Below are 56,268 nucleotides of genomic sequence, written 5' to 3' on the forward strand. Positions count from 1 at the left end.
CCCTACGGGGCGCTACTCCCCGCGCAGCTTCGCCGTCGCGAACTCCCGCATCCCCTCAACGAACCCGACCTCGGCCTTCCAGCCCAGCTCGGCACGCAGCCGGGAGGAGTCCGCTGTGATGTGGCGTACGTCGCCGAGCCGGTACTCCCCGGTCACGACCGGCTCGGGTCCCCCGTACGCGGAGGCCAGCGCACACGCCATCTCGCCGACCGTGTGCGGCTGCCCGCTCCCGGTGTTGTACGTGGTCAACGCCCCCTCCCGGGGCTCGGCCTCCAGCGCGGCCACGTTGGCCGCCGCCACATCCCGTACGTGCACGAAGTCCCGTCGCTGGCCGCCGTCCTCGAAGACACGCGGGGCCTCGCCGCGGGCGAGTGCGGACCGGAAGAAGGAGGCGACACCCGCGTACGGGGTGTCGCGCGGCATCCCGGGCCCGTACACGTTGTGGTAGCGCAGCGACACCGCCGAACCGCCCGTGGACCGCGCCCAGGCAGCCGACAGATGCTCCTGGGCGAGCTTGGTCGTCGCGTACACGTTCCGCGGGTCGACCGGAGCGTCCTCACCGACAAGGCCGGGCGACAACTCCCGCCCGCACTCCGGGCACATGGGCTCGAAGCCGCCGACCTCCAGGTCCCGCACGCTCCGGGGCCCGGGCCGCACCACCCCGTGCCGCTCGCAGCGGTACGAACCCTCCCCGTACACGACCATCGACCCTGCGAGCACCAGCCGCCGCACCCCTGCCTCGGCCATCGCGGCAAGCAGGACCGCCGTACCGAGGTCGTTGTGGGACACGTACTCGGGCGCGTCACCGAACCTCGTCCCCAGCCCCACCATCGCCGCCTGGTGGCACACGGCGTCGACCCCCGGCAGTGCCGACGCGACCGCCCCGGCACTGCGCACGTCCGAGCCGTCGCGCAGGTCGAACCCGACGGTCTCGTGCCCTCTCTCGGTCAGCGCCTCGACGACATGGGACCCGATGAACCCGGCTGCGCCGGTGACCAGTACTCGCATGTACGGAACGCTAGGACCGCGGAGGCACCGTGCGGCAGCACCGCGCCTGTCACGTCACCGGTCCGTAAGACCTCGGCGGACGCGGGGCTCAGCTCTCGGCCGGAGCGAGGACCACGAAATCCGCGTTCGACGGGTCGATGCAGACGGCCAGTCGGCCGACACCCTCCATGTCCGCCGGCCCCATCTGCACGCTGCCGCCCTTCTCGGTGACCGTGGCGACCGCGGCGTCGCAGTCGTCGACGGCGAAGACCGGGTGCCAGTACGGTCGTCCGTTCGCCAGGGCGAGGGCGTCCGCCGGGACCTCCATGAGGCCTCCGTGCATACGCTCTTCGGGAAGTCCGGCGGGAGTGACCAGGGAGTATGTGCCGCCGTCGCCCGGCAGCGGCATGTCGCTGAACTGCCAGCCGAGGACGCCGCCGTAGAACTCCTTCGCGGCCGCGGCGTCCGTCGTGTACAGCTCGGTCCAGGACAGTGATCCCGGCTCGTCGACCAGCTCGACGCCCTTGTTCTTCCCCGGCTGCCAGACGGCGAACTGGCCGCCCGACGGGTCGGTGTACTGCGCCATCCAGCCCCAGCCGTCGAGGTCCCTCGGCGCCACCCGGACCGTGCCGCCCGCGCGCTCCACGGCCTTCGTCGTGGCGTCCGCGTCGGCGACGCTGTAGTAGATCATCCAGGCCGGGCGGGCGCCTTCCTCGGTGAGCTTGCCGAGTCCGGCGACGATCTTGCCGTCCTTCCGGAACATCCCGCCTTCCATGTCCTCGCTCTCTCCCATGGACTCGTAGTCCCAGCCGAGCACCGCGCCGTAGAAGGCCGCGGCTGCCGGAACATCGGGTGCGCCGAGGTCGAGCCAACAGGGGGAGCCGGGGACGAAATCAGTGGTGATCACAGCGTTTTCCCTTCGCAGTTCCTGTGTGACCCCAGACTGGCACCCGGCACTGACAATCGCCCCTCGGACCGCGCGACGGTGGGCCTCAGGGGTGGTGGTTGTTCATCCGGGCGAGTGCCGCGTCCGCCGTTCGGGCAGCGGCGAGCCCAACGGTCACCGGATCGGTGACCGTCGGTGGATCCCGCCCGCTTCTACGCCGGGACTCCGCTGCCACGATCCTCGGCGGCCTGCGCCCCCGCACCGTGCCGGCCAACGGCGAGTCGCAGTCCGGGTCCGGGCGGAGGCGGACGACCGGCGGGGTCGGGACATCCGCTTGGAGTGCCTGCGACAGCGGGGCGCGCCCATCAGCACCGGCCAGGCCCACCACGCCTGGACACCGCCCAGTTCGCGCTGAACGCTGGGTGACCACCGGCATCCCTCCGGCCAGGGCGCCCCCGCCTCCAGGTGGACATCTCCGGGTCCGCACAGAGCGTCGCCGCGGGATTCCTCCGCCCGGCCGACGCGCCTGAATTGGTCAGAGCCACCGCCCAATCAGGCATCGGCGGCTGCCCTCGTACATTCCGTGCGGTTGTTCGACAGTGGTCGACTTCGGCACGGCATGACGTCCTTCCAGAGCAGGGCAAAACGGCATACGGGTTGAAGGAGTGTGGAATAGCCGATCATCCTTGGCGCCATGAGTCTCGCCTCCGCCTCCTTCGACGTGCCCACCACGGGCGACTACGCCTACGACTGGGCCTTGGTCGACGTGGAGACCTCCGGACTCATGGCCAGGCGGGACCGGGTGCTGTCCGTCGCGGTGGTGACGATCGGTCCGGACGGCGAGCAGACCGGAGAGTTCTCCACGCTGCTCAACCCCGGCTGCGACCCGGGACCGGTGCACGTGCACGGGCTGACCGTCGAGCGGCTGCGGGGCGCGCCGACCTTCGACCAGGTCGCGGGGCGCATCGGCGCGATGCTCCAGGACCGGATCCTGGTCGCCCACAACGCCCAGTTCGACTACGACTTCCTGGCTCACGAGTTCTCCCGTGCGCGGATGTGGCTGCCGGTGTCGCAGCGGCTGTGCACGCTGGCCCTCAACCGCCAGGTGGATCCGCCGACGGACGACATGAAGCTGGGCACCCTCGCCGCTCATTACGGCGTACCGCAGGTGCGGGCGCATGACGCACTGGACGACACCCGGGTGCTGGCGGGCATCCTGCGGGCATCTCTACGCGAGGCGGCACGGCTCGATCTGCCGTTGCCGCTGGTGACCTGCCCGCCTCGGGCGGAATCCCAGTTCACGCCGCAGCCACCCAAGACGCCCTGCGCGTATCGGAACCCGGGACGGCTGATGCCCGGCGGGCCGCTCCAGCAGGGGATGAAGATCGCGACAACCGGTGAGACCGCCCACGCCCGGGCGGAGTTGGTCGGACGAGCGGTTGCCGCCGGGCTGAACATGATGACGACCGTCAGCCGGCACACCAGCGCTCTGGTCACCAACGAGCCGACGTCCGATTCGGCGAAGGCCCGACGCGCGATCGCCGAAGGCGTACCGGTCATCGATGAGCACACCTTCCTGCAGTTGCTGACCGACGTACGGACCGGGACAGCTCATGAGGCGACGACTACCACTGCCGCCCTGATCGCACCCGTGGCGGAGCCGGCAACCGCACAAGTCCCGGCCGAGGAACCCGTATCCACCACAGGCTCTGCCACACCCGTCCCTGCGGTGCCTGTCCTCCCGGCGCTCCCCCTCGGCGTATCCGTTCCCGCTCCGCGCCTACCTGAGAACTCGGCCGGCACCTCGGATGGACCACTGACGGGCAGTCGGGTACTGGTGCTCGGCGGCGCCCATGCCGATGCCTCCGCAGCCCGTACCCGAGTCGTCGAGTTGGGCGGGTCCGCAGCGGTCAACCTGTCGGCCAGCGTCACCGACGTCGTCCTTCTTGCCGACGGCGCGAAGGACCGTCGGATGCTGCGCATCACCGCTCTTGAACTCCCCGTGCATGACGAAGATTGGCTCACCGCACCGGCAGTAGCCGACCAAGACACCGCGGCTGCCCGCCCGCAGGATCCACAGGTAATGCCCAGGGGCGACGTCATCGACCTGCCCGTCCCGAACGGCACACCCGCGCTCAAGTGGTACGTCACCGCCGGCTGGGCTCCACAGGCCGACTGCGAGATCGACGTCGTCGCCTTCATCCTCGACGAGGACGAACAGGTCACCTTCGACGAGGACTTCATCTTCTACGGCGCCCCGGAAAGCCCCGCCGGCACCGTGCGGCTCCTCACCGGCGGTCCCGCCGAACAGACCATCGCCCTCGACCTGGCGTCCCTTCCGCCCGCAACCCGAAAGATTGTCATCGCCGCGGCCATCGACGGCGCCACCACCTTCGGGACCGTCGGCGCGATCCAGATCGGTGCGGCGCCCGGCAGCAGCGGGGCACCACTCGCCCGGGCCACCCTGGACGCCGCAACGACCGAACGCACCATGCTGCTTGCGGAGATCTACCGCAGGGGTCCGGTCTGGCGCCTGCGCGCTGTCGGCCAGGGCTATGACCATGGGCTCGATGTCCTGGCGCGCGGATACGGGGTCGACATCGCTGACTGAACGCACTCCACGCCGGGCATGGGCGGGTGCTGTGCTCAGTGCCTTCCCGCGCGGTTCAGGGCGTCCTCCGCCTGTGTGGCCAGGGTGCCGACGAGGTCGGCTGCGGGTGGCTGGTCGGTGATGAGGTCGACCGCCTCACCCGCCCAGACCGGTAGCGGCGGCAAGTCGCCCCGGGCGACGCCGTCCTGATACTCCGTCTGGGCCCGGGCGTCCGCGGCGAGTTCGGCCTCCCGGCCGCGCCATTGGTCGAGGTAGCGATGGCCCAGCGTGCGGGCGGTGTACCGGGCGGGCCACCGGGAGCCACGGGCGATGTCGAGCACGCGGTTGCGCTCGGTGTCCTGCCCGTGCCCCTCGACGATTGCGGTGACTGTCGAGGGGTGAACCAGGGCTTCGGCGGTGGCCTGGAAGCGGGTGCCGATGAGCGCCCCCGCGGCCCCGAGGGCCAGGACGGCCGCCAGGCCGCGGCCGTCGGCGATCCCGCCGGCCGCCAGCACCGGCACCGGTGCCGCCAGATCCACCACCACCGGCACGAACGGCAAGGTGGACCGCCCGTGCCGGGCCCCGTGCCCACCGCTCTCGGTGCCCTGCGCCACGATGACGTCAGCGCCCAGGTCCACGGCCTGTCTTGCCTCTTCCAGGTCGGTGACCTGAATGATGAGTGCCGCGCCAGTCCGGCGGACGCGTTCGGTGTACGCGCTGGGGTCGCCGAAGGAGAACATCACCGCCCTGGGCCGGTGTTCGAGTGCCCGCTCCACCGCGGGGGTGTCGATCTGCCAGGTCAGAAAGCCGATGCCCCATGGCTTGTCGGTGCCCTGCTCGACGAGCGGCACTTCGCGGGCCAGCCAGTCCGGATCCCCGTTCCCGGAGCCCAGCAACCCGAGCCCGCCGCCCCGCGAGACGGCTGCCGTCAGCGCACCACCGGCAGACCCGCCCATCGGTGCCAGCGCGATCGGATGCCGCACCCCGAACAGTTCCGTGAACGCCGTCGACAACGCCATGCCCACATCATCGCGCATCGCACTCGTCGGCACCCAAGGCTGAGAGAAATACATCCTAGGCGTTTTCTCACACTCGGAGACACTCGGATTCATTCGGAGACATTCCGATCGCACCAAATGGAGAGTCGTGTATCCGGCTGCGCGCCGAAACTTTATGAATACATCTCACATTCACCTGAGGAACCCTCACGGATGAGGCAGGGAAAGCGCCTTCGGAATTTATCCGTCTGGACCTTCACCAAGGTCCGGTCCGGTGAGCTCAAGCTTTCGGCGCCGGCCGCCAAGGGCGAAGTCACGGCCCGGGTTACTGGCCAACCCTTCCGTCGATGCACTCGCGCAACAGGTCGGCGTGCCCGCAGTGCCGGGCGTACTCCTCGACCCTGTGCACCATCAGCCCCCGAACCGTGATCCCGCCCTCCCCCAGACGCTCGCTCAGATCCGGGTGCTCGGCCAGCGCGGCGTCGGTCGCGGCCTGCTCGCGCGCGAGGTCGGAGTACGCGGCATCGACCTGGGCCTGATCGGCGACGGCTCCGTCGAAGTCCGCGTCGCGCTCGCCGTACAGCTTCGGCAGCGGATCGCCGTCGCCGATCCAGTTGTGCCAGTCCCGTTCCACCTCGACAAGGTGGCGAAGCAGGCCGAGCAGCGACATCGTCGACGGCGGAACCGAACGGCGGGCCAGTTGCTCCGCGTCCAGGCCCTCGCACTTCATCCGCAGGGTCAGGCGGTAGTTCGCCAGGAAGTCCAGCAGCGTCGCAAGCTCCCCGTCCGGATTGACGTCTTCAGTGCGGGGATCGTCGTCCGGGTCGGCCCACATGTCTGGGTAGACGGTCGCCTGGCTCCATCGCGCGGGTTGGTCACTCATGCGTGCCATGTTCGTCCGTGAGGGCCCGAGTTCGCCAATGAGTTTCGGTCCGGAAGAGCGGGCGGCCCTTCTTAAAGTGGTCACAAAAAACTCCATCATCCTGATTCGCGCAGCGCCATCCAAGCAGCGGGACTGGGCTACACGCCTCGGGTGTGATGAGAGGGTGTCCATGGGAACGATTCATCAGGTATCTCCGGACCGATCGCCCCAGCCTCCGGACGGAACGTCACCACGTCCAAAGCGTTACCGGCCCGGGTGGGGAGACCTGCTCGGCACCCTCGCGGTCTTTTCGACCGTCGCCCCTGTCGGTCTGTGGCTGCTCAACCACGGGCTGCCCCTGCCGTTGGGCATGAAGTCCACGGTCGGCATGCTGGGGCTGCTGTCCTCACTCATCGCGACCCAGCTCATGCTCCTGCTGGTCGTCCTGCTGGCGCGGATCCCATGGGTGGAACGAGCCTGGGGGCACGACCGCCTGGCTCGACAGCATCGCTGGATCGGGTTCGCGTCCTTCTGGTTCATGATGGCGCACCTCGTGGCCCAGACCCTGGAGCGGGTCTCCCGCGACTGGTCGGCCGCCTGGCAACGGACCTACGAACTCTACGTAGTTGAACCATGGATGCTCGCGGCCACCGTCGGCACCATCCTCATCATCGGCGTCATGGTCACGTCGATGCGCTGGGCCCGTCGGCGACTGCGCTTCGAGGGCTGGCACCTGCTGCACCTCTACACCTACCTCGGCCTGATCCTCATCCTGCCGCACATGCTCGTGACCGGCCCGGAGTTCCACGCGCAGTGGGCACGGGCGTACTTGTGGACCGAATACGTCCTCGCCGCCGCCTGCATCCTTGTCTTCCGCCTCGGTCTGCCGCTGTACCGGACTCTGTACCACCGGCTCCGGGTCGAGGAAGTGAGCACCGAAGCGCCCGGCGTGGTGTCGATTACGCTGACGGGCCGTCGGCTGGACCGACTGCACGCCAGGTCGGGGCAGTTCTTCATCTGGCGTTTCATGGACGGACCCGGTTGGACCCGCGGCCACCCCTACGCCCTGTCCGCGGCACCTCAGCACGACCGGCTCCGTATCTCGGTCCGCGAGTCCGGCGACGGCAGCGCCCGCGCCGCCACGCTGCGGCCCGGTACCCGTGCGCTGATCGAAGGGCCCTACGGCACCATGACCGCGAGTCGGCGCCGCTGGCCGAAGATGCTGCTCCTCGCGGCAGGAATCGGCATCACGCCGTTGCGGGCACTGCTGGAGGACACGCGATACGGCCCCGGCGAGGCGACGTTGATCTACCGCTTCAGCAGCGAGGACGACCGGCTCTTCACAACGGAGCTGCAGGAGCTCGTCAGACGCCGCGGCGTCGACCTGGCCCTGCTGCCGGGAGGACGCGGTTCCGACGGCTCATGGCTGCCGGCCGACTTCGGCGCCCAACCCGACGAGATCCCCGTACTGCGTCACGCCGTTTCCGACTTGACCTGCCGCGACGTCTACGTGTGCGGCCCTCCCCCGTGGGCCTCCGCGGTCCACGCGACACTGCGCCGCGCGGGCGTCCGCGAGGAAGACATACACACCGAGGTCTTCGCCTGGTAGCCGTAACCGTCCCTGTCCCAAGGAGCGAAGCCGTCATGCATCGCATCACCCTGTGGAGTGCTCTGGTCATCTCCGCCATCGGCCTGGTCGTCTGCTACATGGTCAATGCCGGCGGTCTGACCTACAACCCCGCGGTACCGACCGACAACGACAAGGAGCAGGGCACCCACATGCCGGCTCCAGGTACGGAAAGGAAGTAACCGCCCGCCTCAAGTTTGCGGCGCAAGTACATGACGTACACGTCGACGGTGTTGGAGGTGGGTCCCCCCCCCTGTTCGCCCCAGAGGGACTTGAGCAGCCACTCACGTGTCAGGACTCGCCCCGGACGCGCCGGCCACCAGGTCTGAGCGACGCCAGGAGTTGGCGGACGACGGCTTCGATCTGCGAGGGCGGGAAGTTCGCGAAGGGCAGTCCGCACACGATGTGGTCGTAGTGCCCGAGTTGCCGGTCCTGGATGAGGCCGTGGTGCAGACGGGTACGCGGGGCGATGGCTGCCAGCCGTGTGTCGTGCCGCAGAGCCGCCGCCAGGTGGTCGACGAACGGGCGGTTGGCCTCGACGAGTTCGAGTGTGTCGTTGGGGCCGAGGCGTTGCGCGAGGTGGCGGGTGACAGCTCCGGTGCCCGGTCCGACTTCCAGCACAGCACGCGGCTGGTGCGGGCTGCCCGGTTGGACGTGGCGGGTGAGAGCACGGGACAGGGCGGCTCCGCTGGGCGCGATGGATCCCGTCATTTTCGCGGTTCGGGTGAACTGCCGGAGAAATGCCAGAGCTTCTGCCACAGCAGCTGATGCGGTCGAGGTCGTCACGTGGGCACCTTCGCCTTGCTGATGAATCCGAGTGTGTCGGTGGAGCGGGTGGATGTTCGGGGGCAGCGCACCGTGGACGTAGGTGCGGTGATCCCGGTCCAAGGTGCGGCTCGGGATGGCGAGTTGCTGGGACCGTCGGTCCCGTCAAGGGCGGTCCCAGCAGCTCAGGATGTTGCGGGCAGGGCGCAAGGCGGTGAGCTACTTGTTCTCGCCCGGCTTGCCGGCGTGCTCGCCGTCGCCCGGTGTGTCGTCACCGGGCTTCGCCTGATCGACGGGGCTCGCGGACGCGTCGGTGCCAGGGCTGGCAGGGGCCGTTGCGACGGGTTCCTCGTCCTTGGTCTCGCCTCCCTTCGCACCGCTCCCGGAAAGGTTGAGTTGGTAGGCGAAGAGAAGGGCGGTCACGGCGAGGGTGGCCGTGAGCCAAAGGGTGATGCGGCGCATGGTTACTCCTTCAGGTATTGCGAATTACGGTCGGCGGATTCCACCGGATTACGGGTTATCGATTTCTGGTTATGGACTACGAGTTACGGTTCACGGTTTACGGTTACGGGTTACCAGGCGAATTCCTCGGTGTGCAGACTGTCTCGATGCACGCCGGCGGACCTGGTTGCCTTGCGGACCGCGGAAAGCCAGGCAGGCGGACCGCAGACGTACACATCTCGGTTGGCGACGTCCGGGACGAGTTCCTTGAGCACTTGGGCGTCATCGGCATGGGTGCCGACGCCTGCCGGCAGCCACGAGTCGTCGGCGCGGCGGGGGCCGGGCATGAAGTGCAGTTCGACACCGCGCCGGCCGGCGATCTGCCTCAACTCGTCGGCGAACACGGCGTGTTCCGCCTCGGTGTAGCGGTAGAGGAGAACTACTTCCCCGGGGGCGTAGGCGGTGTCCTCGAGCAGGGCTCGCATGGGAGTGACACCGATGCCGGCGGCGATCAGGAGCATGCGGGGGTGACGCCGCTGCCGTGCCGTGAGCGTGCCGTACGGGCCCTCGATCAGCGCGCGGGTGCCGGGCTTGAGCCGGGCTTGGCGCTCGCTTCCGTCTCCGGCGATCTTCACCGTGATCCTCAGGCGGTCGGCTGTGGGCGCCGCGGAGAGGGTGTACGGATTGCCGCGGGACCAGCCGGGGCCGTCGAGGAAGCGCCAGATGAAGAACTGTCCGGACTCGGTGCGCAGTCTGTCCAGCCGGTGTCCGCGCATGGTGACGGAGAAGATCCCGGGCCCTTCGGGGCGTACCTCTGCCACGCGCAGGCGGTGGTAGAGGGAGCGCCAGGCGGGCCAGCCGAGCCGATAGAGGACGGTGACGCCCGCCGCGAACAGATACAGGGTCCACCAGTAGGTGCGGGCCCAGGCCTCGTGGAAGTCGGCGCCGTCCTCCAGCATGTGCGGGAAGGTGAAGGCGACGCCGAGGTAGGCGTACAGGTGGAGCAGGTGCCAGGACTCGTAGCGCAGCCTGCGACGGGCCGCCCGGACGGACGTGACGACCACCATGATCACCGCGATGGTGCCGATCGTGGCGAACAGCATCCACGGGTCGGTGATGAACAGCTTCCACAGCTCGTCCAGAGCACTGGCCGGGTCCCGGGAAATGCGCTGCACTGCGAAGAGGACGACGTGCGCCATCATCAGCCAGAACGAGGCGAACCCGATCCAGCGATGCCGCCTGGTGAGCAGGTCGTGGCCCCAGGACCGTTCGACCCAGGGGATCCGGGCCAGGAGCACGACCTGCAGCAGCATCAGATCGGCGGAGACCAGCCCGGTGAGCAGGCCGAGCGATCCGACGGCGGTGTCCACGGTGGCCAGGCTCAGCAGGCCCTGATTGCGGATCCAGAGGAATACGACGGCGACCACTGAGGCGATGGCGGCCGGCCCCAACAGGTCGGCGAGGCTCAACCTGAGGGCGCCGTGCTGCGGCGCGGGCGGCCTTCGGTGGCCGGTGGCCGCCGCATTGGATGTGGTCATCACTACCTTCCCTCGGACATGTGACGGGGGTGACAGGCACCCTGGTGGGCGCTTCGACGACCAGCGTGGAGGGCGTTTTTGTGGCGCCTTTAAGAAGGCGTGGCGCCTTAAGGAGGCGCGGCTCCTTCGAGAAGGCGCGGCTCTTTCGAGAAGGCATGACGCCTTTGAGAAGGCGCGGGCAGCGGCGTGGCCACGCCGTTCTTAATCTGTTTTGTGAAAGATCAGCCATCCTGGTCGTGGACGGCCGGACGGGCCCGTCCGTCTCGTCCGGACCCGGTCATCCGCAATCGCGATACGGCTTGGGTGTCTCGCCCGGCACGGAAAGTGAGGGGCGATGTCGGCTTCCCGGCGAAAGCCGCTGGTGCTCGTGGTGGACGACGACCAAGGCGTCCGCCAGGCCCTGCGGCTGGGACTGTCCGTCGAGGGCTTCGACGTCCACGAGGCCCCCGACGGGGAGGCCGGTCTGGACGCGATCGCCGCGCAGCTGCCCTCGGTCGTCCTGCTCGACGTCGTCATGCCCGGCATCAGCGGGGTGGAGGCGGTACGGCGTATGCGACTGCAGGGGCGCACCATTCCCGTCTGCATGCTCTCCGCACGCGACGAGGTCGACGACCGGGTGGCGGGTCTTGCGGCCGGCGCCGACGACTACGTGGTCAAGCCGTTCTCGGTCGCCGAGCTCGCCGCCCGGCTGCACGCGCTGGTCCGCCTCCACGAAGGCAGTCGGCAGCGCCCTCTCCTGCTGGGCGACCTCACCATCGAACCCGCCCGCCGGGAGGCCACACGCGCGGGCCGTGAGCTGGGGCTCACCACACGCGAATTCGATCTCCTGGTGGCGCTCGCCCAGCGCCCGGGCCAGGTCCTCAGCCGCGCCCAGCTGCTTGAACAGGTGTGGGGTTACACCTGGGACGTGGACACCAACGTGGTCGACGTCTTCATCGGCTACCTCCGCAAGAAGCTCGAGGCCGACGGCGAGAAGCGGATCCTGCAGACGGTGCGCGGCGTCGGATTCGCGCTGCGGACATGAGGCTCCCCCTGCCGCGCAGCCTGCGCTCACAGATCACCGCGAGTGTCGCCCTCCTGGTGGTCCTCGTGGTCGGCGTCGCCGGCCTCGTCATCGTGGACCGCATCGACCACCGTGACCGCACCGACGTCGACCGGCAGCTCACCGCCCGCGCCACCAAGGTGCAGGAGGACGCCGACAAACTCCTCTCCACGGGAGACGGCGCCGACCGGGTCGGGAGCGACGACTACGGCGGCCTCCTCGCCGGCAGCCAGTCCCTGGTCCGGCTCATCTCCGGCAACGAGATCGTCGCCCAGCGCGGTGACCAGCTCACGGTCGACATTCCCGTCCCCACCTCGGACGGCTTGAGCACCATCCGAGCCGGTGGCCAGACCTGGCGTTCCCTGGTGCAGCCCGTGGAAGACACCGGCAGCGAACGCCTTCAGGTGCTTCAAGACCTCGGCCCCATCGAACAGCGGCTGGCCGACAACACCCGCATCGTGGCCGGCGTCGCCGTGCTGTCCATGCTGTTCACGGCAGGCGGCGTGTGGCTGATCACCAGAGTGGTCCTGCAGCCTCTGCAGCGGCTCCGCACCGGCGCACAACGCATCCGCCCCGCCGACACCCACCAGGAGCTGCCCACAGTCACCCGGCCGCAGGAGGTGGCGGACCTGTCCGCCTCCCTCAACCGCATGCTGGGCCAGCTCCAGACCAGCATGCACGCCACCCGCCGTTTCACCGCCGACGCCGGGCACGAACTGCGTACCCCCCTCACCACCATCGGCATGAACCTGGAAACCCTGCAGCGCAACCCGCACCTCCCCGCCGCCCAGCGACAGGAAGCCCTCGACGCGATGGTCGTCGAGCATCACCGCATCACGACACTGCTGGAGGGCCTGCAGATCCTCGCCCGTGGAGATGCCGGTGCGCTCCCGCCCCGTGCCACGGTGGATCTGCCCGCGCTGCTGGATGAAGCCGTACGACATGCGCAGCACCGGCATCCCACGACCACCTACTCCCTGTCCCTCGCTGCCGGCAGCGCTCCCCGCGTCCAGGGCTGGCCCGCCGGGTTGCGGCTGGCCGTGGACAACCTGCTCAACAACGCGGCCCTCCACGGGCGGCAACCCCACGGGCAGGTCCACGCATCACTCGTATGGGACTCGTCGCTGGTCTACCTCTCCGTCACCGACGACGGGCCCGGCATCCCCGCCGATGAACGGGAAGCCGTCAAGGAACGCTTCGCACGGGGCCGTCGGCCCCGCAGTCACGGCTCCGGTCTCGGACTCGCCCTGGTACAGCAGCAGGCAGAACTCCACGGCGGCACGCTCACCCTGGGAGACGCCGTCGGCGGCGGCCTCCAAGCGACGCTGGCCATCCCACTGCGACAGGCCGCTCCTGCCTCCGCCCGCGTCACTCCCCCCGCACACTCCCGACGTGGATAGAACCATGGAGGCGCGGAACGGCTGTTGCTCGGTGGCCTCGGCACAAGCGGTTCGATAGAGGCCCTCGATCGAGCGATAACGAGGCGGGCTTGGACAGGCGTTGGCCTGCGGCGTCAGGATTCAGGGCGTGATCCCCGTCTTCACGGACGACGAGCCGCCGTGGGCCGGAAGCGGGGACGGTTCCGAGGAGTTCCCTTGCTGCTTCCGTGCGCCCCGAAGGTGTGCGCCCCACCCGGCAGGACCGAGATCGCTCCTTCTCCCCACGTGCCGCGGAGGCATGCCGCGTGTCGTCGGCTGGGCAGATCGACGGCTGTCGGCCCTTCTGTAGCTGTCGGCCTTCCATCGGGACAGGTATGTCGTATTCATGGCGTGTGACGCGCCCGGGATACGGGAAGCCGTGAACGCCCCGACCCGCCTGGCGAAGCGGCCTCCCGTTCGCCGTCGGGAAAACAGCGAACCACGGCCGCCACGGCGCACGGTCGCATCGGCGGCCGTGACCACGTCCGTCGGGCTGGCCGTGTTGGTGGCCTTGGGGACGCTCACTCACCAGACGGTGCTTGTGCCACCGCTCGCCGCCACGATGGCGATCGTCACCGCGACTCCCGAGTCTCCTCTCGCCCAGCCCCGCCATGTCATCGGCGGCCACATGCTGTCCTGCCTCGTCTGCTTCGCGGTGCTCGCCCTCGGCTGGCACGGCCCGTGGGCCGCGGCCGTGGCCTGCGGCATCTCCTGCGGACTCGTGCTCGTGCTCAAGGCGGCCCATCCGCCCGCCATGGCGACCGCAGTCATGATCATGGTCACCCACCCGTCCGCCAACCGCTTCGTACCCCTGCTGGCCGCCGGTGCGGCGCTGCTCGTCGCGGTGCAGATGGTCTCCGCCCGTCTGCAGCGAGAGGTCTATCCCACCTCTTGGTGGTGATACCTGGTGGTGATACCTGGTGGTGATACCTGGTGGTGAGCCGACACCGTCGTACGGCTTCGCCTGGCGGGGGCGGTCGTACGGCATTCACCAACTGGTTTCGTCGAAGCGGGCGTCGGTGGGTCCGGCCTTCTTGAGCCGGACGCCGTGAGGTGCTCCTTGCAGTTCCGCGTAGACCCCGCGGCGGGCGAGGAGTTCGTGATGTGTCCCGCCTTCCACCAGCCGCCCGTGGTCGAGTACGACGATACGGTCGGCCTGCGGAGCCAGCTGCAGGTCATGAGTGATCATGAGGGTCGTATGGCCGGACATCAGCTCGCGGAGCGGGCCGATCACACGACGGGCGGCGAGGGCGTCCAGTCCGGTCGTGGGCTCGTCCAGGATCAGTACGGGCGCGTCGCGAAGCATCGCGCGGGCAATCGCGATGCGCTGCAGTTGCCCGCCGGAGAGCCGGGCGGTGTGGGGGTCGATGGGGGTGTCGTAGCCCTGCGGGAGTGCGGCGATGAAGCCGTGGGCGGCCGCGGAGCGGGCCGACTGATCGATCTCCCGATCGGTGGCACCGGGGCGGCCGCAGGCGATGTTCTCGCGGATGGTGTCGTGCAGGATCAAGGTCTGCTGGGGCAGCAGGGTGACGTGTTCGCGCAGGTAGGACACCGGAATGGTGTCGAGGGCAACACCGTCGAGCCGGACACTTCCTTCGGTGGGGTCGTAGAAGCGCAGGAGCAGCTTGGCGATGGTGGACTTGCCGGCGCCGCTCGGTCCGGTGACCACGACGAATTCACCGGGCCGTGCGGTGAGGGATACGTTGTGGAGGGTGGGCGCGTCCTGTCCCGGATAGCGGAAGCCGACCCGGTCGAGTTGCACGGTCCCGCGCACGCGCCAGGGGATGACGGCCCGATGCGCGGGCGGGTCGGTGACGGCCGACTGTGTGTCGAGGATTTCCAGCAGCCGTTCGGCGCCCGCGGTGGCCGCGGTGATGGTCAGGCCGAGTTGGCCGAGGCTGCGCAGCGGCGGGTACAGATAGCCCAGGAAGGCGGCGAAGGACAGGAGTTGACCGATGGTCATGCGGTCCTGGGAGATTTCCCAGGCGCCCAGTCCGATCACTCCGAGGACGCACACCGTCTCGATGACTTCCACGGCCTGTTCGTAGAGTTCACTCATGCGTGCCCCGGTCACTGAAGCCCGCATCCATGCGCGGGCTTCGCGCCGCAGCCGCTTCTCCTCGGCGTTCTTGCGGTTGTAGGCCTGGGTGAGCACGACGTTGCCGAGTGCTTCCTCGACGACCGAGGTGATGGCTCCGTCGGCAACGCGCTCCTCGCGTGCGACCGACTTGATCGGCGCGGAGAACTTCCTGGCCGTGAACCACAGGACAGGGGCCAGGGTGAAGGTGGCGAGGGCCAGGTCCCAGCGCAGCCACAGGGCCGCGGCCGAGAACAGTACGACGTTGAAGATCGCGGAAACGATGCCGACGACGCCGGAGACGACCATCTCCTCGATGGACTCGACGTCTCCCGTCAACCGCTCCACCAGGTCGCCTTGGCGGTGTCGCTGGAAGAAGTCCGGCGGCAGGTCCTGGACGTGCCCGAAGACGCGAGCGCGCAGCCGCATGACGAAGCGCTCCGCGGTCCACACGGCAGCCGAGTTGCCGGCGTATCCGACAGCGGCGCCGAGGAGCGCGACGGCGAGCCACTGGCCCGCCGGTACCCAGAAGGCGCTGAGTGAGCCCTTCTGGAGCGCGTGGTCGGTCAGTTCACCGAACAGCAGGATCGCCGCCGTCTCGCACAGCGCGGCCACGACGACACAGCTGCAGATCAGCACCAGCCAGCGCCGGTCGTCCTTCGTCAGTGGCCAGAAGCGGGAGAACGCCTGCCGCATGGTGAGCTGTGGCGCCGCGGCCGTGTCGCCGCCCTCCGTCTCGGCGGGGTCGGCGGCGACGCGCTCCGGTTGAAGTCCTACGAGCGTCTGGGTGCCGTGCGGGCGCAGGAGACCGGCTCGGCGGTGACGGCCTCTTACGGGTGGCACCTGCGCCAGGCGCAGTTGCATCGTCTGCTGATCGTCGTATGAGGTCACTGCCACTCCTGAATCGGGCTCCGACATGCCAGAAGCGGGCCCGCGACTTGCTGCCGCGGACCCGCCTTTCACCCCGGAACCGTTCAGTGCTTGATCGGGCGCTTGCGGGGCTTCGGCTTCGCCGTCTTGGTCTTGGCGGGCTTCGCCGGCTTGGCGTCCTTGACGTGCTTGATGGCGGCAACCTTCTTGAAGCTCATATTTCCTCCATAAGCGCAGCTCAACTGCCGCGTGGTTCCTTTCGCCGGAGCCGTCCGGCTTCGACACGGAAGACATTAGGAGGCTTTCTTGAGGCGAGTTTAAGAAGCCGGCGGCGAGGCAGTTGTCCACCGCATCTGAAATTCGCGGTCACATCGAACCAGTGGTGGGACCGGCCGTGCGACGGAGCATGGTCACGGCCTACACGGACCCCAGCTGGTCGCCGCTGTTCGTCGGAATCGCGGGCCTGGTGACGGAGGTCGGCGGCCTGATGGACGGACGGGTACGTCGAGATCCTGTCGCGCTGAGGCGTTCGAAAAACCAGTGGAACGGCGCCGCTGTGCGCCATTACCGTGCTGCCGAGCCAAGTCGTCTGGGTAAGGACGTGCCGTTGTACACCCTGTGAGACCTCCCGAGAGCTGATCTGTCGCGCGTCGCGCATGTGCGCCGCGCTCCTTTTTGCTGCGGACTTCTCACTGAAACCGGTGTACTTCTGTGCTCAATATCTGGGTGGTCATGCCCACCTGCCTGCCAACCGTTCTCCGCCGTTGCCACGCGTGCGCGTCCGAACGCTTCCGGACCAGCGGAAAATTTCGCGTCAACGCAAACCACAAGCTCCTCGACGCATGGCTCCTCGTGCTCTGTACGGCATGCGGGGACACGGCCAAGCTCACGATCCTGGAGCGGATGAATGTGCGCTCCGTACGACCTGAGCTGCTGGACCGGATGCACGACAACGACCCTGGTCTGACGGCTGAGTTGCTCCAGGATCCGGTCGTGCGGCGCCGTAATCGCATCGCCCTCGACTGGGACGACGCCTGGCGCCTCGACACCGGCGGATCGGATCACCTGGACCGCGAGGTGATCGACGTATCGGTCCGCTTCGCGGCGCGGATCCCGGTCCGGCCGGTGCGACTGATCGCTGAAGGTTGCGGTCTTTCGCGGGCCGAGGTCGAGCGCCTGATCACGGAGGGGAAGCTCGTTTCGGCCGTCCGGCTGAGCGGCAAGCTCTCCGGCGACTTCACCTTCACGCTCAAGCACTGAGCCCTCCTCGGGACCAGGGCCTGTCCGGCAAGACGCGCCGGACAGGCCCTGGTCCACCGAACGCGGCACTCGGTATGTGGTCGTACGCGGAAAACACCGGATTCCGGTGGCGACCGTTCACCTGCAATGGGCTGATCATGGAACCCTCAAGTACGAAACCTGGAACGGAGTCGACGTGAAGGTAGTTCTCTTCGGTGCATCGGGCATGGTCGGGCAAGGCGTCCTGCGCGCATGCCTGGAAGACCCCGAGGTCGCCGAGGTCATCGCCGTCGTACGGCGACCGCTCGGCAAGAACGCACCGAAGCTTCGCGAAGTGCGGCACGCCGACCTCTCCGATCTCACCCCGATCGCGGCGCAGTTGTCAGGGGCGGACGCGTGTTTCTACTGCCTCGGAGTGTCGTCGGTGGGGCGCAATCGCGAGGAGTACGAGAGGATCACGTACGGCTACGCGATGGAGGCGGCGCGAGTCGTGGCGGCCGGGAATCCGCACCTGACATTCGTGTACGTGTCGGGGGAAGGCACCGACAGCACGGAACGGGGGCGAGCCTTCTGGGCCCGGGTGAAGGGCCGGACGGAGAACGCGCTGATGGCCATGGACATGCGCGCGTACGCCTTCCGTCCCGGATGGATCCAGCCCGTCCACGGGGAGACCTCCCGAACACGGTGGTACCGAGTGGCCTACCGGATCACGTCCTGGCTCTATCCACTCCTGCGCCGCGTGACACCCCGCTACGTGACCAGCACCGAGCACCTCGGGCGGGCGATGATCGCCGTCGCCCGGCTCGACGGTTCCGGACCCCGCATTCTGCGGACGGACGAGATCACCCGGCTCGGCGCGTAGAGACGTACGGACGGCAGGCCGCCGGAAATCACCGGAATCCAGCGATGGCACTTCACCAGCGCGGCCGGGACCTTGACGGCTCGACGACAGAGGGAAGCGGCTCGATGCCGATCCGCATCCGGCCCAACGCCTCGACAGCGGCACCGCGTACTCCTGCGACAGCCCGAGGAGCGTGTGCGTCACAGACTCCGGCTGGGCCTGCCGTTTCTGTTCTTCTGGGCCGAGGTGGCGATCAACTGGTCGATCAGGGCGATCAGTACGTCCCGGCACGACTCGCGGTCCCGGGCGTCACAGAGGAGTACGGGAGTTCCCTCCGGCAGCGCCAGTGAGTCACGGATCTGCTCGGGGTCGTACGGATGCTTTCCGTGGAAGCCGTTGACGCCGACGACGAACGGGATGTCCCGCCGCTCGAAGAAGTCGATCGCGGCGAAGCTGGACTCCGGCCTGCGTACGTCGATGAGGACCACCGCACCCAGAGCGCCGATGGCGAGGTCGTTCCACATGAACCAGAACCGCTGCTGCCCAGGCGTGCCGAAGAGGTAGAGGATCAGTTCCTGGCTGAGCGTGATCCGGCCGAAGTCCAGGGCCACGGTGGTGGCGTGCTTCTCCGGGATGCCGTTGAGGTCGTCGACGTCCAGGCCGGCCGAGGTCAGCGGTTCCTCGGTGCGCAGCGGGACGATCTCGCTGACCGACCCGACCATGGTCGTCTTGCCGACACCGAATCCTCCGGCGATCAGGATCTTGACCGTGTCCGGTGCATCGGGTGCCGAGGTCCCCTGGGTGACGGGGTCAGAGCCGGCCAAGGCCGTCCCTCACTTTCTGCAGCAGGTCCATGTCCGAGGTTCGGGAGATCTGGCGCGGCGCATGGGCGGTGATCCGGCCCTCTTCCAGCAGATCGCACAGCATGATGCAGACGACGCTCACCGACAGGTCGAGCTTGGCGGCGAGCTCCGCCACGACGACCGGCTGCGCGCACAGCCGCAGAATCCGCGTGTGCTCGGGCTGCGGCCGGGCGGCCCGGTCGGGCGGCGGGTCCACCGCGGTGACCATCGTGATGAGGGTGAAGTCGGCGCGGCTGGGCCGGGTCCGACCGCCGGTCAGCGTGAACGGCCGTACCAGACGGCCCGCCGCGTCGCCTCCGTTCACCTCACTCGCCGTTGTCGGTGATGGCGATGCCGGCGCGGGGTGCCGCACTGAGGTGCTCGCCGATCTTCTTCACCAGCATGTTCATCTGGTACGCGACCACGCCGACGTCCGCGCCCTGGCTGGTGAGCACCGCGAGGTGGGCGCCGGGTCCTGCCGTGCTGAGTATCAGATAGCAGTTGGCCATCTCGATGAGTGCCTGGCGCACGGGGCCGCCTCGGAAGTCCATGCTGACGCCCTTACTGAGGCTCATCAGGCCGGACGCGGTCGCCGCCAGCCGCTCGGCGTCGTCCCGCAGGAAGCCCGTGGACCTGCTGACGACCAGTCCGTCCTCGGAGAGCACGACGGCGTGGTTCACCTCGGCGACCCGTTCCACCAGTCCGGTGAGCAGCTGGTCGAGCTGGCTGTGCGTAGCGGGGACGGGACGTGTCATTTCTCTGTCCTTCATGAGCGGTCTGCGGGCGGAGTCGAGGTGACGGATGCGCCTTCCGGTGCGGCTTCTTCCCCTTGGTCGCCCGTCGTATCCGTGGCGTCGTCACGCGCCTGGAGCGTTCCGCGCTGGAAGCCGGCGAGGGAGGAGGCCGCGCGCTCGGCGCTGAAGTCCTCGAAGGAGTCGTCAGCGGCCACGGTGGGCCCGGAGTCCTCCCGCAGCTCGGCGGCCAGGCTGGTCTGCGGTACCCGGCGCGGCAGCGGGGAGAGTTCTCCCCCGCTCTCGCCTTCGCTCGCGTCCGGGTGGGGCATGCCGGAGGCGGACCGGGACGCGTCGGCGGTCGGAGAGGCCGCGGCCGTCCGAACCCGGGCGACGGGCTGGGTCTCCCGCGAGCGCTCGTGGGTCTGCCGCTCCGGGCCGGGAGTGTTCGCAGTGGAGCCCTTCGCGGCTGCGGCCGACTCCTGGGCCGGGGAGTCCGCCGAACCCGCCGACTCCTTGTCCGTGGAAGGGGATTCGCCGGGCTCCCGCACCACGATGTCGTGCGGGATGAGCACGATCGCGGTGGTTCCTCCGTACGGCGAGGAGCGCAGCGTGACGGCGATGCCGTGCCGGGTGGCCAGCCGGGCGATCACGAACATGCCGAGCCGCAGGTCGTCGGCCAGCGCCACCACGTCGAACTGCGGGGGGACCGCCAACTGGGCGTTGAACGCCGCGTAGTCCTCCTCGGACATACCCAGGCCGCGGTCCTCGATCTCGACGGCGAGTCCCTTGGCCACCATCCCGGCCCGCATCCCGACCGGGCTGGGCGCGGGTGAGTACGCGGTCGCGTTGTCGATGAGTTCGGCCAGCAGGTGGATGACGTCCGCCACCGCGGGCGGGGTGAGGAACACCTCCTCATCGGTGTGCACCTCCACCCGCTGGTACTCGGCGATCTCACCGATGGCGCTGCGCAGGATGTCGATCAGCGCGACCGGTTCGGTCCAGCTGCGCCGGGGCTGCCCGCCGCTGATGATGACGAGGTTCTCCTCGTACCGGCGCAACTGGCTTGCGTTGGAATCGAGTTCGTACAGGCCCTTGAGGATCTGCGGGTCCTGGTGCTCGCGTTCCAGGGTGTCGAGCTTGCTGAGCTGCAGGTTGACCAGGTTCTGGCTCTGCCGGGCGATGCCCAGGATCACCTTCTGGAAGCCGCGTCTGGTGTCGGCGAGTTCCACCGCGGTGTGCACGGCCGTGCGCTGCGCGGTGTTGAACGCCTGTGCCACCTGGCCGAGTTCGTCCCTGCCGTAGTCCAGTGGGGGCGCGGCGGACGCCATGTCGATCTTCTCGCCGCGGTCGAGGCGGGCGACCACGTCGGGCAGCCGTTCCTCCGCCAGGCTGAGGGTGGCGATCCGCAGTCCGCGCAGCCGACGGGAGAGGGACCGGGTGATGCGCCACGACATCACGACGCACACCAGCAGGGCGACGAGTCCGCCGGCGCTCAGCGAGGCCGCTTTGATCAGCAGTCCCTGCGCCTTGTCGTCGCTGCGTTCCAGCAGCGCGGCCGTCTCTTGGCGAATCAGGATCGTGTACTCGTCCGAGAGCTTGGCCAGTGCGGCGCTCCACCGCTTCTGCGCGTCCGGCAGAGCGATCTCGCGGTCATCGGTGAGGCCCTTGGCCCGGGCCGCGAGCACCTGGTCCTCGACGGCCTCCAGGGTCTTCCACTCCGGGCTCTGGAGGACCCGCTCGGTCTGTGTCTTCAACGTGCCGCGCACCGAGGGCTGGAGCTGGTCCTCGACGAGCCAGCGCCGTACGTTGACCAGCTGCGTGAATTGGTCCCACGACTTCTCGTCGAGCCGCCCCGACGGCCAGGCCAGGTGCAGTTGGGCGTCCTCCTGGGAGACCAGTTCCGCCGAGTGCTCAAGGGCGACGAGCGGCCCGGCTTGCGAGGTGAGGTCACCGTCGTCGACCTGGGAGAGTTCCTGGAAGGCGTGGATCTGGTCGTCGATGATCGAGGTGTACTGGGCCAGTGCCTGGTCGCCGGTCATGTTGGTGGGGTTGTCCACCTGGCCCCGGTAGTACTCCAGGCTCCCCATCGAGGCGATGACCGAGTACATCCGGTCGGCGATCCGCTCGGGGGCCTGCTGGATCGCATCGGACTGGCCGACCAGTTTGGCGACCTCTTCGTCGGTACGTTTCCGCTGCTCGTCCAGGGCGGTCCGGGAGCTGTCGGGCGAGGCCAACAGCACGGCCGACAGGCTGCGTTCCTGCTGCAGCGCGAGCGTCGCCTCGGTGCCCATGGCTCCGGTCGACTTGCTCAGTCCGGTCTGGTCCAGCAGCCGCAGACCCTCGGAGAACATCTGGATCGTCGTCACACCCCAGATGGCGGCGAGGGTGACGCTGGGGACCAGAGCCAGAAGGATCAGCGAGAGTCGTATGGACCCGAGACGGCGCCGGGCACCTGTCCGTGGAGACATGGTCGTCCTAGGGCGATCAACAAGCGGATGTGGGCTGCGGGGGGTGAGGGAGCGGGCATGGTGAGCGGGGGCGGGGTTTCGGACGAGCGCGGCGGGGGTGACCGTATGTCCGTACAACCCCAAGGGGTGTGCAGGATGCTATCCGTACAAGTGACCGTACACACGGTGAGTACCCGAAACCTTGGTCACGCCGTTATATGACGGCGGCGGATCAGCGGGTCCCCTTGGCCGCGAACTCCGCGACCGCGGCGACGTTCTCCTTGGTGACGAACGCCGGACCGGTGAGCACCGGAGCCACTCCGCCGCCGCTGAGATTGCCGTTGGTCTTGTAGAGCCAGAGCGAGTCCACGGCGAGATAGCCCTGCAGATAGGGCTGTTGGTCCACCGCGAACTGCACATCCCCCGACTGCACGGCCTTGACCAGGTCCGTGTTGAGGTCGAAGGTGGCGACCTTGGCCTTGCTGCCCGCCTCCTTCACGGACTTCACCGCAGCGAGTGCGAAGCCCGCCCCGTTCGTGACGACTTCGTCGATGGTCGGGTCCTGCCGCACCTTGGCCGTGATGGCCTCGGTCGCCGTGTCGATGTCGGCGCCGTTCACGTAGAGATTCTCGGTGTCGCCGCCGAACGTCTTCTTCACACCGGCGCAGCGCGCCTCCAGTCCGACGTTGCCCTGCTCGTGGATGACGCACAGGGCGTGCTTGGCGTTGTAGCCGTCCAGTCTGTCGCCGACGGCCTGGCCCGCGACACTGTCGTCCTGGCCGAAGTACTCAAGGAGGCCCTCCGACTGCCAGGCGTCGATACCGGAGTTGAGGCCGACAACGGGGATGCCGGCCGCCTCGGCCTGGCCGACCGCGCTCTTCATCGCTTCCGGCTTGGCCAGGGTCACCGCGATGCCGTCGACCCGGTCGGCGACCGCGTCCCGCACCAGGTCCGCCTGACCCGTGGCGACGGGGTCGTTCGTGTACGTCAGGTCGATGTTGTCCTTGGCGGCCGCCGCCTGCGCGCCCTTCTGCACCAGCTCCCAGAACACGTCCCCCGGGGCGCTGTGGGTGATCAGGGCGATCTTGAGCCGGGGAGTTCCCGCCTGGCCGGCCGGGGCGGCGTCGCTGCCGGATTCCGACCCGCCGGAGGAGGAGCAGCCTGCGGCGAGCAGGCAGACGGCGGCGAAGGCGGAGGCCAGGGCCGTGCCGCGCACGCAACTGCCGGACAGGTGACGTGAGGGAGTCATGTTCATGGTGGTGCAGCACCTCGCTGTGCGGCCGGGCAAGCGGATGGGGGGCGTCAAGTCGGTACGACCGTCGGCGAGATGTGGACCGACTGTCTGACTATCGCTTGCCGGAGCAAAGCGCGTGTGACGCCTGGTAGTCAAGTGAGCACCTGCTCAGGGTGTCCGGCGGACATGCCCGAGACGCGGAGTCCGGCACGCCCAACCGGCCTGCAGGGGGCTTCCCTCCGGCCCGATCCGCCGCACCCGCCACGAACTCGCCGACGAGCGTCGGCCACGCCCTCGACGACCTGCGAGGCTCCCGCAGCCCGACCAGCCGCAGTCACAACTGAGCCGTATCCCCCTTCCAGGCTTGTAAGCGGTCCGTCGGCAAGAAAAGATTCGTCAGCGACTGTTATTGCGAGTGACCGAGTGTCGACGGAGGGGCATCATGGTGAAACAGGAAAGGGCTTCGAGGACTCACGAGCGGTTCTTGGACGCGTCGGCCCACGAGTTCTCGCGCCATGGCTACGCGGGCGCCAATCTCCAGCGCATCGCAGCCCATGTCGGCATGACCAAGGGGGCGCTGTACGCCCACTTCCCGTCCAAGGACGCTCTCGCCGCCGTGTTCACCGCCGCGTTCGACCGGGTGGGACACGAGCTGCTGCAGGAGATCGGTGAGGGCGACCCGCCGCTGACGAGCCTGCGCCACGTCACGATCGGCTTCGTCCGCCGTATGCAGTCGGACCTGCGCTTCCGCGCCGGTCTCCGACTCGCGTCCGAGGAGGCCTGCACCCAGGGACGGGTACCGGCCCTCATCGTCGACATTTCGGCCGCGCTCACCCGGCTCGTCGGCGACGCCCAGGAGAAGGAGCAGTTGACCAACCGGCAGCATCCGGAACTGATCAGCTCGCTCGTGGTGGCCCTGATGTTCGGGATGTACTACACCGCACCGGCGACCGGAATCGGCGACAACGCCGAACAGGTGCGCCAGGTCTGGCAATTGCTCTCCGTCAATGACACGGAGTGACGGCAGACCGGGGCGGAACAACGGCAGACACTCCCCGGCGGCTCCAGTCCCCCGGAGTCTCAGACCACCGCACCCACCGGCAGAACCCGGGCCCCGGGTATCGCCGCCAGCAACTCCGCGCTGCCGCCCACCACAACAGGGTGTCCGACCTCCGTGAGCATCGGCAGGTCGGACGGATGGTCTCCGTACGCGTAGCAGTCGGCCAAGTCGGTGTCCGGGTAACCCTCGGCCAGGTCCCGTACCACTCTCCGCTTGCCCTCCCCGATGCACGGCTCTCCGGTCACCGCTCCGGTGAGGATCCCGTCCCTCGCCTCGGGGCGGGTGCAGAGCACATGGCAGGCGCCGATGTCGGCCGCGACGGGGTCCACCACCGCGGGGAAGGAACCCGAGACCAGAACGAGCCGGTCCCCGGCCTCCCGGTGCTCGCGCAGTGCCGTGCGCGTGGCCGGCACATAGAAGCCCGGCACGGCGCTGCGCTGCGCGAACCATTCGGTTCCCCAGGCCGTCACGACGTCGAGACGTTCGCCCCTCCAAGCCTCGTAGTACGCGCGGTTTCCCACCTCACGCGGGGCGCCTCCGGCCACCAGGGCGGCGATACGACGCCGTGTTCCGGCCGCGTGCAGGGCTCCGTCGGTGCCGTGCCGGGCGGCGAAGTAGAAGTCCAGGAAGTCGAACAGACTCTTGCCGCTGATCAGCGTCTCGTCGACGTCGCTGAACACCAGCCGGCGGGGCGTGTCAGGCATCGTCGGACCCGCCGACGGTGTCGAGGGAACGCGCGAAGGCCTCCGCGGCGGGTTCCAGGCGCAGTGCGCCGTGGGAGGCGACGGTCAGGACGTCCGTCCAGTGCCGGTGCAACTCACCGTCCACGTCGCGAAGATGGGCGCCGCCGGTGCGAAACAGCCGGTCGACCGCGGTGGCCAGCCACTCCACGGCCACGGCGGCGTCCCGGCGGTTGACGGCGACCGCCCCCGGAGTGATCGGTTCGGTGTCCGCCCTTTGCGCCGCGGTACGCAGCATCAGCTCGGCCGCGTCGATCTCGGCGGCCGAGCGGGCCAGACGCTCCTGCACGGAGGGGCGGTCCAGGGGCCGTACGTCACCGGGGGTGTCCGCCTTGGCCCACCGGGTCCAGACGGCCAGGGCGCGGCGGGCGGCGCCGACCGCGGGCGCGCAGAACATGAGGCCGCCCGCGAGGTGGGCGGGCGCCGCGTGGCACCGGGGCACGCCCGTGTCGTCGCCGGCCAACAACTTGGCGAGGCGGATGCTGCGGGTTTCGGGCACCACGGTCGCGTCGAGAACGACCGTGTTGCTGCCGGTGGCGCGCAGCCCCGTGGCGTTCCAGGTGTCGTGGACGGTCACGAGGCTTCTGGGGACAGCGAAGAGGCGTGCCGGACGATCCGGCTCCGTGACCTCCGGCGCGACCAGCAGGATCCAGTGGGCGCCGTCGACGCCGCTGGCCAGGTCCCACTCGCCGTGGAGCAGCCATCCTCCGGGAGCCCTGGACGCGCTGCCCGACCGGGGCATGAGGGCGGCGGCGATCCGGACGTCGGGCCCCTCGCCCCAGATCTCCTTCTGCCCCTCCTCGGGCAGCAGCGATGCGAACCGTCCGTGTGCCGCCCACAGGACCGCGCACCATGCGGCCGAGGCGCATCCCTCTCCCACCGTGACGGCCGCGCGGAACACCTCGCCGAATGTCCCTTCCTCGCCGCCCCAGCGCCGGGGGACGAAGTGGCGTGCGAAGCCCGCGGCTTCCAGGGCGGCGACCGTCCCCGGTGTCAACCGCCGCTCGCGCTGGGCCTCACGGGAGTCCCGACGGGCTGTGTCGGCCGCCCGCCGAACGGCCTCCGGGCTCAGCGCGCCGCCTTGACCGAGCGGTGTGGCGCGAACTCGTCGTATTTCGGCGTCAGTCATGACGTCCTTCTGTCAATCGGCAATCAGACGTGGGCTGTTGAGGCATGCCGCCAGGCATGGAAAGCGCGTACAGGGAAGCCTTCGATTTTTGGCCACCCTTCAGTACAATTCCTTCCCGACGGTATGTGGCGGCTCGCCGACCATGCCGCAGACAACAAGTGGAGGCGGGGCATGGGGAGTTGGTGCGTGCCCGTGCGGGACGGTGACGTCCGCGCTCAGACCTCAGGCACAGGGCACGGGCAGACCGACCGGCAGTTCCCCTGCCGTCGCCGGTCGCATCGGAGCCCACACCGAAGCGCAGCTCGCGATCGGCGTGTCGCCCTGGAGCGCGTCGAGGCGCAGTCGGCGTTCGGCCCATGGGTCCACGGCCGTCACGTCCTCGTGCACGACGAGGCGGGTGGGTACGCCGACTTCACCGAAGGCCAGACAGTCGACGGCCGCCGACACCAGGGTGAGTGCGGGACCGCCGGGGTGCGGCGTCGCAGGATGGGTCATCAGGTGGCCGAGTTGGCGGAAACCCTCCAGCAGGACCATCAGCGGCAGGTGGTCGGTGGGGTGGTCGAAGAGAACGGCGTGATCGAGGTCCGGTCTCAGCAGCCATTCGGCGGCCGACGAACCGGGGGCCAGCACACTGTCCTTGTTCCGCAGCCGGCCGACCAGGCCCGGCGCCAGCCGAAGGCTCGGCTCCTCGGGCGGGACGGCGGCGGACTCGGCTCCGCCGATGCGCCCGCGGATGATCCGATAGCTGCGCTCGTCGAGCGCGACGACCCGCAGACTGCCGCGGCCGCAGCTCCGGCCGCCGACGGAGAGTGTCACCTCGAGGCGGGCGCCGTAGCGGCGGGGCGGCCGGCGGTCGGTCCACTGCCAGCGCGCGTCCAGTTCCACCGGCAAGGGCTTGCCGCCCACACACATGGCGCCCGGGTCGGTGATCTCGAAGTCCATGTCGTACCCCACGAAGCGGTGGCTGAGCGGGACTCCGTAGTGCCAGTGGGCGAGGTAGACGAGCGCCTGTCTGATCGTCTCGGCGAACAGCAGGGGGTCGCTTCTCCGGTGGACGTCCGGATGGTAGAGCGTGTGGTCGCGCGGCCACTGGCTGCCGATCAGGAAGTGGTCCTCGCCGAGCACCACCGCATCCGTGACGAAGACCTCCGCCACGGCGGCCCGGTGCACAAGACGTCGGGCCACCGTCCGCTGGAATTCGAGCTCCGGATCCGCAAGGACCGGTTCACCTGGAGTTTCTCGCCGTAGCCGACCCTGATACATCCTCGTCTCCCCCTAAAAATCGGGTCAAGCCGACGCAGCCTGCCCCCCGGTCGCCAAATATACCTTCGAGCAGGTTTCTTCAAAAGAGCGAAAGTGGATCATCATGGGAATCGCCGGCGATGCTTTCGGCCCTCAACTCCCCGCGGGCACCAGGGAGCTGAAGCAGGAGCGGGCGGTGCGGACGAGGGAGCGCATACTCGCGGCCGCCGCCCAGGCGTTCGCCGCCAAGGGCTATCCCGCGGTCACGATCCTCGACGTGGCCGAGGCGGCCGGCATGACGAAGGGCGCCGTCTACTTCCACTACGAGAACAAGGACGCCCTTGCGCTCGCGGTGACCGACCTGTTCTACCGCCGGATCGGCGAGATCGCCGACGTGGTCGAGGAGTTGGACCTCTCGCCCATCGGCTCCGTGGCCGAGCTGCTGCTGCGGACGGCCACGGCGTTCCGGGACGAGACGGTCCTCCAGGCCGGGGCACGACTCCAGCTCGAACGCCAACTGATCGGCGTTCGGCTTCCGTTGCCCTTCCAGGGGTACACCGAGCTGATCACCTCGTGGCTGGCCAGGGATCGCGAGACGGGTGCGCGGGACGAACTTCCGCCGCCCGACACGCTCGCCACCGTGCTGGTCTCCGCCTTCTTCGGCGCCCAACACATCTCCTGGGTGCTCGACGACCGTGCCGACCTGGTGGAGCGCACGACCGCGCTGGTGCGGACGATCATTCCGTCGGCCGAGGAGGACATCCAGCTGTGTCCGTCCGCGCCACGACGATGTTGAGGCTCCGGACACCGAACTGTGGGACGACCCCCTCAACCAGCCGCGTTCTCCGGCCAGTCGAGGGCCGTACGGGCATGGCGCACCGCTTCCTCGGCGGTCAGCCTTGCGCCGCACTCGAAGGCTTCCGTGAAGGCCGGTCCGCCCAGGGCAGCCCGTGCCGCCGCCGCGACGCGGTCGACGTCGCCGCGCTCGGCGGGCGGCAGCGGGGCGCCCACCCCTCTGCGGGCCGCGTCCGCCGCTCCGAGCAGCAGCGCGGCGCACTCGGCCGGCATCCCCGGTCCGCCGAGGGAGGCCGCGCCTGCGAGGCCCTCCAGGGACAGGGCGAGGGCGCGCGGTTCGCCGAGGGAGCGGGCGACGTCCAGGCCGTGCAGGTGATGGCGGACCGACTGACCGGCGTCGCCGCGGACTTCGGCGATGAAGCCGAGTTCCGCGAGAAGCAGATGGTCGCCCGCCTCCGAGGAGACGTCGGCGTGGCCGTCGCGGATGTGCAGCAGGTGTGCCTGTGCCGCATCGAGGTCGCCCGAGCGGCGGGCGCCGAGTGCGAGGCCCATCTCGGCGTGGATTTCGCCGTACCTGTAGCCCTGTTCGGCGGCGCTGCGGCGCGCCTGTTCGTGCAGGGCCCGGCCCTGGTCCCAGTCGCGGGCGAGCAGCGCGAGTCGGCCGAGCCCGGACAGCCGCGCCGACACCTCCGCCTCCAGGCCCAACTCCCGTGCCATTCGCAGCCCTTCCCGCTGCAGGCGGGCTGCTTCCTCGTACTCGCCCTTGATCTCGGCGAGCGCGGCGAGCGGTGACACGGTCTGCAACTCGCCCCAGCGGTCGCCCAGTTCACCGAAGAGCTCGGCGCTGCGCAGTCCGTCCCGGCCGAGTGCGCCGAGGTCGCCGCGGACCAGGGCGAGCGTGGCCCGGAGGCCAAGCGCGGCAGCCGTACCCCATTGCTCGTCGGCCGCGTCGAAGAGGTCGAGGGCCCGGGCGTTCAGCTCGGCGCTCGCGGTCGCCTCGCCCGCGCTGAACAGGCCGTACGCGCACAGCCAGAGGGCGCGGGCCCGGCGTACCGGATCGGGGACGGCGTCGGCCGCCGCCGTGGCCGTCGCCTCCGTGGGGTCGCCGGTGAGCAGCGCGAACGCGGCGTGCACCAGGGTGAGTTCGGGGGCGGCGGCGTCCGGAGCGGCGGCGAGGACGGTCGACAGGCTGCGGCGTGCCTCGGTGAGGCGGCCGCGCAGCAGCCACCACCAGGACAGCGCGGTGGCCAGTCGTACGGCCTCCTCGGGCTGCCCGTCGGGGGCACAGCGCACCGCCTCGTCGAGCGCCGCGCGCAGATTGCCGGCGTCCGCGTCCAGGCGGGCGAGCCAGGATCGCTGGCCCGCACAGCGCAGCCGGGACTCGGCGCGTTCGGCGAGCGCGAGATAGTGGCGCAGATGGCGGTCGCGTACGGCGGTCAGGTCCTGCATCTCGTGCAGGCGCTCCATCGCGTACGCGGCGACGGACTCCAGGAGCCGGTAACGGGGGCCGGTGGGGCCCTGCACGACGACCACGAACGACCGGTCGACGAGCCGGGTCACCAGGTCGAGGACCTCCTCGCGGGCCACGCCGTCGCCCGCGCACACCGCTTCGGCGGCGGCCAGGTCGCAGCCGTCACTGTGCACGGCGAGGCGGCGCAGGACGATGCGCTCGGGTGCGCTGAGCAGCTCCCAGCTCCAGTCGATCATCGCCCGCAGCGTCTGCTGACGGGCGGGCGCACCTCGCTGCCCGGCGGTCAGGATCCGGAACCGGTCGCCGAGCCGGGCCGCCAACTCCCTTACGCCCAGGGCGCGTACGCGGGTGGCGGCGAGCTCCAGAGCGAGCGGGATGCCGTCGAGCCGGCGGCAGATCTCGGCGACGGCGGCGCGGTCGTCCGGGTCGGCGGCGTCCGGGTCGAGCGAGAAGCCGGGGGCGGAGGCGGCGGCACGCTCGGTGAACAGCCGTACGGCGTCGTCGGTTCCAAGCGGCTCCACGAGGAACACGGCCTCGCCCGCCAAGCCGAGCGGTTCCTGACTGGTGACCAGCACCCGCAGCCCGGGCGCGGTGCGCAGCAGCAGCTCGGCGAGTTCGGCGGCGGCGTCGACCACGTGCTCGCAGTTGTCCAGGACGAGCAGGGTGCGGCGGTCCCGAAGGACCGCGGCGAGGCGGTGCGCCGGGGACGGCGAGGGTACCCCAGCTCCGGCGCCCGGCAGTGCGGACGGGGCGTCGTCCCGGATCCCGAGAGCGGAGGCCACGACCTGGGCGAGGTCGGCGGCGGTACCGCCCCGGACTCCGGAGAACTCCACGAGCCAGACGCCGTCGGGGAGTTCATCCGCCCTCGCCGTCCCGGCCGCCGCCCCCGCGAGCCGGGTCTTGCCCACGCCACCGGGGCCGGTGAGGGTCACCAGGCGGGCGGTGGTGAGGAGTTGGGAGAGCCCGGTCAGGGCTTCGGCGCGGCCGATGAGGGGGGTCAGGGGGACGGGGAGGTTCGAGTGGGGTGGTCCGGCGAGGGGGTTCGGGGCCGGTGGGGTGAGGGCGGGGGGTGTCGCGGTGGTTCTGGGGGCGGGAGTGGGTGCGCTCGGTGCCGTTGTGGCCGTGTCGGACAGCTCCGCAGGGCTGCCGGGGGCAGCTGCGGCCTCATCGGTAACGAGGGCAGGAGCGGGCGCGCCCGGTGCCGATGTGGCCGTGTCGGACACCCTCGCAGCGCCGCCGGGGTCAACCACGGCCTCACCGGGGGAGATCGCACCCGTGCCCAGTGCCGTCGTAGCCGTACCGGACAGCCCCGCAGCGCCGCCGCGGTCAACCGCGGCCTTACCAGGTGAGATCGCACCCACGCCCGGGGCCGTCGTGGCCCTACCCGACGCCCTCGCAGCGCCGCCGGGGACAGCCGCGGCCTCACCGGTACCGAGGGCGGGAACGGGCGCGCCCGGTGCCGTTGCGGCCGTGTCGGACACCCTCGCAGCGCCGCCGCGGTCAACCACGGCCTCACCAGGTGAGGTCGCACCCGCGCTCGGCGCCGTCATGGCCGTACCGGACACCCTCACAGCGCCACCGCGGTCAACCACGGCCTCACCAGGTGAGGTCGCACCCGCGCCCGGCGCCACCGCAGCCGCACCAGGGGCCTGCATGCCTGTATCGGGTGCCCGCATGCCCGTTCCGGGCGCCATGCCGAAGGTCTGGCCCAACCCCGGGTCCTGGCGGAGTACCGCCTGGTGGAGGGCGCTGAGGGCGGGGCCGGGGTCGACGCCGAGGTCATCGGCGAGGCGGGAGCGCAGGGACTCGTAGGAGGCGAGGGCCTCGCTCTGGCGGCCGGTCAGATAGAGCGCCCGCATCTGGAGGGCGCGCAGACGCTCCCGCAGGGGGTGGCTGGCCACGAGGTCCGCCAGTTCGCCGGCGAGCATCACATGGTCCCCGGCCTCGAGGCGGGCCTCGGCCTGCTCCTCCAGCACGGAGAGCCGCTGTTCGGTGAGTCGCCGCACGGCCCCCCGTACGAACTCCTCGTCCGCGAAGTCGGCGTAGGCGGGCCCCCGCCACAGGTCGAGCGCCTCGGTGAGCAGCACGGCCCTGGTGTGCGGGTCCCGGACGGGGCGGGCCTCGGCCACGAGGGCGTGGAACCGGCCGGCGTCCACCTCGTCGGCCGCGGGGTCGAGCCGCAGACGATAGCCGGGGGCCTGCAGTACGACGCGGTCCCGGCCGAGGACCCGGCGCAGTTGGGAGACCTTGGCCTGGAGTGCGCCGGTCGGCTTGCCCGGCGGTTCGTCGCCCCACAGGTCCTGGACGAGGCGGTCGGCGGAGACCGGCTTCCCATCGTGCGTGAGCAGATCGGCCAGCAGTGCCCGGACCTTGAGCTCGGGGACCCTGACCGTCTCCCCCTCGTCGTCCCACACCACCAGTGCCCCGAGCACCCCGAACCGCATGCGGGCAACCGTACATGTCCGGCCGCGGCGGGCCCGCGTGCAGGGCGCCCACCTGCGGCGACGGTCGACCATCAGCGAACCGTAAGCGGCTCCGAAGTCTCTCCGAAGCGCCGGCGCGCACAGTCGTTCCCGCCGGGCGACGTGGGGTGCCCGGCAGCGGAACCACCAGGAAGGAGCGGCAGCCATGACCAGGTACGCGGGCAGGAGGGCCGTGGTCGTCGACCAGGCCAACGGGATCGGTCTGGCCATCGCCAAGCGGCTCGTGGAGGGCGGCGCGGAGGTCCTGCTGACCGCGGGCACCGCGCAGGAGCGGGCGTATGCGAGCGCCGAACTGGGTTCCGCCGCCCGGGTGGTCGCCCCGGACGCCGTCGAGTCCGCCCTCGGACCGGTCGACGGCAATGGCCCCGGCGGCGTCGACCTCGTCTTCGCCGACGCCGTACCGACCGCTCGTCCGCTGCTGCCGCACCTCGACGACGGCGGCGCGGTGGTGCTCACCGCCGCCGCCCCGACCCCGGCCTCCGTGCGCACGCTCGCCGCCGAGCTCGTCTCGCGCGGCATCCGCGTCAACGCGGTGGCCCCGAGCTGTATCGAGGCACCGGCCGGCGACGCCGCACCCCTGCCACCGCTGGGGCGACTCGGCTCCGCCGAGGAGGTGGCCCGGGCCGCGCTGTTCCTCGCCACGGACGCCACGTTCACGACCGGCGCCCAGCTCCCCGTCGACGGCGGTCTCGGCCACCCCTAGCCGTTCGCCCCGCACACACAAGAGCCCCGCACACGAAAAGCCCCGCACACAGAAACCCGGACGCACCCCGTCCCCAGATGATCCGGAGATCACGGCATGAGCACGTCGTCGAACACCACGACCACCCCCGGCAAGGACACCCGCGCCGCACCCGATGGCGAGGAACGGCAGAAGCTCCCGCTCTTCGCCCTGCTGGCCCTCGCCACGGCCGTCTTCATCACCAGCCTCACCGAGACCCTCCCGGCGGGCCTGCTCCCCGCGATGAGCGACGACCTCCACATGAGCGAGTCCGCGACCGGCCAGACGGTGACGATCTACGCGATCGGCACCGCCCTGACCGCGATCCCGTTGACCGCGGCCACCGCCGCCTGGCGGCGCAAGGTGCTGCTGCTGACCGCCATGGTGGGCTTCGCCGTGGCCAACACCGTCACCGCCGTGTCGTCGAACTACGGTCTGACGATGGTGGCGCGGTTCGTCGCGGGTGTCGCCGCCGGTGTGGCCTGGGCGCTGCTCGCGGGATACGCACGGCGCATGGCGCCCGTCGCGCTGCAGGGCAAGGCGATCGCCGTCGCCATGGCCGGTATTCCGCTGGCGCTCTCGCTCGGCGTGCCGGCCGGTACCTTCCTCGGCGAGACGCTCGGCTGGCGCACGGCGTTCGTGGCGATGACGGTGCTCACGGTGGTGCTGCTGGGATGGATCCTGGTGGCCGTGCCGGACTACCCCGGGCAGCAGGCCGGTGAGCGCCCGAAGATGCTGGACGCGCTGCGCGTCCCGGGCGTGGCCCCGGTGCTGTTCGTCACGCTTGCCTTCGTGCTGGCCCACACCATCCTGTACGCCTACGTCGCCACGTTCCTGGAAGACCTGGGCATGGGCGGTGACACCGATGTGGTGCTGCTCGTCTTCGGTGCCGCCTCCCTGCTCAGCATCTGGATCGTGGGCGCCCAGATCCACCTCCGGCTGCGCTCCCTGACCATCGCCAGCACCCTGCTGGTGGCCGTGTCGGCGGCGCTGCTTGCCGTGCTCTCCGACAACACCGCCCTGGTGTACGTCGCCGCCCTTCTGTGGGGCCTGGGCTGGGGCGGCGTGCCGACCCTGCTGCAGACCGCCGCGGGCGAGGCCGGCGGCGAATCCGCCGACGCGGCCCAGGCGATGCTGGTCACGCTGTGGAACGTCGCCATGGCGGCCGGCGGTGTCATCGGCGGCATCCTGCTCGACGTGAGCGGCCCCGGCTCCTTCCCCTGGACCATGCTGCTGCTCCTGCTGCCGGTGCTCGTGGTCGTCGTCCTCTCCCGCAACCACGGCTTCCCCGCGAAGCGCCTCGGCGCATAGGACACCGGACGGCCTCCGAACGTCCCCCCGCCTCAGGGGAGTTCGGGGGCCGTCCCGGTGATGGGCCGCGCCTTCCGGTGACCGGACCGGGCGTCAGGACCATCTCGTCGGCCGGGGTGAGCAGTTGGATCTCCTGGAGGACCGTCCGCACCTGCCGTATGCGGCGGCGGACGGCGCCGGACGCAACGTCCGCCTCCACCAACCCCCGGTCGTGGGCTGCCCGTCGGGCGGCCGACCGACACCCTGGCGGCCGGATGCCGACGCGTCCCCGCCGGGCCATGAACGGCCGCCGAAGGTACCTCCCCCGGCCTTCGGCGGTCATCGGCCTTTTGTTCACGATCTGTTGACACTCCGTCCGACCCCCGGACAGCACACTCCCCGCAAGCCGGTTCTCCGGCATCTGTGCCACCCGTCACACCTCCCGGTGTCCTTTCCGCCCTGGTCAGAGGGCGAAGTCGCGAAGTCGCCGCGCAGCCCGTGAAATTTTCCTTCGAGAAGGTATTTTTGTGGCCGCGAGGATGCTCGGTACACCTGCCGGGGTGCGAGCGATCTAGTTCTAGGGGGCGTGACGTCAGATGTCGTCAGGAGAGATACGTGCGGCCGCTGCGGGCGAAGAGGCCCGCATGCAGACGTTCCTCGAGGAGATCTTCAGCCCGCTCCACCGGGCGGAACAACGCCGTTGGGCCCGGGCGTATCTACGGGGCCTGCTCCATGGCACCTGCCGGAAGACGCCACGGCGGATGGCGCGGGCCGAGGCGCTGCCGCCGGCCGCGGCACAGGGCCTGCACCAGTTCATCAACGCCAGCCCGTGGGACTGGGCGCCGGTCCGCGGCCGGCTCGCCCTGCGGGTCGCCGCGAGCACCACGCCGTACGCCTGGACCGTCGCCGAACTCATCATCCCCAAGCGCGGCGAGCACTCGGTCGGCGTGCACCGCCGCCTGGACGCCGGGACCGGACTGACCGTCAACTGCCAGCGCGCGGTGGGGCTGTTCCTGGCCGCGGGCGCCCACTGCTTCCCCGTGGACTGGAGTCTCGTCCTGAACGACGCCTGGGGCCGGGACCGGCAGCGCAGACTCCGGGCACGAATACCGGAGTCGGAGACCGCGCGTCCCGTCGGCGGCCATGTCCTCGACCTCGCCGCCGACGTCGTGGCGCGGCCCCGGCTGCCCGCCGTGCCCTGGGTGCTCGACCTGACGCGCTGCGACGACGCGAGCGGCGTCCTGGCCGGACTGGCCAGGCAGCGGCTGGACATCGTCTGCGAGGTCGACCCCGGCCAGATCGTGTTCACCGGGGACAGCTTCCCGACGGTGATCACCGTGGGCGAGCTGATGGAGGGCCGGTACGCCCGGCAGCCGCAGGTGATCACGCGGCAGGCGGCGGACGGCACCATCAAGGCGATACCGATGCACGCCTACGCCGGGACCGTGCGCCTGCCGCGGCGCAGCACCGGCCGGGACGACAACTCGGTCAGCTACCGCATCCTGAAGCTCCGTGCCCCGGACGGACGCCGGGCCGCCCGGTACTGGATCACCAGCCTCACGGACCGGAGCGTGGAGGAAGTCATCGCCCCGGTACGCAGCCGCGCCGCCGTCCACACGGCCGTCACCGCACTGCAGAAGGACTTCGGCGCCCTCGACTTCGAAGGCCGCTCCTTCCCCGGCTGGCACCACCACATGACCATGGCCTCGGCCGCGTACGCCTTCCGAAATCTCCCCGCCGGCCCAGGCCTGGCACCCGTGGCGCCGGTACCCGCCGCGGCGGCCATGGCCGCGAGCTGACGCGCCGCGAAGAGGAAGGCCCCCCACATGAGCAACGTACTCGTGGTGGAGCAGGACGCCTGCACCGCCGAAGCCCTCATGCGTGATCTGCGCCGGCAGGGATACACCACACTCAGTGTCGACACCGGTGCGCGCGCCCTTCGCATCTACCGTGACGCCGATCTCGTCCTGCTCTCCCTGGAACTGCCCGATATCGACGGGCTGGAAGTGTGTCAGTCCTTAAGGGCCGAGAGTGACATCCCCATGATCGCCTTCACGCGCATCGACGAGGAACTCGAACGGGTTCTCGCCCTCAGGGCGGGCGCGGACGACTGTGTCGTGAAGACCTGGGGATTCCGGGAAATAGGCGCCCGCATCGAGGCGGTGCTGCGCCGCACCCGGCCCCGGTCGATCATTTCCGAAACCATTTCGCTGCGCCCGCTCCACATCGATCCGCGAACCCGGGAAGTGCGTGTGCGCGACCGGATAGTCGACGTCACGTCGAAGGAATTCGAGCTGCTTCACCTGCTGGCCGCCAATCCGGAAACCGTGGTGACCCGGAAGGAGTTGATGGCGAAGGTGTGGGGCAGCAACTGGTCGCGGACGAGTCGCACCATCGACACGCACGTGAGCAGTCTGCGGGCGAAACTCGGATCCAGCGGATGGATCATCACGGTCCGCGGCGTCGGCTATCGAATGGGCCACGCCGGCTGAGACAGGGGCCCCGCGCGACGCACGTCGCCCGGGGCCCTCTGCTGTGTCACGCCGTCCGGTCGTCCAGGCCCCGCAGCAGCGGGTGGGCGGCGCCGGTGCCGTCGCCCAGCGCACGCCGGGCCCACCAGACGGACGCCAGGTTCGAGGAGAACATGGGGCGGCCGGGGTCCTCGCGGGCGAGCTCCGTGAGGGTGGCGAGGGTGCCCATGCCCGTGCCGGTGAACAGCAGCGCGGTGCCGTCGGCGACCCTGCGTTCCCGTATGCGCCGCAGGATCTCCCGCGTGGTCACCCGGTACGGGTCGTAGTGCTCGCTCCCGTCCTGGTTCCGCGCCGCCGGGACGAGCACCACGTCGTCGACCTTCAGCCCGGCCCGCTCCCAGAAGGCGCGGGAGGTGTCGGTGAGCCACGGCTGGTAGGGCGAGACGAGTGTCAGGCGGGCCACGCCGAGCGCCTCGCACAGCGCGAGGATCGCCTGCGTCGAGGACGCCACGCGATAGCCCGCACGCTCCGACAGTTCCTCGCACAGCGCACGGTCGCCGTCGGGGTTCAACAGGTAGTGCGAAGCGCTGCAGGCCACCACGGCGGCGTCCAGGCGCAGTTCACCGAAGTCGCCGAGGGTGTCGGGGAGCACGCGGTTGTACGTCTCCAGCATTTCCCTGAGTTCCGTGCCGGGCGTCACCGGGAAACGCGCGGTGAACACATTCATTCCGGCGCCGGCCAAGTGGTTGAACTCCGGTTCCGCGGTGGGGTTTTCCGGCGGGACGACGAGCCCGAGCCTGGGCAGTGAAAAAAGGTCCATGCCAGCACCGTAGGACGCGCGTCACAGCGGCGGCGGACAACTCCCCCGGAAATGACGTCTGGCGCACACCGGCCTTGCACTCCCTTTCCTACTTGACACTCCTTGACATTCCCTCACAGAGACCTGACCCCAATCCCCTTGTTCTGCCCCGGAGTTCGGGAGAGCGTATGGACCACGGCCTGCCGAACCCTTGAGGAGTGAAGGCAATGACCACCGAAGTAATCCCCGAGGAAATACCGGCGCAGCCCCGCATTTCCGACGCGACCCTGCGGGATTCCGCGCACATGGCCGGCGTGGAGTTCGGCCCGAAGGACGCCGCGACCATCGCCCGGCTGCTGGTGAAGACCGGCATCGAGCTGGTCGAGGTGGGCATGGTGTCGGGACCGGGCTCGAAGGACGCCGATCTCGTCCTCGCCACCCATGAGGCCGTCGGCCCCGAGCGCAGCATGACGCTGGTCGTGGTGCGGGATCGCCAGCAGGTCGCCAAGGCCCTCGACGAGGCCGAGCGGCTGGGCGTACGCCACATCATGTACTCCATCCCCACCTCGGAGCAGCACGCCAAGCTGAAGCTCGGCTCGTCCAGCCCCAAGTTCCTGCAGACGCTGGCCCGTTCGGCGATCACGCAGGCCAAGGAGCGCGGCTTCCACGTCACCTTCAGCGGCGAGGACGGCGCCCGCACCCCGAAGGACCGGCTCGTCCCCTACGTGGCCGCGGGCTTCGAGGCCGGGGCCGACCGGTTCCGGCTCGCGGAGACCGTCGCGTATCTGTCGCCCTGGCAGATGGAGAAGGTGATCGCCGGTCTCACCGCGATCGACGGCTCCGAGATCGAGATCCACTCCCACAACATGCTCGGCATGGCCGTGGCCAACTCCCTCGCCGCCGTCCGCGCGGGAGCCCAGTGGATCTCGGCGACCGTCGGCGGCATCGGCGAGCGCGGCGGCAACGCACCGCTGGCCGAGCTGCTCACCTCGCTGCGCGTCATCCACGGCGACACCCGCTTCGACCTGAGCCATCTCACCGAGCTGTCGCGTGTCGCGCTCAAGGGCGCCGGTCTCGGCGAGGCGTTCCAGTCCGGGCCGACCACACCGCACGCCTTCGCCTACGAGCTGCCCGGCCAGCTCAACCATCCGGCGGCGTACGAGACGCTGCCCGCCGAACTCGTCGGCAACGCCCGCGAGTTGCGGGTCCGCAGCCGTCTCACACCCGCGCTCGTCAAGTGGGCGCTCGACGGCTCGGGCGTCTTCGTCGACGTCGAGGCGTTCACACCGTGGCTGGTCGGCCGGCAGGAGCGCGCCGACAGTCCGCTGCTCGACCGGGACGCCATCCGCAAGGCCGCCATCGACTTCCAGGCCGCCTGAACACCCACCCCGATTCACTTCGACACACCAGGAGTTGTGCCATGCCCACCGCCACTCTCAACGGCGTCTGCCCCGAGTGCGAGACCGACCTGACCGTGCCGCCGATCGACCGGGGCGAGACCCTCTCCTGCCCCGAGTGCATGCTCACGCTGCGCGTCGAGGACGTCCAGGACGGGCGGCTGTCCCTCCAGATGGTCGAGGTGCAGCTGCGCGACTGGGGTCAGTGAGATGACCAAGTCGGTAGCCATCGTCGCGGACCGGATCAGCTGGGAGGAACGCGAACTGATCAAAACCGGGCCGGACTTCGGCCTGAACATCGAGTGGGTCAACGACGAGTCCCTGTGCCTCGGCCACCCGGACGCCCCGTCCGTGCACGACTACGACGCGCTGTTGCTGCGCAGCCGCAGCTACACCCGCGGCGGTCTGATCGCCACCCTCGCCGAGGGGGCCGGTGTGCCGGTCCTCAACACCGCGAGGGCGGTGAGCGCCTGTGAGAACAAGGCCGTCCTGCGCACGGTGCTGCGCACCGCGGGGGTGCCCGTGCCGGAGTATCGGCTCGTGCTGTCCCGCAAGGACTTCGAGAAGTCCCTCGAGGAACTGGAACTGCCCCTGGTCCTCAAGCCGGTCTACGGCGGCATGGGCAAGCGCGTCACCCTGATCCGGCACGCCGACACCGCCCAGTCCGTGTACGACTACGTCGAGGATCTCGGCCACGCCTTCGAGCAGGCCTGCCTGGTCGAGCCGTACCTCGGCGGCGGCACCTCGGTGCGCTGCCTGGTCGTCGGGCACGAGCTGGTCGGCGCCGCGGAGTTCGCCTCCGGCGGCACCGACTGGCGCAACAACGCGGCGCTCGGCAACAGCAGCCGCGCCGTCGCCCACGACCCCGACGTACTGAAGATCGTCGACGGGGTGGTGGCCGAACTCGGGCCCGGGATCTACGGAGTCGACCTCTTCGGCACCCCCGACGGCTACGTCGTCAACGAGGTCAACCACGCGCCCGGCTTCCGGGCGGTGGCCTCGGCGACCGGGGCGGACATCCCGTCGGCCGTCGCCCGCTACGTCCGGGAGCTGATCGCATGATCCGCGCGGGAGTCGTCGGCGCCTCCGGGCTCGCCGGCGGCGATCTCATCCGACTGATCACCCAACACCCCGATATGGAGCTGACCTTCCTCGGCGGCTCCTCCAACATCGGCCGGCGCCCGGCCGAGCTGCACCCGAATCTCCGTCTCGACCTGGGACTGACGGTGCAGCCGGTCACCGAGGAGATCGCCGACCAGGTCGACGTCGTCTTCCTGGCCACGCCGGCACCGGTGTCGGCGGAGCTGGCCGCGCTGCTCGCGGACCGGGTACCGGCCGTCGTGGACCTCAGCGGCGCCTTCCGGATCCGCACCCCGGAGCTGCACGACCGCTGGTACCCGAAGGTCAAGCGGCGCACCGACCTCGCGGACCGCTTCGTGTACGGCGTACCGGAGCTGATCGGCGACCAGTTGGCGGACGCGGCGCTGATCTCGCTGCCCGGCTGCTACGCCACCGCGATCACCCTGGGCCTCGCCCCGCTCACCCTCGGCCTCGGGCTGAACCTGAAGACCGTGGTGGTGGACGGCAAGAGCGGCTCCAGCGGCGGCGGCCTGCAGCTGCGCACCTCCGACCTGCACCCGTTCCGCAGCGGCGCCATCACCCCGTACTCCCCCACCGGACACCGGCACGCCGCCGAGGTCGGCGACTTCCTGGAGCGCGGCAAGCCCGGAACCATCGGCTCGCTGAGCATGTCCGCGTACGGCGTCTCACATGTGCGCGGCCTGCTCACCAGCTCCTACGTGTTCACCGACGACCCCGTCGACCAGCGCGAGCTGCAGCGGGCGTACATCCGCTACTACAAGGAGCACCGCTTCGTGCGGGTGCGCAGGCACGCCGAGACGCTGATCCCGGTGCCCGACCCGCAGGCCGTACTGGGCTCCAACTACTGCGACGTGACCGCTTTGCACGACGAGGAGGGCGGCCGGATCGTCGTACTCGCCGCCCTCGACAACCTGGTCAAGGGCGCGGCGGGCCAGGCCGTCCAGGCCGCCAACATCCGGTTCGGGCTGCCCGAGGAGACAGGTCTGACGATGCAGCCGGTGATGCCCGCATGAGCGAGACGACATCCGGGACCACACCAACCGTGGTGAAACTGGGCGGCAGTTGCCTGGACGACCTGGCCGGCGACTGGTGGGACGACCTGGCCCGGCACGGCCGGGAGCGGCCGCTGGTCCTGGTGCACGGCTGGTCCAAGCCGCTGAAGCGGCTCAGCCCGCGCTACAGCGAGCCGTCGGCGATCCTGCGCGACCGGTACGGCAACCAGAGCCGCTGGACCACGCCCGAGGTCATCGCGGACATCAAGACCGTCAGCGCCCGCCTTGGCGAGGACGTCCTCGGCCGCCTCGAACAGCGCGGCATCACCGGGGAACGGCTGCTCGGCAGCGACGGGCTGGTCGCCGCCGGCGAGGGCGAGCGCTGGTGGTGGCAGGACAGGCAACTCGTCGAGCTGGAGAACCTGGTCGGCCCGATCACCGGGGTGGACCCGGCGGCGCTGAAGAACCTCCAGCCGGGCCACGCCTACCTCGTCACCCCGCTGGCCAGGAACGCGGCGGGCCAGGAGGTCAACACCGACGCCGACCGGGCCGCCGCCGCCATCGCCGCCGCCACCGGCGCCACCGACCTGGTGCTCGTCACCGATGTCGCCCATCTGCTGATCGACGGGGAGCCGGTGCGCCGGATCACCGCGAAGGCCGCGGGCACCTTCCGCGACAAGGGCGCCACCGGCGGCATGCGCAAGAAGCTGCGTGCCGCGGGCGAGGCCCTGGACGGGGGCGTGGAGCGCGTCGTCATCGGCAGCGCGACCGTCACGGACCTGCTCGCCGCCCGTACCGGCACCGCCATCACCCGCACCTGAGGAGCAAGCACGTGGCGCACTCCCGCGTACTCGTCGTCAACAACGGAACGCTGTCCCTGAAGCAGCTCCGCACCCGGTTCGAGGAGCTCGGCTCGGACACCGAGGCGGTCGACGCCGCGTCGGTGCCCGCCCGGCTCGACGGCCGCTACCAGGCGATCGTCCTGAGCGGCACCAAGGTGCGGGCCTACGACCGCGACTACTACAAGCCGCTCGTGGACCTCGTCATGACCTCCGACGTCCCGGTCCTCGGGATCTGCGGCGGCATGCAGATCCTCGCGGTCGCGGCCGGCGGCCGGCTCGCCGAGGGGCCGCAGCGGGTCGGCGGCCACGAGGCGCAGGTCGACAAGTCGGAGCCGCTCTTCACCTATGTGAAGCCGACGGTGACGGTCTTCCACCGGCACACCCTCTACCTCCAGGAGGCCCCCGAGGGCTTCCGCTCCATCGGCCGCTCCGAGCACGCGCCCGTGGAGTTCCTGCGCTCCGACGACGGCCGCATCTTCGGCGCCCAGGCGCATCTGGAGTTCCGCAGCGACGGCCTGGAGATCCTGCGCGGCTTCGCCCAGCTCTACCGGTGACGGCCCCGCATTCCCGTACTCAAGGATTTGGACTAGGCAATGAGTGATCTGGAAACCTCGCAGGACCCCGCGTTCACGGTCCACCTGAACGGCAGCGGCGGCGCGCTTAAGGGCTGGGTGGTCGTCGACACGCTGTACGACGGTCTGGCCATGGGCGGTGTACGGATGACCCCGGGGGTCACCGAGGAGGAGGTGGCCGGCCTCGCCCGTGACATGACCCAGAAGTTCACGCTGGCCGGGCTGCCCATCGGCGGCGCCAAGGGCGGCATCGTCTCCGACGGCACCGACCGCGAGGAGACCTTCCGCACCTTCGGCCGCACCGTGAAGCCGCTGCTGCACGGCGGCATCCACCTCGGCATCGACATGGGCGTCACCCCGGCCGACCGGGCCGTGTTCTTCGACACGGCCGGCTACGACCCCCGCTACCGACTGGGCGCCCCGGACATGCCGATCGACTGGCGCACCTACTACGAGCCGTTGATCGACTGCACCGGACACGGCGTCGGGGTCGCGGCGGTCACCGCCCTGGAGGCGAGCGGCCGTACCGGGTCGAGCCGGGTCGTGGTGCAGGGCTTCGGCGCGGTGGGCCGGGCGGTCGCGCGGTTCCTGGAGGACCGCGGGCATGTGATCGTGGGCGTCGCCGACGTCGAGGGCACCATCAGCGCCGACCGGCTGCCGGTGGCCGATCTCGTCGCCGTCACCGACGAGTTCGGGCGGATCGACCGCTCCCGGCTGCCGCAGCAGGTCACCGTCACATCGGAACCGGACGCCTGGCTCGACGTCGACGCCGACCTGCTGATCCTGGCGGCGCAGAAGCACGCGCTGAATGCGGACAACGCCCACCGGCTGCGCGCCGGCCTGGTGGTCGAGGGCGGCAACATCTCCTCCACCGCCGAGGCGCGGGACAAGGTGCGGGCCTCGGGCGCCTTCCTGGTGCCGGGCGTGATCGCCAACATCGGCGGGGCCGGCTCCGCCGCCCTAGCCGTCACCCGGGTCGTGCCCTTCGACCTGCCGGCGGAGGCCCGGAAGGCATGGGTCTTCGACTGGGTCGGCGACTGTGTACGCCGCAACACCCGGGATCTGCTGGAGATCGCCGCCGCCAGTCCGGGCGACCCTCTGACCGAGCTGCTCGACGTCCGCGGGAAGGAGCGCGGATGACCACGGCGGCGACCAAGCGCGCCACCCCGGACCCGGCCCCGCACACGGCCGAGTACCGGCGCCGAGGCTGGTGGCGGGACGAGACCTTCCTCGACGACCTGCACCGCCAGGCGCAGATACGGCCGCACAAGCTCGCGATCGCGGGCCGCCGCATCGCCGAGTCCCGCACCGACACCCTCGACTACGCCGAACTGGCCCGCCTCACCGACCGGTTCGCTCTGGCTCTGCTCGAACTCGGCGTGCGGCGCGGGGACTTCGTCGCCGTCCAGCTCCCCAACCAGTGGGAGATGGTGGGGCTGATGTTCGCCTGCATGCGGGTCGGCGCCGTCATCTGTCCCATGTCGCCGGTCTGCCCCGAGGACGAGCTGCGCCACCGTCTCGGTCTCACCGAGGCCCGGGTGTGCGTGACGCTCCCGGAGTGGTCGGGCACCCCGCTGGCGGAGATCGTCACCGGCCTGAAGGACGAACTCCCCTCCCTCGACCACGTGTTGGTGGTGGACGGGCAGGCTCCCGAGGGCGCGCTGTCCTTCCACGACCACTTCGTGGCCACGGCCCGCGAGGAGCACCGGGCCGCCGACCTGGACGGCCTGGCGCTGACGGCCGACGAGCCGTTCGTCGTGCTGTTCACCTCCGGCACCACGGGCGAGTCCAAGGGCGTGCTGCACAGCCAGAACACCGTCCACTCGGCCGTACGCGGCTATGTGGACGCCTTCGGGCTCGGCGACGACTGGGTCGCCGCCGTGTCCACGCCTCTCGTCCACTACTCGGGCTTCGCACAGGGCGTCCTCGCGGGCGTCATGCTCGGCGGCACGGTGGCGTTCCAGGACATCCGCAGGAACGAGGCGCTGCTCGACCTGGTCGAGCACTACGGCGCCACACTCCTGTACGGGCCGCCCGCCACCCTCGCCGACGTGGCCGCCTCGCAGCGGACCCGGAAGCGGGACACGAGCTCCCTGAAGCACGTGGTGATCGGCTCCGCGCCGGTCCTCGCCGAGCTAGCCACCGAGGTCCACGACGCCCTCGGCGCCCGCGCCCACTCCCTGTGGGGCATGTCGGAGAACGGTCCGGTCACCATGACGCGGCCCGAGGACCCCGCCGACTGGGCGGCACACAGCAACGGCCGGGCCATCGACGCCATGGAGACCCGCGTCGACCTGTCGGACATCAACGGCGAGAGCGACTTCGTGGGCCGGCTCCGGGTGCGCGGCGCGTCCCTCGCGCTCGGCTACCACCGGCGCGAGGAGGCGTTCGCGGCGGAGCTGGGCGCGGACGGCTGGTTCGACACCGGGGACCTGGCGCGGGACGACGGGCGGGGCGGCATCCGCATCATCGGCCGCGCCCGCGACGCGATCGTCCGCGACGGCCTGGTGGCGCCGATGACGGAACTGGAGGCGCTGATCGGCAGCCACCCGAACGCGGTCGAGGCCGCGGTGGTGGGTCTGCCGTCGGAGACGGCCCCCGGCGGGACCGAGATCTGCGCGGTGGTGGTCCCGGCCGGCGGCGCGGACCCGTCGCTCGACGGCATCCTCAGTCACCTGAACGAGTCGGGCCAGGACCCTCGCTTCCTCCCGGACCGTCTGGAACTGCTCCCGGCTCTCCCGAAGACCCTGACCGGCAAGGTCCGCAAGGCGGAGCTGCGGCAGCGGTACGCCGCGCCGACGAGCTGAACACCCCTCCTCCCCCTCCCTGTTGGAGCCAGAAATGCCCGAACCCGCACCGGTCGCCATGTCGGCGACGCTCGCCGCCGACGAGGCCATGGCCCGGCGGCGTCGCGCCGGGGAGCAGGTGCTGTCGATGACCAGCGGCGAGATCGGCCTGCCCGCCCACCCCGCCCTGCGGGAGCGGCTGGCCGCCGCGGCGGACGAGAACGCGTACGGCCCCGTGCCCGGCAGTGAGGCGCTGCGTGCGGCCGCCGCCGGGTACTGGGGGCGCCGCGGACTCGCCACCGATCCCGCGCTGGTCGTCGCCGGTCCGGGCAGCAAGCCGCTGCTGTTCGCGCTGCTGCTCGCCGTCGGCGGCGACGTGGTCGTGCCCGTGCCGAGCTGGGTGAGCTACGCGGCGCAGGCCCGGCTCGCGGGGGCCCGCCCCCTCGGCGTACCGACCCTGCCGGGCCAGGGCGGCGTACCGGACCCGGAGCGGCTGCGCGAGGCGGTCACCGTGGCGCGTGCCGCGGGGCAGGACCCGCGGTCCGTGGTGGTGACGGTGCCGGACAACCCGACAGGCACCGTCGCCTCGCCCGAAGTGGTGCGGCAACTGGCTTTGGTGGCACGGGAGTTGGATTTGGTCATCATCTCGGACGAGATCTACTGCGACCTCGTGTACGCCCCCTCGGCGCCCGCCGAGTCCCCGGCCCGGCACGCCCCCGAGCGCACCGTCGTCACCACCGGGCTCACCAAGAACCTGGCGCTGGGCGGCTGGCGCACCGGGGTGGCCCGGCTGCCGGACAGCGAGCTCGGGCGGGCCCTGCACGGCCGGCTCGTCTCGATCGCCAGCCAGATCTGGTCCAGCCCGACGGCACCCGTGCAGACGGCGGCCGCGTACGCCTTCGGTGAGCCCCCGGAGATCACCGGGCACATCGCGGCGAGCCGTCGGCTGCACGAGGCGGTGGTGCGCGCGGTCGCCGCCCGTTTCACCGCGGCCGGCGCCACCCTGGCCCCGGTCCGCGCGACCTGCTACCTCTACCCGGACTTCGAACCCCTCCGGGACCATCTGGCGCGGACGCACGGCATCCTCGACGGCGACGACCTGGCCCGTTTCCTCTCCGAGCGACACGGCCTCGGCGTACTCCCCGCGAGCGCCTTCGGCGAGTCCCGGCACGCCCTGCGCATCCGGGCCGCCACCAGCCGCCTCTACGGCGACACGGACGAGCAGCGCCGGGCCGCCCTCGCGGCACCCGACCCTCTCGAACTGCCGTGGATCCGTGGGGCAGTTGACCGTGTAGGCGCGATCCTGACCGACCTCACCGGCACGGCCGCTGTCTCCCACTCCCCGCAGTCCTGATTCCCCATTCCCAATTCCCACGAGCCCAGGAGAACCTTCCCCATGTCTGACCCGATCCTCTTCGAGGCCCTCTACCAGGGCGAACGGCACGTCGGCTTCGGCCTCCCCGAGCCGGGCACCGAGCAGACCCTGTACCGGGTCGCCGACGGGCAGCTCGCGGCGGCGTTCATCGCCACCGACGGCTCGGCGGACGCGATCAAGGCCGCCGTCACCGAAGGCGCCGAGACGGTCACCGTCACCGTCGGCGACCCGGAGGTGCGGCCGCTGCCGCCGCTGCTGCCGACGGCCACCGGGAACGCCCTGCTGAGCGGCTTCATGGGCACGCACAAGAAGAAGTGGGGCGGAAAGAGCGCCCCGGAGGGCGAGTTCACGCCGCCCAAGTGGTTCTTCAAGGGCTTCGGCGACTGGGTGCGGCTGCCGGGCGAGCCGCTGACCGTGCCCGCGAACCCGGTCGCCCTCATCGAGGAGCCCGAGGTCGCCCTCGTCTACGTCAACGACGCCGACGGCACCCCGCACTACGCGGGCTACACCTTCGGCAACGACCTGTGCGACATCGGCCTGCACCGCCAGGACCCCGGCTACAACCCGTACTGCAAGCTGTGCGACACCGCCCTCACGCCCTGGCTGTTCCTCGGCGAGCCGCCGGCCTCGGTGACCGGCCGGGTCACCATCGAGCGGGACGGCGCGACCGCCTGGGAGGGCAGCTTCGACTGCGGCGACGACGCCCTGTATTTCCGGATCCGGGACATGGCGGAGCACCTGTTCTCGTTCCCCGCGGTACGCCGGCCCGGACTGGTCAACTACGTTCTCCTGGGCGCCGATGAGGCCAGCTTCCACGACGGTTTCCGGATCGCCGACGGCGACCGCATCGCCATCGACGTCAAGAGCCACGGCGTGGCCTTCGACAACACGGTGCGGTACGTCTCCCCCGCTCCCCTCGTCTGAGAGGCAGGCCCCATGACCGCGGTCGTCAGAAAACAGGTGCACCTCGCGGCGCAGCTGCCCGGCATCCACAACGTGACCGTCTGGTCCGACCCGCGGTCACGGAGCCAGATCGCCCTCGACTCCTTCGTACGGCTCGCGCAGACCGCCGAACGCGGCAGGTTCGACTTCTTCTTCCTCGCCGAGGGACTGCGACTGCGCGAGCACAAGGGCGAGTTCTACGACCAGGACGTCGTGGGCCGCCCGGAGAACCTGACGATGCTCGCCACGCTCTCCGCCGTCACGAACCGGCTGGGACTGGCCGCCACCGTCAACGCCACCTTCAACGAGCCGTACGAGGTGGCGCGCAGGCTCGCGACCCTGGACCACCTCAGCGGCGGGCGGGCGGCCTGGAACGTGGTCACCAGCTTCGACGCGTTCACCGGCGAGAACTTCCGCCGGGGCGGCTTCCTCGCCGAGGCCGACCGTTACTCCCGGGCCGCCGAATTCCTGCGTGCGGCACGGGCGTTGTGGGACAGCTGGGCCGACGACGCGGTACGGGCGGACGCGCGGGCCGGGGAGTTCGCCGGCTCCGGCGCGGGTGCCTTCGCGCACCGGGGGCCCCACTTCGACATCTCGGGGCGGTTCAACACGCCGCGCGGCCCGCAGGGACACCCCGTGGTCATCCAGGCCGGGGAGTCCGACGCGGGGCGGGAGTTCGCCGCGCGGGACGCCGACGTCATCTTCAGCAAGTACAACACGCTCGACGAGGCCCGCGCCTTCTACCGGGACGTCAAGGGACGCCTGGCCCGCTACGGCCGCCGCCCCGAGGACCTGTTGGTCGTCCCCACGGCCACCGCTGTGGTCGCCGACACCGACGCGGAGGCCGTGGCATACGCCGAGGAGATCACCCGGGCCCAGGTGAGCCCGGGGACCGCGATCGCCCACCTGGAGGCGGTGTGGGGCCGTGACCTGTCGGCGTACGACCCGGACGGGCCGCTGCCCGACGTCGACCCGGAGCCCGACTCCCAGCTCCTGAAGGGGCATTCGGTATTCCGCAACAGCAGCCGCAGGGAGGAAACGGCACGGCGGTGGCGCAAGCTGGCCGAGGAGCGGGGGCTGAGCATCCGCGAGCTGGTCATCGAGGTCCACGGCGGCCAGACCTTCGTCGGGGGCCCGCGCACCGTCGCCGACGCCATCGACCACTTCGTGCAGAGCGACGGGGCCGACGGCTTCGTCCTCGTCCCGCATCTGACGCCCGGCGGCCTCGACGACGTGGTCGACCGGGTGGTGCCGCTGCTGCAGGAGAAGGGCGTCTTCCGCGAGGACTACACGGGGACGACGCTCCGGGACCACCTGGGCCTGCGCCCGCGCACCCGTACGTCCACCGAGGAGGACTCTTGACCGGCACCCCGCTGCACCTCGCCGCCGCCCTGGACGGCGCCGGCTGGCATCCGGCGGCCTGGCGCGCCGCGGGCGCCCGGCCCGGCGAGCTGTTCACGCCCGGATACTGGGCGGACCTGGTGGCCGAGGCCGAACGGGGCCTCCTCGACTTCGTCACCCTGGAGGACGCCCTGGGCCCGCAGTCCGCGGCCTTCCATCGCCCCGACGACCGCGTCGACCAGGTCCGGGGCCAGCTGGACGCGGTGCTGCTCGCGGCCCATCTGGCCCCGCTGACCACGCACATCGGCCTGGTCCCCACCACGAACGTCACGCACACCGAGCCGTTCCACCTCGCCATCGGCATCGCTACCCTCGACCACGCCGCCGAGGGCCGGGCCGGCTGGCGCCCGCAGATCTCCGCACGCGCCGCAGACGCCGCCCACTTCGGCCGCCGTACGACACCGCAGCTGACCGACGACGATGTGCGCGACCCTGAACTGATCGCGGCGCGGCTGCGACCGCTGTTCGCCGAGGCCGTCGACGTGGTGGAGGTGGCGCGGCGGCTGTGGGACAGCTGGGAGGACGACGCGGAGATACGGGACACTGCGACGGGCCGTTTCATCGACCGCGGCAAGCTGCACCACATCGGCTTCGAGGGCCCGCACTTCACCGTCAAGGGCCCCTCGATCACGCCACGTCCGCCGCAGGGCCAGCCGCTGGTCGTGAGCCTGGCGCACGCCTCGACGCCGTACGAGTTCGCGGCGCACGCCTCCGATGTCGTGTTCGTGACCCCGCACGACCGGCTGGGTGCCGGGGCGATCCTCGGGCAGGTCGACGAGGCGGTGGCGGCGGTGGGCCGGGACGTACGGGCCCGGCCGCTCAAGCAGTTCGCGGACCTGCTCGTCTTCCTGGACGACGAACCGGGCGCCGCCGCCCGCCGCAAGGCCTCCTTGGACGCGCTGGACGGCGCCGAACTCGCCTCGGACGCCGAGATCTTCACGGGCACGCCCGGCGACCTCGCCGACCTGCTGCTCGACTGGCGCACCGCCGGCCTAGACGGCTTCCGCCTGCGCCCCGGCGCCCTGCCGCACGACCTCGCCGCGATCACCCGTGCCCTGGTCCCGGAGTTGCAGCGCCGCGACGCGTTCCGCACCGCGTACGACGCCACGACCTTGCGCGGACACCTGGGTCTGGCACGCCCGAACAGCCGTTACGCGCACGTGAGTTGACCATCACACTGGCAGCCGGCGATCCCGTTCTCCGCCCGGCCGCTCCTTCAGCCAAGCCACGCTTTCCCCGACCAGGTCGAAGATGTCCGCCCCTTCGGCGATGCCGTCCGCCTCGATGATGTGCACGCGGATCGAGTCCCGGCCGGCGTCGAGCGCGTCCGCCAGGGCCACCGAGCCCTGCCCGGCGGCGACTTGGGGTTCGCCGCGTACCGCCGGGCCGTCCTTGACGTGGACGAGTTCGACGCGCTCGCCGAGCCTGGCGACCACCTCGGCGGGGACCTGGCCCGCGGTCTGCGCCCAGTAGAGGTCGACCTCGGCGACGACCGACGGGTCGAGGGCGTCCCACAGCACGTCGTAGCCGTAGCGGCCGTCCTCGATCGGGGTCCACTCCCAGTCGTGGTTGTGGTAGCCGACCCGCAGACCGTGGGCGGCCGCCGCCTCGGCCAGGGCGTTGAGCCGGTCGGCGTACCGGCCCACCCCGTCGGCCGAGACCAAGGCGTCACGTGTGAACCCGGGGAGGGCTTCGGGGGTGGAGGCGATGGCGATGGGCACGCCCGCCTCGGCCATCTCCTCGAAGAACCAGCCGGGATCCTCCGCGTCGGGCAGCCGGGCATGGGTCGAGGAGACCGTGAGGCCGGCGGCATCGATGTCGGCCTTGAGTGAGCGTGCTTCGGCGAGGCGCGCGGCACGGTTCAGCTCGCTGCGGCCGAGACGGAAGGGCTCCACCGAGGTCACCCCGAGGTCGGCGATCCTGGCGAGCGTCGCGGGACGGTCCTCCAAGACGTTCTTCAACGTGTAGAGCTGCAAGCCGATGGCCGGCATGCCAAGTTCCAATCTGTCGGGGCCACTTGGTCACTTCACCGCACCGGCGGTGAATCCGGTGATGAGGAAGCGCTGGAGCAGCAGGAATCCGGCGACCACCGGAACGGACACGACCAGCGAGGCGGCCATGACCTGGTTCCAGTAGACGTTTGCCTCGGTCGAGTAGGCCTGTAGGCCCACGGCCAGTGTGCGGGTCTGTGTGTCGGTGAGGACCGAGGCGAAGAGCACTTCGCCCCGGGCCGTCATGAACGCGTAGATGCACACGGCGACGATTCCCGGTCGCGGCGGGCACGATGACCTGCAGCAGGGTGCGCAGCGGTCCTGCGCCGTCCACCTTCGCCGCTTCGTCGAGGTCGCGCGGAACCGTGTCGAAGTACCGGACCAGCATCCACACCGCGAACGGCAACGAGAAGGTCAGGTACGTGACGATGAGCCCGGTACGGGTGCCGAAGTACTGCGCGAGCGGCACGGTGTGCCAGATGTCGATGAAGGACTGGATCGTCGGCGAGAACGGGATCCAGGTGACCTCGCCCTGTACGTCGGGGAGTGTCTTCAGCGACGAGGCGAGCATGACGTACAGCGGGGGTGCACGGAGATCAGGCCCCCCGCCGGCGGTGCCGAGCCGCCGAACAGAGCGAACGGGGTGCTGAAGTCGTTGAAGGTGTGCAGGAACATCACGAGGACCAGCACCTTGTTGACCGACGACAGCAGCGGCAGGGTGATCATCTGCAGTTGCCGCCACGGTCCCGATCATGCTGTTCGTGCCCAGCATCGAGGGCCTCTCCCACAACGAGGGCGAGTCCACGAACGACCAGGACATCAGCGCGGGCACCGACCTAGTGACCACGGTGGTCCACCGGCTCATGTCGGGCGCGCCGGACACGCCCGAGTGACGGGGATCTTCGCCGGCCTCCGAGTAGAGGCGCCTTGAGCGGCGTACTCAACCCCGAAGATCGGAAACAACCCACACGAAGAGGGCCCCCACAGGCTCTCGCCCGCGAAGACCCTTCGCACCGTCGGGACGACAGGATTTGAACCTGCGACCCCTTGACCCCCAGTTGCGGAGCCCTTGAGCGGCGTGCGATGGGGCGCTCTTCGAGGTCAGTGTCCAGCGTACTCAGCCGAGTAAAAGAGTCTGTGCACTCAGGCCTCCGCCGGACCGCCTCGCGCCTCGACTTCCGCTCATCGAGGGAACCGCAGCGAACTCTGACCTTTCCATCGTCTCGCTTGCCAAGAGCCAGCAATTCGGAACACGTATACGTTCCTTACACTCTGCGGCGACTCTGGCCAACATGCCGTCGAGACCCCATCTGGCAGTGCGAGTCGTTCAAAGGAACATCTTCGTCGAGCCCCTACCCTCCCAGCGGCCGCGGGTTGCGTCCTGGGAAGTGGTGTACGGGTTCAAAGCCTGATCCGGGGTCTGCCGGTGCGTGTACGAGATGGGCCGGCTGCCGGCCCCGGCAGTGCAGAGCGAGGGCTCCTGCCGGGAACCGGGTGCAGCCCGTTTCACGCGTCGATCTGCTTCGGAGGCTCGCCGCCCGAGATCTGGATCTTCCGCGGCTTGGCTTGCTCGGCCACCGGGATGCGGAGCGTAAGGACCCCGGCGGCGTACGAGGCGTCGATCCGCTCAGTGTCGAGGCTGTCGCCGAGGAACAGCTGACGGCTGCACGTCCCGGTCGGGCGTTCGGCCGCGATCAACTGTGCACCATCCGGTGAAAGCCCAGTTCAGGGTGGCCGGCCGTGCCCGCCGCCCTGGAAACCGTGACGGCGTGGAGGGCCCGGCGGCAGTGGACATCAGCACCCGGTCGGCGCCGTCGACGAACCGGCGCAGGCCGGCCTGGACAGTCCTCATGCCCCTTGCGGAGGCGGGCCGGGCCGGTGTCCGGGGAGGGTTTGCTCGACCCACGGGCGCAGGACGTCCGCGGGTGTCGCGCCGCCCCTCCGGGGGATGGCCTGCCCTTTGCGGAGCAACAGCAGGGTGAGCACCGCCTGTACCTCGAATCGCCGGGCCGGCCGGGGGGACTGGTCGACATCGACTCTGTGCCGGGCCGACCCGCAACGCCGGCCCTCCGGGTGTCCGCGGTCAGCGCCCGCCACACAGAATGATCTTCCAGACGCGCGTTGCCACCTGCAGATTGAGCCGGGTGTCCACATCCGCCAGGTCCCGGTCGCTGATCTCACGGATGCGCTGCAGCCGGTAGCGCAGGGTGCTGCGGTGGACCGTCAGCGCGACAGCCGCGTCATCGTAGTTGCCTCCCCAGTCGAAATAGCGCGTGAGCGTCTCCACCAACTGCGTGTCGTGCCGTGCGTCGTAGTCGATCAGCCGGCCGAGCCACTCTCGCACGAAGCCTTCGAGCTCCTGGAGATCGTTGCCGGGTCCCAGGATCCGGTACAGCCCGAGGTTGTCGAAGAACGTCGTCCCGCTGCGCTGGCGGGAGTTCTGCCGCACCTCCAGGGCCCGCAGTGCCTCCTGATAGCAACGGGGAACGCTGTCCGGAGAGTCGCAGCGGGTGCTCACCCCGATCGCTCCGTCGGGCGTCACCAGCTCATGGGCCAGCGCCGCGTGTACGGCATCGTGGTTGGGCATCGCTTCGGTCAGCAGAACCACCTGGTCGCCGCGACGGGTGATCAGCGGACGGGCCGCTGTCGTGGCCGTCGCTTGCTCGACAGCACGGGCGAAGCAGTCGCTTGCTGCGTTGCCCGGCGAATGCACCACGACGACATAATGGGTGCGTCGCAGGTCATGGCCGACGGCTTCGGCCCGGGCGTAGGCGCTCTTCCCGTCAGTACCCTCCAACAGGTCGTCGATCAGCTGGCGCCGCAGTCGCAGTTCGACCTCGGTGAGTTCGCGCATATGCATGAGCTCTTGGGCCAGCAACCGCTGGGCGTGATCCAAGGCGAACATGGTGTGCTCGTTGGCCGTCGCCTCGGGGTCCTCGACGGCGAGTACACCGAGGACGTCGCCGCGCGGCCGGGCCAGGGCGATCAGCCGGTCCTTGACTCTGACCGGGCCCGCTTCGCGCGCGACCTGCCGCAGCATCTCTTCCTGGTGGGTCTGGGACCGCACCGGATACGGGTCGGGCCGGTCGGGACCGGCCCAGGACCTCAGGTTGCCGAACCGGTCCTCGATGAGCGTCGGCAGCCCGGTGAGCTCGTACAGCGCTTGGGTGATGGCGTCCTCGCCGCCGCCCCGGGCAGTGACACGGGCGAGAGTCTCGTGCACGGTCCTCTGCAGATTCAGCTCGGAGCGCATTGTGTCCAACTGCCGCAGTGCGGTGTCCCGTTCGGTGCGGAGTCGGCTCAGTTCGCCGACGTCGTCGTGGTGCACGGTGCGCGTGCCCGCCAGTGACAGGGCCACCGATGTGAGCCCCATGAGGGTCGAGAGGAGGATGTGCCCATGCTCATCAGGCCGGGAGTGGGAGGAAACCACGATGTAGCCGAGCAGACCGCCGACTCCGCGCAGGCCGAACGCCCAGTTCCAGGACCGCTCTGGAAGGGATACGGAGCCGTCGGCCTCGCCCAACTCCTTCATCTGTGTGTCGTCGACCGTTGATGCTCCCGCGTCATGGCCGGGTACGCGGGACAAACCGTCGCCCGTCGCGAGGTATCCGGCCTCGGCGTGATAGGACCCAAGGGCACTGACATGCCGCATGGCCAACCGCACGATCTCACTCTGCTCCGCGCAGGTGAACAGGGTGTGGGACAGCACCAGCAGTCCGTGTGGGTCCAGCGCCGCGAGCGGACGGGGGTCGTGCCGTTCGGTGCCTGCGGTGTTGCTCGGGTGGCGCACCACTTCCTGGTCGGAGACGTGAGGGGACAGCCTCTGTGACGGATGGCGGGCCATAGATCACTCCATTTCCCCCGGTCATCGGAGGCCGTCGAGCGAGTTGCGGGATCCACGCCTGGGCAAGCCCTGAGCACCCAGCCTAGGCAAGGAAATGCGACTTGTCCCAATTTGGGACTTGTTCTCGTGGACCGACCGGCTGCGTCGATTTCCGACCTGCCGGGTGCAGGCGGAGCGCGCTGCTCTCTTGCCACTCTGGGCTTGTCAGGCATCGCCTGGAGCATCGGTGGCCATGGCAGGAAGGACTGGCTGATGGACGAGGAGGCCCGCAGGACCATCGCCTCGTACACGACCTACCGAGAGGCTGAACGCGCCGTCGATCACCTTTCCGATCCGGGTTTCCCGGTCCAGAGGCCGGCCATCAGGCAGGACGTGCGCCTGGTGGAGCAGATGACCGGCCGCATGGGACATGGCGGGGCCGCGCTGCACGGCGCGGCGAGCGGGGCACCGATCGGGGGGTCTCCGGGTTGCTCAACCGGCTGGACCTGCTCGTGTCGGGACTGCTACTCGCCCTGTACGGGCTGGTTCTCCGAGCACTCGTCGGCGCTCTGTCCGGCCTGCTGGTGAACGCGGCCCAGCGTGGCCGCCGGGACTTCGCCCCGGTGAGTTGCACGCAGCCCGGCCGGTACGACGTCGCCACCGACGAGGCGGTGCAGCTGCCGGCCGAGCTGCGCAGCGGGACCGGCACCAGCAGCGGGGCTCGGAAGGGCGGCCTCCCGCGGAGCGGTCCCGCCGCCACCTGAGCGAATGCGGAAGACCGGGCGCGACCCCGAGGGCAAACGGGGACCGTCCGTCGCGGAAGGAGTTCCTCATGGCCAAGGCAGTAGGCATCGACCTGGGCACCACGAACTCGGTGATCGCCGTCTGGGAGGGCGGCGAGCCGACAGTCGTGCCCAACACCGAGGGCAACCGCACGACACCGTCCGTGGTGGCCTTCACCGACACCGGCGAGCGCCTGGTGGGCCAGCTGGCCCGCCGCCAGGCGATCCTCAACCCCAAGGGCACCATCTACTCGGCCAAGCGGTTCATCGGCCGGCACTTCGACGAGATCTCCGAAGAGGCCAGGGCCGTCGCGTACGACGTGGTCGAGGGAGACGGCGCCGCCGCCCGCTTCAAGGTGCGCGACAAGCTCTACGCGCCCGAGGAGATCAGCGCGCAGGTGCTGCGCAAGCTCGCCGACGACGCCTCCAAGCAGCTGGGAGAGCGGGTCACGGAGGCGGTCATCACGGTGCCCGCCTACTTCAACGACGCCCAGCGCACCGCTACCAAGGACGCCGGACGGATCGCCGGCCTGGAAGTGCTGCGGATCATCAACGAGCCGACCGCGGCCGCTCTCGCCTACGGCATGGACAAGAAGGAGCACGAAACCGTGCTCGTCTTCGACCT

Annotated in this window: 51 protein-coding genes and 4 pseudogenes (1 of these 55 only partly in view); 31 read left to right on the forward strand and 24 right to left on the reverse strand. The window is 70.2% G+C overall.

Annotated features, from left to right (window positions below; genetic code table 11):
- Positions 1-12: 12 nt before the first annotated feature.
- Entirely contained in the window at positions 13-1,008 is a 996-nt protein-coding gene (locus OG246_RS35365) for an NAD(P)-dependent oxidoreductase (RefSeq protein ID WP_266472785.1), read from the reverse strand.
- An 88-nt stretch (positions 1,009-1,096) separates the two neighbouring features.
- Positions 1,097-1,894 carry a VOC family protein gene (locus OG246_RS35370; RefSeq protein WP_266472786.1) on the reverse strand — a complete coding sequence of 266 codons (798 nt, stop codon included), beginning with the start codon at positions 1,892-1,894 and terminating at the stop codon, positions 1,097-1,099.
- 673 nt (positions 1,895-2,567) lie between these two features.
- Between OG246_RS35370 and OG246_RS35375 the strand changes: the two genes are divergently transcribed.
- Entirely contained in the window at positions 2,568-4,484 is a 1,917-nt protein-coding gene (locus OG246_RS35375; RefSeq protein WP_266472788.1) for a TerD family protein, read from the forward strand.
- A gap of 35 nt (positions 4,485-4,519) precedes the next feature.
- Here OG246_RS35375 and OG246_RS35380 read toward each other — a convergent pair whose 3' ends face one another.
- The gene (locus tag OG246_RS35380; protein WP_266472789.1) at positions 4,520-5,482 is read right to left on the reverse strand and encodes a nitronate monooxygenase family protein; all 963 of its coding nucleotides are present in this window, start codon (positions 5,480-5,482) and stop codon (positions 4,520-4,522) included.
- 304 nt (positions 5,483-5,786) lie between these two features.
- Complete coding sequence (locus tag OG246_RS35385; RefSeq protein ID WP_266472790.1) at positions 5,787-6,353, reverse strand: DinB family protein; 567 nt, start codon at positions 6,351-6,353, stop codon at positions 5,787-5,789.
- A 160-nt stretch (positions 6,354-6,513) separates the two neighbouring features.
- On the opposite strand from OG246_RS35385, the gene OG246_RS35390 reads away from it, so the two are divergent.
- Positions 6,514-7,932 (forward strand): ferredoxin reductase family protein, encoded by a 1,419-nt coding sequence (locus OG246_RS35390; RefSeq protein ID WP_266472792.1) that lies wholly within the window; start codon positions 6,514-6,516, stop codon positions 7,930-7,932.
- A 35-nt stretch (positions 7,933-7,967) separates the two neighbouring features.
- Entirely contained in the window at positions 7,968-8,132 is a 165-nt protein-coding gene (locus OG246_RS35395) for a hypothetical protein (protein ID WP_266475081.1), read from the forward strand.
- Here the strand turns inward: OG246_RS35395 and OG246_RS35400 are convergent.
- The 4 genes and pseudogenes from OG246_RS35400 to OG246_RS35415 all read right to left on the reverse strand — a co-directional run.
- Positions 8,054-8,269: pseudogene (locus tag OG246_RS35400) on the reverse strand (helix-turn-helix domain-containing protein); the annotation flags it as partial. The gene OG246_RS35395 and the pseudogene OG246_RS35400 overlap by 79 nt on opposite strands.
- Complete coding sequence (locus OG246_RS35405) at positions 8,242-8,661, reverse strand: class I SAM-dependent methyltransferase (RefSeq protein ID WP_266474948.1); 420 nt, start codon at positions 8,659-8,661, stop codon at positions 8,242-8,244. The gene OG246_RS35405 and the pseudogene OG246_RS35400, both read right to left, overlap by 28 nt.
- 273 nt (positions 8,662-8,934) lie before the next feature.
- The gene (locus OG246_RS35410; protein ID WP_266472794.1) at positions 8,935-9,177 is read right to left on the reverse strand and encodes a hypothetical protein; all 243 of its coding nucleotides are present in this window, start codon (positions 9,175-9,177) and stop codon (positions 8,935-8,937) included.
- A gap of 110 nt (positions 9,178-9,287) precedes the next feature.
- Positions 9,288-10,694, reverse strand: a complete 1,407-nt coding sequence (locus OG246_RS35415) for a ferredoxin reductase family protein (protein WP_266472795.1) — start codon at positions 10,692-10,694, stop codon at positions 9,288-9,290.
- A gap of 334 nt (positions 10,695-11,028) precedes the next feature.
- Here OG246_RS35415 and OG246_RS35420 point away from each other — a divergent pair, with 334 nt between their 5' ends.
- The 3 genes from OG246_RS35420 to OG246_RS35430 all read left to right on the forward strand — a co-directional run bounded on the left by OG246_RS35420 (position 11,029) and on the right by OG246_RS35430 (position 14,055).
- Positions 11,029-11,718, forward strand: a complete 690-nt coding sequence (locus OG246_RS35420) for a response regulator transcription factor (RefSeq protein ID WP_266472796.1) — start codon at positions 11,029-11,031, stop codon at positions 11,716-11,718.
- On the forward strand, positions 11,715-13,136 hold the full coding sequence (locus tag OG246_RS35425) for a HAMP domain-containing sensor histidine kinase (RefSeq protein WP_266472798.1): 1,422 nt from the start codon (positions 11,715-11,717) through the stop codon (positions 13,134-13,136). The genes OG246_RS35420 and OG246_RS35425 overlap by 4 nt, the downstream gene beginning before the upstream one ends.
- A 493-nt stretch (positions 13,137-13,629) precedes the next feature.
- Positions 13,630-14,055 carry an HPP family protein gene (locus OG246_RS35430; RefSeq protein WP_266472799.1) on the forward strand — a complete coding sequence of 142 codons (426 nt, stop codon included), beginning with the start codon at positions 13,630-13,632 and terminating at the stop codon, positions 14,053-14,055.
- An 87-nt stretch (positions 14,056-14,142) separates the two neighbouring features.
- Here the strand turns inward: OG246_RS35430 and OG246_RS35435 are convergent, their stop codons facing one another.
- Complete coding sequence (locus OG246_RS35435; RefSeq protein WP_266474949.1) at positions 14,143-15,927, reverse strand: ABC transporter ATP-binding protein; 1,785 nt, start codon at positions 15,925-15,927, stop codon at positions 14,143-14,145.
- A gap of 580 nt (positions 15,928-16,507) precedes the next feature.
- On the opposite strand from OG246_RS35435, the gene OG246_RS35440 reads away from it, so the two are divergent.
- The 3 genes from OG246_RS35440 to OG246_RS35450 all read left to right on the forward strand — a co-directional run bounded on the left by OG246_RS35440 (position 16,508) and on the right by OG246_RS35450 (position 18,202).
- Positions 16,508-16,723: a hypothetical protein gene (locus OG246_RS35440; protein ID WP_266472800.1), complete on the forward strand. Its 216-nt coding sequence runs from the start codon at positions 16,508-16,510 to the stop codon at positions 16,721-16,723.
- Positions 16,724-16,812: 89 nt separating this feature from the next.
- A complete protein-coding gene (locus OG246_RS35445) occupies positions 16,813-17,361 on the forward strand; it encodes a DUF1062 domain-containing protein (protein WP_266472801.1) in 549 nt (182 codons plus the stop codon).
- Positions 17,362-17,536: 175 nt separating this feature from the next.
- Complete coding sequence (locus OG246_RS35450; protein ID WP_266472802.1) at positions 17,537-18,202, forward strand: NAD(P)H-binding protein; 666 nt, start codon at positions 17,537-17,539, stop codon at positions 18,200-18,202.
- A 179-nt stretch (positions 18,203-18,381) separates the two neighbouring features.
- On the opposite strand, the gene OG246_RS35455 is transcribed toward OG246_RS35450, so the two are convergent.
- From OG246_RS35455 to OG246_RS35475, 5 genes are all read right to left on the reverse strand, one after another.
- Complete coding sequence (locus OG246_RS35455; RefSeq protein ID WP_266472803.1) at positions 18,382-19,005, reverse strand: ATP/GTP-binding protein; 624 nt, start codon at positions 19,003-19,005, stop codon at positions 18,382-18,384.
- Positions 18,992-19,348: a DUF742 domain-containing protein gene (locus OG246_RS35460; protein ID WP_266472804.1), complete on the reverse strand. Its 357-nt coding sequence runs from the start codon at positions 19,346-19,348 to the stop codon at positions 18,992-18,994. The genes OG246_RS35455 and OG246_RS35460 overlap by 14 nt, the downstream gene beginning before the upstream one ends.
- A gap of 1 nt (position 19,349) precedes the next feature.
- Positions 19,350-19,778, reverse strand: coding sequence for a roadblock/LC7 domain-containing protein (locus OG246_RS35465; protein WP_266472805.1), 429 nt, complete (start codon positions 19,776-19,778; stop codon positions 19,350-19,352).
- An 11-nt stretch (positions 19,779-19,789) separates the two neighbouring features.
- On the reverse strand, positions 19,790-22,225 hold the full coding sequence (locus OG246_RS35470) for a nitrate- and nitrite sensing domain-containing protein (RefSeq protein ID WP_266472807.1): 2,436 nt from the start codon (positions 22,223-22,225) through the stop codon (positions 19,790-19,792).
- 211 nt (positions 22,226-22,436) lie between these two features.
- Positions 22,437-23,459 (reverse strand): substrate-binding domain-containing protein, encoded by a 1,023-nt coding sequence (locus OG246_RS35475; RefSeq protein ID WP_266472809.1) that lies wholly within the window; start codon positions 23,457-23,459, stop codon positions 22,437-22,439.
- Between the two features lie 421 nt (positions 23,460-23,880).
- On the opposite strand from OG246_RS35475, the gene OG246_RS35480 reads away from it, so the two are divergent.
- Positions 23,881-24,459, forward strand: coding sequence for a TetR/AcrR family transcriptional regulator (locus OG246_RS35480; protein WP_266472811.1), 579 nt, complete (start codon positions 23,881-23,883; stop codon positions 24,457-24,459).
- Between the two features lie 59 nt (positions 24,460-24,518).
- Here the strand turns inward: OG246_RS35480 and OG246_RS35485 are convergent, their stop codons facing one another.
- The 3 genes from OG246_RS35485 to OG246_RS35495 all read right to left on the reverse strand — a co-directional run bounded on the left by OG246_RS35485 (position 24,519) and on the right by OG246_RS35495 (position 27,552).
- Positions 24,519-25,202 (reverse strand): HAD family phosphatase, encoded by a 684-nt coding sequence (locus OG246_RS35485; RefSeq protein WP_266472813.1) that lies wholly within the window; start codon positions 25,200-25,202, stop codon positions 24,519-24,521.
- Complete coding sequence (locus OG246_RS35490) at positions 25,195-26,367, reverse strand: acyl-CoA dehydrogenase family protein (RefSeq protein ID WP_266472815.1); 1,173 nt, start codon at positions 26,365-26,367, stop codon at positions 25,195-25,197. Before OG246_RS35490 ends, OG246_RS35485 begins: the two co-directional genes overlap by 8 nt.
- A gap of 222 nt (positions 26,368-26,589) precedes the next feature.
- A complete protein-coding gene (locus tag OG246_RS35495; protein WP_266472818.1) occupies positions 26,590-27,552 on the reverse strand; it encodes a ScbA/BarX family gamma-butyrolactone biosynthesis protein in 963 nt (320 codons plus the stop codon).
- Positions 27,553-27,733: 181 nt separating this feature from the next.
- Here OG246_RS35495 and OG246_RS35500 point away from each other — a divergent pair, with 181 nt between their 5' ends.
- Positions 27,734-28,405 carry a ScbR family autoregulator-binding transcription factor gene (locus tag OG246_RS35500; protein ID WP_266472819.1) on the forward strand — a complete coding sequence of 224 codons (672 nt, stop codon included), beginning with the start codon at positions 27,734-27,736 and terminating at the stop codon, positions 28,403-28,405.
- 32 nt (positions 28,406-28,437) lie between these two features.
- On the opposite strand, the gene OG246_RS35505 is transcribed toward OG246_RS35500, so the two are convergent.
- Positions 28,438-32,319, reverse strand: a complete 3,882-nt coding sequence (locus OG246_RS35505; RefSeq protein WP_266472821.1) for a BTAD domain-containing putative transcriptional regulator — start codon at positions 32,317-32,319, stop codon at positions 28,438-28,440.
- Positions 32,320-32,503: 184 nt separating this feature from the next.
- On the opposite strand from OG246_RS35505, the gene OG246_RS35510 reads away from it, so the two are divergent.
- The 4 genes from OG246_RS35510 to OG246_RS35525 all read left to right on the forward strand — a co-directional run bounded on the left by OG246_RS35510 (position 32,504) and on the right by OG246_RS35525 (position 36,861).
- Positions 32,504-33,061, forward strand: coding sequence for an SDR family oxidoreductase (locus OG246_RS35510; RefSeq protein WP_266472822.1), 558 nt, complete (start codon positions 32,504-32,506; stop codon positions 33,059-33,061).
- A gap of 96 nt (positions 33,062-33,157) precedes the next feature.
- On the forward strand, positions 33,158-34,390 hold the full coding sequence (locus OG246_RS35515) for an MFS transporter (protein ID WP_266472824.1): 1,233 nt from the start codon (positions 33,158-33,160) through the stop codon (positions 34,388-34,390).
- A 623-nt stretch (positions 34,391-35,013) separates the two neighbouring features.
- Positions 35,014-36,168: a transposase gene (locus OG246_RS35520; RefSeq protein ID WP_266472825.1), complete on the forward strand. Its 1,155-nt coding sequence runs from the start codon at positions 35,014-35,016 to the stop codon at positions 36,166-36,168.
- A 27-nt stretch (positions 36,169-36,195) separates the two neighbouring features.
- Entirely contained in the window at positions 36,196-36,861 is a 666-nt protein-coding gene (locus tag OG246_RS35525) for a response regulator transcription factor (protein WP_266472826.1), read from the forward strand.
- A gap of 46 nt (positions 36,862-36,907) precedes the next feature.
- Here OG246_RS35525 and OG246_RS35530 read toward each other — a convergent pair whose 3' ends face one another.
- Positions 36,908-37,660, reverse strand: coding sequence for an arylmalonate decarboxylase (locus tag OG246_RS35530; RefSeq protein WP_266472827.1), 753 nt, complete (start codon positions 37,658-37,660; stop codon positions 36,908-36,910).
- Between the two features lie 206 nt (positions 37,661-37,866).
- Between OG246_RS35530 and OG246_RS35535 the strand changes: the two genes are divergently transcribed.
- The 12 genes from OG246_RS35535 to OG246_RS35590 are packed head-to-tail and all read left to right on the forward strand — an operon-like array spanning position 37,867 to position 50,216.
- Positions 37,867-39,018: an isopropylmalate synthase gene (locus OG246_RS35535; protein WP_266472828.1), complete on the forward strand. Its 1,152-nt coding sequence runs from the start codon at positions 37,867-37,869 to the stop codon at positions 39,016-39,018.
- Between the two features lie 41 nt (positions 39,019-39,059).
- On the forward strand, positions 39,060-39,245 hold the full coding sequence (locus OG246_RS35540) for a lysine biosynthesis protein LysW (protein ID WP_266472829.1): 186 nt from the start codon (positions 39,060-39,062) through the stop codon (positions 39,243-39,245).
- Position 39,246: 1 nt separating this feature from the next.
- The gene (locus OG246_RS35545; protein WP_266472831.1) at positions 39,247-40,098 is read left to right on the forward strand and encodes a RimK family alpha-L-glutamate ligase; all 852 of its coding nucleotides are present in this window, start codon (positions 39,247-39,249) and stop codon (positions 40,096-40,098) included.
- Complete coding sequence (gene argC / locus OG246_RS35550) at positions 40,095-41,150, forward strand: N-acetyl-gamma-glutamyl-phosphate reductase (RefSeq protein WP_266472833.1); 1,056 nt, start codon at positions 40,095-40,097, stop codon at positions 41,148-41,150. The genes OG246_RS35545 and argC overlap by 4 nt, the downstream gene beginning before the upstream one ends.
- Positions 41,147-41,950 (forward strand): acetylglutamate kinase, encoded by an 804-nt coding sequence (locus OG246_RS35555; protein ID WP_266472835.1) that lies wholly within the window; start codon positions 41,147-41,149, stop codon positions 41,948-41,950. The genes argC and OG246_RS35555 overlap by 4 nt, the downstream gene beginning before the upstream one ends.
- Before the next feature lie 11 nt (positions 41,951-41,961).
- A complete protein-coding gene (locus tag OG246_RS35560; protein ID WP_266472836.1) occupies positions 41,962-42,525 on the forward strand; it encodes a type 1 glutamine amidotransferase in 564 nt (187 codons plus the stop codon).
- Positions 42,526-42,564: 39 nt separating this feature from the next.
- Positions 42,565-43,683: a Glu/Leu/Phe/Val dehydrogenase dimerization domain-containing protein gene (locus OG246_RS35565; RefSeq protein WP_266472837.1), complete on the forward strand. Its 1,119-nt coding sequence runs from the start codon at positions 42,565-42,567 to the stop codon at positions 43,681-43,683.
- Positions 43,680-45,350 (forward strand): AMP-binding protein, encoded by a 1,671-nt coding sequence (locus tag OG246_RS35570; RefSeq protein WP_266472839.1) that lies wholly within the window; start codon positions 43,680-43,682, stop codon positions 45,348-45,350. The genes OG246_RS35565 and OG246_RS35570 overlap by 4 nt, the downstream gene beginning before the upstream one ends.
- A gap of 34 nt (positions 45,351-45,384) precedes the next feature.
- The gene (locus tag OG246_RS35575) at positions 45,385-46,683 is read left to right on the forward strand and encodes a pyridoxal phosphate-dependent aminotransferase (protein ID WP_266472841.1); all 1,299 of its coding nucleotides are present in this window, start codon (positions 45,385-45,387) and stop codon (positions 46,681-46,683) included.
- 42 nt (positions 46,684-46,725) lie between these two features.
- Entirely contained in the window at positions 46,726-47,628 is a 903-nt protein-coding gene (locus OG246_RS35580) for a fumarylacetoacetate (FAA) hydrolase (protein WP_266472843.1), read from the forward strand.
- 12 nt (positions 47,629-47,640) lie between these two features.
- Positions 47,641-49,008, forward strand: a complete 1,368-nt coding sequence (locus OG246_RS35585) for an NtaA/DmoA family FMN-dependent monooxygenase (protein ID WP_266472845.1) — start codon at positions 47,641-47,643, stop codon at positions 49,006-49,008.
- Positions 49,005-50,216 (forward strand): LLM class flavin-dependent oxidoreductase, encoded by a 1,212-nt coding sequence (locus tag OG246_RS35590; RefSeq protein ID WP_266472848.1) that lies wholly within the window; start codon positions 49,005-49,007, stop codon positions 50,214-50,216. Before OG246_RS35585 ends, OG246_RS35590 begins: the two co-directional genes overlap by 4 nt.
- Positions 50,217-50,219: 3 nt before the next feature.
- Here OG246_RS35590 and OG246_RS35595 read toward each other — a convergent pair whose 3' ends face one another.
- The 3 genes and pseudogenes from OG246_RS35595 to OG246_RS35605 all read right to left on the reverse strand — a co-directional run.
- On the reverse strand, positions 50,220-51,038 hold the full coding sequence (locus tag OG246_RS35595) for a sugar phosphate isomerase/epimerase (protein ID WP_266472849.1): 819 nt from the start codon (positions 51,036-51,038) through the stop codon (positions 50,220-50,222).
- A 30-nt stretch (positions 51,039-51,068) separates the two neighbouring features.
- Positions 51,069-51,621 (reverse strand): annotated as a pseudogene (locus OG246_RS35600) (carbohydrate ABC transporter permease); the annotation flags it as partial.
- A 2-nt stretch (positions 51,622-51,623) separates the two neighbouring features.
- Positions 51,624-51,788, reverse strand: a pseudogene (locus OG246_RS35605) (sugar ABC transporter permease); the annotation flags it as partial.
- Between the two features lie 2 nt (positions 51,789-51,790).
- Between OG246_RS35605 and OG246_RS35610 the strand changes: the two are divergent.
- Positions 51,791-51,931 (forward strand): hypothetical protein, encoded by a 141-nt coding sequence (locus OG246_RS35610; RefSeq protein WP_266472851.1) that lies wholly within the window; start codon positions 51,791-51,793, stop codon positions 51,929-51,931.
- Between the two features lie 613 nt (positions 51,932-52,544).
- Here the strand turns inward: OG246_RS35610 and OG246_RS35615 are convergent.
- Both OG246_RS35615 and OG246_RS35620 read right to left on the reverse strand, forming a co-directional pair.
- Positions 52,545-52,754 (reverse strand): annotated as a pseudogene (locus OG246_RS35615) (Hsp20/alpha crystallin family protein); the annotation flags it as partial.
- Between the two features lie 367 nt (positions 52,755-53,121).
- Complete coding sequence (locus OG246_RS35620) at positions 53,122-54,882, reverse strand: CdaR family transcriptional regulator (protein ID WP_266472853.1); 1,761 nt, start codon at positions 54,880-54,882, stop codon at positions 53,122-53,124.
- A gap of 252 nt (positions 54,883-55,134) precedes the next feature.
- Between OG246_RS35620 and OG246_RS42850 the strand changes: the two genes are divergently transcribed.
- From OG246_RS42850 to dnaK, 3 genes are all read left to right on the forward strand, one after another.
- Positions 55,135-55,449: a general stress protein gene (locus tag OG246_RS42850; RefSeq protein ID WP_323178380.1), complete on the forward strand. Its 315-nt coding sequence runs from the start codon at positions 55,135-55,137 to the stop codon at positions 55,447-55,449.
- Positions 55,374-55,625, forward strand: coding sequence for a hypothetical protein (locus OG246_RS35625; protein ID WP_266472855.1), 252 nt, complete (start codon positions 55,374-55,376; stop codon positions 55,623-55,625). Before OG246_RS42850 ends, OG246_RS35625 begins: the two co-directional genes overlap by 76 nt.
- A 68-nt stretch (positions 55,626-55,693) precedes the next feature.
- A protein-coding gene (gene dnaK, locus OG246_RS35630; protein WP_266472856.1) for a molecular chaperone DnaK crosses the window boundary here: on the forward strand, positions 55,694-56,268 show its start. Its footprint extends 1,333 nt past the window's final position; 575 of the gene's 1,908 nt are visible here — the first part of the coding sequence; it begins with the start codon at positions 55,694-55,696; its stop codon lies beyond the right edge, outside the window.

The sequence above is a fragment of the Streptomyces sp. NBC_00620 genome (assembly GCF_026341825.1).
Lineage (GTDB): Bacteria > Actinomycetota > Actinomycetes > Streptomycetales > Streptomycetaceae > Streptomyces.

What these genes read in the sequence shown, in the direction of transcription:
- OG246_RS35620 (WP_266472853.1), bottom strand. Translation starts at nt 54,882, where the DNA reads ATGGCCCGCCATCCGTCACAGAGGCTGTCCCCTCACGTCTCCGACCAG.
- OG246_RS35465 (WP_266472805.1), bottom strand. Translation starts at nt 19,778, where the DNA reads ATGACACGTCCCGTCCCCGCTACGCACAGCCAGCTCGACCAGCTGCTC.
- OG246_RS35415 (WP_266472795.1), bottom strand. Translation starts at nt 10,694, where the DNA reads ATGACCACATCCAATGCGGCGGCCACCGGCCACCGAAGGCCGCCCGCG.
- OG246_RS35435 (WP_266474949.1), bottom strand. Translation starts at nt 15,927, where the DNA reads ATGCGGCAGGCGTTCTCCCGCTTCTGGCCACTGACGAAGGACGACCGG.
- OG246_RS42850 (WP_323178380.1), top strand. Translation starts at nt 55,135, where the DNA reads ATGGACGAGGAGGCCCGCAGGACCATCGCCTCGTACACGACCTACCGA.
- OG246_RS35570 (WP_266472839.1), top strand. Translation starts at nt 43,680, where the DNA reads ATGACCACGGCGGCGACCAAGCGCGCCACCCCGGACCCGGCCCCGCAC.
- OG246_RS35395 (WP_266475081.1), top strand. Translation starts at nt 7,968, where the DNA reads ATGCATCGCATCACCCTGTGGAGTGCTCTGGTCATCTCCGCCATCGGC.
- OG246_RS35555 (WP_266472835.1), top strand. Translation starts at nt 41,147, where the DNA reads ATGAGCGAGACGACATCCGGGACCACACCAACCGTGGTGAAACTGGGC.
- OG246_RS35525 (WP_266472826.1), top strand. Translation starts at nt 36,196, where the DNA reads ATGAGCAACGTACTCGTGGTGGAGCAGGACGCCTGCACCGCCGAAGCC.
- OG246_RS35365 (WP_266472785.1), bottom strand. Translation starts at nt 1,008, where the DNA reads ATGCGAGTACTGGTCACCGGCGCAGCCGGGTTCATCGGGTCCCATGTC.
- OG246_RS35480 (WP_266472811.1), top strand. Translation starts at nt 23,881, where the DNA reads ATGGTGAAACAGGAAAGGGCTTCGAGGACTCACGAGCGGTTCTTGGAC.
- OG246_RS35425 (WP_266472798.1), top strand. Translation starts at nt 11,715, where the DNA reads ATGAGGCTCCCCCTGCCGCGCAGCCTGCGCTCACAGATCACCGCGAGT.
- OG246_RS35535 (WP_266472828.1), top strand. Translation starts at nt 37,867, where the DNA reads ATGACCACCGAAGTAATCCCCGAGGAAATACCGGCGCAGCCCCGCATT.
- OG246_RS35545 (WP_266472831.1), top strand. Translation starts at nt 39,247, where the DNA reads ATGACCAAGTCGGTAGCCATCGTCGCGGACCGGATCAGCTGGGAGGAA.
- OG246_RS35410 (WP_266472794.1), bottom strand. Translation starts at nt 9,177, where the DNA reads ATGCGCCGCATCACCCTTTGGCTCACGGCCACCCTCGCCGTGACCGCC.
- OG246_RS35490 (WP_266472815.1), bottom strand. Translation starts at nt 26,367, where the DNA reads ATGACTGACGCCGAAATACGACGAGTTCGCGCCACACCGCTCGGTCAA.
- OG246_RS35385 (WP_266472790.1), bottom strand. Translation starts at nt 6,353, where the DNA reads ATGGCACGCATGAGTGACCAACCCGCGCGATGGAGCCAGGCGACCGTC.
- OG246_RS35575 (WP_266472841.1), top strand. Translation starts at nt 45,385, where the DNA reads ATGCCCGAACCCGCACCGGTCGCCATGTCGGCGACGCTCGCCGCCGAC.
- OG246_RS35440 (WP_266472800.1), top strand. Translation starts at nt 16,508, where the DNA reads ATGGTCACGGCCTACACGGACCCCAGCTGGTCGCCGCTGTTCGTCGGA.
- OG246_RS35470 (WP_266472807.1), bottom strand. Translation starts at nt 22,225, where the DNA reads ATGTCTCCACGGACAGGTGCCCGGCGCCGTCTCGGGTCCATACGACTC.
- OG246_RS35420 (WP_266472796.1), top strand. Translation starts at nt 11,029, where the DNA reads ATGTCGGCTTCCCGGCGAAAGCCGCTGGTGCTCGTGGTGGACGACGAC.
- OG246_RS35505 (WP_266472821.1), bottom strand. Translation starts at nt 32,319, where the DNA reads ATGCGGTTCGGGGTGCTCGGGGCACTGGTGGTGTGGGACGACGAGGGG.
- OG246_RS35405 (WP_266474948.1), bottom strand. Translation starts at nt 8,661, where the DNA reads ATGACGGGATCCATCGCGCCCAGCGGAGCCGCCCTGTCCCGTGCTCTC.
- OG246_RS35585 (WP_266472845.1), top strand. Translation starts at nt 47,641, where the DNA reads ATGACCGCGGTCGTCAGAAAACAGGTGCACCTCGCGGCGCAGCTGCCC.
- OG246_RS35390 (WP_266472792.1), top strand. Translation starts at nt 6,514, where the DNA reads ATGGGAACGATTCATCAGGTATCTCCGGACCGATCGCCCCAGCCTCCG.
- OG246_RS35595 (WP_266472849.1), bottom strand. Translation starts at nt 51,038, where the DNA reads ATGCCGGCCATCGGCTTGCAGCTCTACACGTTGAAGAACGTCTTGGAG.
- OG246_RS35485 (WP_266472813.1), bottom strand. Translation starts at nt 25,202, where the DNA reads ATGCCTGACACGCCCCGCCGGCTGGTGTTCAGCGACGTCGACGAGACG.
- OG246_RS35515 (WP_266472824.1), top strand. Translation starts at nt 33,158, where the DNA reads ATGAGCACGTCGTCGAACACCACGACCACCCCCGGCAAGGACACCCGC.
- OG246_RS35475 (WP_266472809.1), bottom strand. Translation starts at nt 23,459, where the DNA reads ATGAACATGACTCCCTCACGTCACCTGTCCGGCAGTTGCGTGCGCGGC.
- OG246_RS35380 (WP_266472789.1), bottom strand. Translation starts at nt 5,482, where the DNA reads ATGGCGTTGTCGACGGCGTTCACGGAACTGTTCGGGGTGCGGCATCCG.
- OG246_RS35520 (WP_266472825.1), top strand. Translation starts at nt 35,014, where the DNA reads ATGCAGACGTTCCTCGAGGAGATCTTCAGCCCGCTCCACCGGGCGGAA.
- OG246_RS35610 (WP_266472851.1), top strand. Translation starts at nt 51,791, where the DNA reads ATGCTGTTCGTGCCCAGCATCGAGGGCCTCTCCCACAACGAGGGCGAG.
- OG246_RS35500 (WP_266472819.1), top strand. Translation starts at nt 27,734, where the DNA reads ATGGGAATCGCCGGCGATGCTTTCGGCCCTCAACTCCCCGCGGGCACC.
- OG246_RS35565 (WP_266472837.1), top strand. Translation starts at nt 42,565, where the DNA reads ATGAGTGATCTGGAAACCTCGCAGGACCCCGCGTTCACGGTCCACCTG.
- OG246_RS35540 (WP_266472829.1), top strand. Translation starts at nt 39,060, where the DNA reads ATGCCCACCGCCACTCTCAACGGCGTCTGCCCCGAGTGCGAGACCGAC.
- OG246_RS35580 (WP_266472843.1), top strand. Translation starts at nt 46,726, where the DNA reads ATGTCTGACCCGATCCTCTTCGAGGCCCTCTACCAGGGCGAACGGCAC.
- OG246_RS35530 (WP_266472827.1), bottom strand. Translation starts at nt 37,660, where the DNA reads ATGGACCTTTTTTCACTGCCCAGGCTCGGGCTCGTCGTCCCGCCGGAA.
- OG246_RS35510 (WP_266472822.1), top strand. Translation starts at nt 32,504, where the DNA reads ATGACCAGGTACGCGGGCAGGAGGGCCGTGGTCGTCGACCAGGCCAAC.
- OG246_RS35375 (WP_266472788.1), top strand. Translation starts at nt 2,568, where the DNA reads ATGAGTCTCGCCTCCGCCTCCTTCGACGTGCCCACCACGGGCGACTAC.
- argC (WP_266472833.1), top strand. Translation starts at nt 40,095, where the DNA reads ATGATCCGCGCGGGAGTCGTCGGCGCCTCCGGGCTCGCCGGCGGCGAT.